54 protein-coding genes (2 of these 54 cut by a window edge) are annotated in these 56640 nt (G+C 64.7%); 33 read left to right on the forward strand and 21 right to left on the reverse strand.

From position 1 onward, the window contains the following. The 6 genes in view from AB7F10_RS07115 to AB7F10_RS07140 are tightly spaced (at most 40 nt apart) and all read left to right on the forward strand, a layout consistent with a single transcriptional unit that may run on beyond the window. Window positions 1–1195, forward strand: the 3' portion of a protein-coding gene (locus tag AB7F10_RS07115) for an aromatic ring-hydroxylating dioxygenase subunit alpha (protein WP_428559203.1). The gene continues 119 nt to the left of window position 1, outside the view; 1195 of the gene's 1314 nt are visible here — the last part of the coding sequence; its start codon lies off the left edge, out of view; it ends in the stop codon at window positions 1193–1195. A 10-nt stretch (window positions 1196–1205) separates the two neighbouring features. After that, window positions 1206–1688, forward strand: coding sequence for an aromatic-ring-hydroxylating dioxygenase subunit beta (locus AB7F10_RS07120; RefSeq protein ID WP_428559201.1), 483 nt, complete (start codon window positions 1206–1208; stop codon window positions 1686–1688). Between the two features lie 40 nt (window positions 1689–1728). After that, window positions 1729–2907, forward strand: coding sequence for a thiolase family protein (locus tag AB7F10_RS07125; RefSeq protein ID WP_428559199.1), 1179 nt, complete (start codon window positions 1729–1731; stop codon window positions 2905–2907). Beyond that, window positions 2904–4145: an SDR family oxidoreductase gene (locus AB7F10_RS07130; protein ID WP_428559197.1), complete on the forward strand. Its 1242-nt coding sequence runs from the start codon at window positions 2904–2906 to the stop codon at window positions 4143–4145. The genes AB7F10_RS07125 and AB7F10_RS07130 overlap by 4 nt, the downstream gene beginning before the upstream one ends. A 13-nt stretch (window positions 4146–4158) precedes the next feature. After that, window positions 4159–4941 carry a cyclase family protein gene (locus tag AB7F10_RS07135; RefSeq protein WP_428559195.1) on the forward strand — a complete coding sequence of 261 codons (783 nt, stop codon included), beginning with the start codon at window positions 4159–4161 and terminating at the stop codon, window positions 4939–4941. Then, window positions 4938–5672, forward strand: coding sequence for an SDR family NAD(P)-dependent oxidoreductase (locus tag AB7F10_RS07140; RefSeq protein WP_428559193.1), 735 nt, complete (start codon window positions 4938–4940; stop codon window positions 5670–5672). The genes AB7F10_RS07135 and AB7F10_RS07140 overlap by 4 nt, the downstream gene beginning before the upstream one ends. A gap of 132 nt (window positions 5673–5804) precedes the next feature. On the opposite strand, the gene AB7F10_RS07145 is transcribed toward AB7F10_RS07140, so the two are convergent. Both AB7F10_RS07145 and AB7F10_RS07150 read right to left on the reverse strand, forming a co-directional pair. Continuing rightward, the gene (locus tag AB7F10_RS07145) at window positions 5805–7361 is read right to left on the reverse strand and encodes an indolepyruvate oxidoreductase subunit beta family protein (protein ID WP_428559191.1); all 1557 of its coding nucleotides are present in this window, start codon (window positions 7359–7361) and stop codon (window positions 5805–5807) included. Then, window positions 7358–9517 carry a thiamine pyrophosphate-dependent enzyme gene (locus tag AB7F10_RS07150; RefSeq protein WP_428559189.1) on the reverse strand — a complete coding sequence of 720 codons (2160 nt, stop codon included), beginning with the start codon at window positions 9515–9517 and terminating at the stop codon, window positions 7358–7360. Before AB7F10_RS07150 ends, AB7F10_RS07145 begins: the two co-directional genes overlap by 4 nt. Window positions 9518–9795: 278 nt before the next feature. Here AB7F10_RS07150 and dctP point away from each other — a divergent pair, with 278 nt between their 5' ends. From dctP to AB7F10_RS07165, 3 genes are read left to right on the forward strand one after another with little or no spacing between them, the layout of a single operon-like run. After that, window positions 9796–10758 carry a TRAP transporter substrate-binding protein DctP gene (gene dctP / locus AB7F10_RS07155; protein ID WP_428559187.1) on the forward strand — a complete coding sequence of 321 codons (963 nt, stop codon included), beginning with the start codon at window positions 9796–9798 and terminating at the stop codon, window positions 10756–10758. Window positions 10759–10789: 31 nt separating this feature from the next. Further along, window positions 10790–11305, forward strand: coding sequence for a TRAP transporter small permease (locus AB7F10_RS07160; protein WP_428559185.1), 516 nt, complete (start codon window positions 10790–10792; stop codon window positions 11303–11305). A 34-nt stretch (window positions 11306–11339) separates the two neighbouring features. Then, on the forward strand, window positions 11340–12653 hold the full coding sequence (locus AB7F10_RS07165; RefSeq protein WP_428559182.1) for a TRAP transporter large permease: 1314 nt from the start codon (window positions 11340–11342) through the stop codon (window positions 12651–12653). A 10-nt stretch (window positions 12654–12663) separates the two neighbouring features. Here the strand turns inward: AB7F10_RS07165 and AB7F10_RS07170 are convergent, their stop codons facing one another. From AB7F10_RS07170 to AB7F10_RS07185, 4 genes are all read right to left on the reverse strand, one after another. After that, window positions 12664–14010, reverse strand: coding sequence for a TRAP transporter large permease (locus tag AB7F10_RS07170; RefSeq protein WP_428559180.1), 1347 nt, complete (start codon window positions 14008–14010; stop codon window positions 12664–12666). 8 nt (window positions 14011–14018) lie between these two features. Continuing rightward, window positions 14019–14549: a TRAP transporter small permease gene (locus AB7F10_RS07175; protein WP_428559178.1), complete on the reverse strand. Its 531-nt coding sequence runs from the start codon at window positions 14547–14549 to the stop codon at window positions 14019–14021. 9 nt (window positions 14550–14558) lie between these two features. After that, complete coding sequence (locus AB7F10_RS07180) at window positions 14559–15620, reverse strand: C4-dicarboxylate TRAP transporter substrate-binding protein (RefSeq protein ID WP_428559176.1); 1062 nt, start codon at window positions 15618–15620, stop codon at window positions 14559–14561. Between the two features lie 76 nt (window positions 15621–15696). Further along, window positions 15697–17265: a hypothetical protein gene (locus AB7F10_RS07185; RefSeq protein WP_428559174.1), complete on the reverse strand. Its 1569-nt coding sequence runs from the start codon at window positions 17263–17265 to the stop codon at window positions 15697–15699. A 157-nt stretch (window positions 17266–17422) separates the two neighbouring features. Between AB7F10_RS07185 and AB7F10_RS07190 the strand changes: the two genes are divergently transcribed. The 4 genes from AB7F10_RS07190 (at window position 17423) to AB7F10_RS07205 (ending at window position 23789) form a co-directional block, all read left to right on the forward strand. After that, complete coding sequence (locus tag AB7F10_RS07190; protein WP_428559172.1) at window positions 17423–18154, forward strand: GntR family transcriptional regulator; 732 nt, start codon at window positions 17423–17425, stop codon at window positions 18152–18154. Window positions 18155–18269: 115 nt separating this feature from the next. After that, window positions 18270–19052: an ImuA family protein gene (locus tag AB7F10_RS07195; RefSeq protein ID WP_428559170.1), complete on the forward strand. Its 783-nt coding sequence runs from the start codon at window positions 18270–18272 to the stop codon at window positions 19050–19052. After that, the gene (locus tag AB7F10_RS07200) at window positions 18964–20505 is read left to right on the forward strand and encodes a DNA polymerase Y family protein (protein WP_428559168.1); all 1542 of its coding nucleotides are present in this window, start codon (window positions 18964–18966) and stop codon (window positions 20503–20505) included. The genes AB7F10_RS07195 and AB7F10_RS07200 overlap by 89 nt, the downstream gene beginning before the upstream one ends. Before the next feature lie 8 nt (window positions 20506–20513). After that, the gene (locus AB7F10_RS07205) at window positions 20514–23789 is read left to right on the forward strand and encodes an error-prone DNA polymerase (protein ID WP_428559166.1); all 3276 of its coding nucleotides are present in this window, start codon (window positions 20514–20516) and stop codon (window positions 23787–23789) included. Here the strand turns inward: AB7F10_RS07205 and tcuA are convergent. Then, window positions 23786–25309: an FAD-dependent tricarballylate dehydrogenase TcuA gene (gene tcuA, locus AB7F10_RS07210; RefSeq protein WP_428559164.1), complete on the reverse strand. Its 1524-nt coding sequence runs from the start codon at window positions 25307–25309 to the stop codon at window positions 23786–23788. The two genes, AB7F10_RS07205 and tcuA, sit on opposite strands and share 4 nt — an antisense overlap. 32 nt (window positions 25310–25341) lie before the next feature. After that, complete coding sequence (locus AB7F10_RS07215; RefSeq protein WP_428559162.1) at window positions 25342–27018, reverse strand: GMC family oxidoreductase; 1677 nt, start codon at window positions 27016–27018, stop codon at window positions 25342–25344. Between the two features lie 158 nt (window positions 27019–27176). Here AB7F10_RS07215 and cobA point away from each other — a divergent pair, with 158 nt between their 5' ends. The 8 genes from cobA to AB7F10_RS07255 all read left to right on the forward strand — a co-directional run bounded on the left by cobA (window position 27177) and on the right by AB7F10_RS07255 (window position 34274). Then, window positions 27177–27980, forward strand: coding sequence for a uroporphyrinogen-III C-methyltransferase (gene cobA, locus AB7F10_RS07220; protein ID WP_428559160.1), 804 nt, complete (start codon window positions 27177–27179; stop codon window positions 27978–27980). 78 nt (window positions 27981–28058) lie between these two features. Beyond that, window positions 28059–28871, forward strand: coding sequence for an alpha/beta fold hydrolase (locus AB7F10_RS07225; protein WP_428559158.1), 813 nt, complete (start codon window positions 28059–28061; stop codon window positions 28869–28871). 21 nt (window positions 28872–28892) lie between these two features. After that, entirely contained in the window at window positions 28893–29312 is a 420-nt protein-coding gene (locus AB7F10_RS07230; RefSeq protein ID WP_428559156.1) for a DoxX family protein, read from the forward strand. 333 nt (window positions 29313–29645) lie between these two features. Continuing rightward, complete coding sequence (locus AB7F10_RS07235) at window positions 29646–30821, forward strand: ABC transporter substrate-binding protein (protein WP_428559154.1); 1176 nt, start codon at window positions 29646–29648, stop codon at window positions 30819–30821. A 166-nt stretch (window positions 30822–30987) separates the two neighbouring features. After that, a complete protein-coding gene (locus AB7F10_RS07240; RefSeq protein ID WP_428560009.1) occupies window positions 30988–31842 on the forward strand; it encodes a branched-chain amino acid ABC transporter permease in 855 nt (284 codons plus the stop codon). Continuing rightward, window positions 31839–32828 (forward strand): branched-chain amino acid ABC transporter permease, encoded by a 990-nt coding sequence (locus tag AB7F10_RS07245; protein ID WP_428559151.1) that lies wholly within the window; start codon window positions 31839–31841, stop codon window positions 32826–32828. Before AB7F10_RS07240 ends, AB7F10_RS07245 begins: the two co-directional genes overlap by 4 nt. Next, a complete protein-coding gene (locus AB7F10_RS07250) occupies window positions 32825–33562 on the forward strand; it encodes an ABC transporter ATP-binding protein (protein WP_428559149.1) in 738 nt (245 codons plus the stop codon). Before AB7F10_RS07245 ends, AB7F10_RS07250 begins: the two co-directional genes overlap by 4 nt. Further along, a complete protein-coding gene (locus AB7F10_RS07255; RefSeq protein WP_428559147.1) occupies window positions 33552–34274 on the forward strand; it encodes an ABC transporter ATP-binding protein in 723 nt (240 codons plus the stop codon). Before AB7F10_RS07250 ends, AB7F10_RS07255 begins: the two co-directional genes overlap by 11 nt. A 15-nt stretch (window positions 34275–34289) precedes the next feature. On the opposite strand, the gene AB7F10_RS07260 is transcribed toward AB7F10_RS07255, so the two are convergent. Then, window positions 34290–34613 carry a 2Fe-2S iron-sulfur cluster-binding protein gene (locus tag AB7F10_RS07260; protein ID WP_428559145.1) on the reverse strand — a complete coding sequence of 108 codons (324 nt, stop codon included), beginning with the start codon at window positions 34611–34613 and terminating at the stop codon, window positions 34290–34292. A gap of 51 nt (window positions 34614–34664) precedes the next feature. Then, window positions 34665–35573 carry a helix-turn-helix transcriptional regulator gene (locus AB7F10_RS07265; RefSeq protein WP_428559143.1) on the reverse strand — a complete coding sequence of 303 codons (909 nt, stop codon included), beginning with the start codon at window positions 35571–35573 and terminating at the stop codon, window positions 34665–34667. Window positions 35574–35825: 252 nt separating this feature from the next. Between AB7F10_RS07265 and boxC the strand changes: the two genes are divergently transcribed. Further along, a complete protein-coding gene (gene boxC / locus AB7F10_RS07270; protein ID WP_428559141.1) occupies window positions 35826–37478 on the forward strand; it encodes a 2,3-epoxybenzoyl-CoA dihydrolase in 1653 nt (550 codons plus the stop codon). Window positions 37479–37480: 2 nt separating this feature from the next. Next, entirely contained in the window at window positions 37481–38923 is a 1443-nt protein-coding gene (gene boxB / locus AB7F10_RS07275; protein WP_428559139.1) for a benzoyl-CoA 2,3-epoxidase subunit BoxB, read from the forward strand. Window positions 38924–38973: 50 nt separating this feature from the next. Here boxB and AB7F10_RS07280 read toward each other — a convergent pair whose 3' ends face one another. The 8 genes from AB7F10_RS07280 to AB7F10_RS07315 form a co-directional block, all read right to left on the reverse strand. Then, window positions 38974–39402: an acyl-CoA thioesterase gene (locus tag AB7F10_RS07280; RefSeq protein WP_428559136.1), complete on the reverse strand. Its 429-nt coding sequence runs from the start codon at window positions 39400–39402 to the stop codon at window positions 38974–38976. Between the two features lie 80 nt (window positions 39403–39482). Continuing rightward, entirely contained in the window at window positions 39483–40097 is a 615-nt protein-coding gene (locus AB7F10_RS07285) for a carboxymuconolactone decarboxylase family protein (protein WP_428559134.1), read from the reverse strand. 19 nt (window positions 40098–40116) lie between these two features. Next, window positions 40117–40512 (reverse strand): DoxX family membrane protein, encoded by a 396-nt coding sequence (locus AB7F10_RS07290; protein WP_428559132.1) that lies wholly within the window; start codon window positions 40510–40512, stop codon window positions 40117–40119. Window positions 40513–40560: 48 nt separating this feature from the next. Continuing rightward, window positions 40561–41865, reverse strand: a complete 1305-nt coding sequence (locus AB7F10_RS07295) for a TRAP transporter large permease (RefSeq protein ID WP_428559130.1) — start codon at window positions 41863–41865, stop codon at window positions 40561–40563. Next, window positions 41858–42385 carry a TRAP transporter small permease gene (locus tag AB7F10_RS07300; RefSeq protein WP_428559128.1) on the reverse strand — a complete coding sequence of 176 codons (528 nt, stop codon included), beginning with the start codon at window positions 42383–42385 and terminating at the stop codon, window positions 41858–41860. The genes AB7F10_RS07295 and AB7F10_RS07300 overlap by 8 nt, the downstream gene beginning before the upstream one ends. 90 nt (window positions 42386–42475) lie before the next feature. Beyond that, window positions 42476–43504: a TRAP transporter substrate-binding protein gene (locus AB7F10_RS07305; protein ID WP_428559126.1), complete on the reverse strand. Its 1029-nt coding sequence runs from the start codon at window positions 43502–43504 to the stop codon at window positions 42476–42478. A gap of 218 nt (window positions 43505–43722) precedes the next feature. After that, window positions 43723–45270: a 4-hydroxyphenylacetate 3-hydroxylase N-terminal domain-containing protein gene (locus tag AB7F10_RS07310; protein ID WP_428559124.1), complete on the reverse strand. Its 1548-nt coding sequence runs from the start codon at window positions 45268–45270 to the stop codon at window positions 43723–43725. Between the two features lie 50 nt (window positions 45271–45320). Next, window positions 45321–45881: a flavin reductase family protein gene (locus tag AB7F10_RS07315; protein WP_428559122.1), complete on the reverse strand. Its 561-nt coding sequence runs from the start codon at window positions 45879–45881 to the stop codon at window positions 45321–45323. A 125-nt stretch (window positions 45882–46006) separates the two neighbouring features. Between AB7F10_RS07315 and AB7F10_RS07320 the strand changes: the two genes are divergently transcribed. After that, complete coding sequence (locus AB7F10_RS07320; protein ID WP_428559119.1) at window positions 46007–46930, forward strand: LysR family transcriptional regulator; 924 nt, start codon at window positions 46007–46009, stop codon at window positions 46928–46930. On the opposite strand, the gene AB7F10_RS07325 is transcribed toward AB7F10_RS07320, so the two are convergent. After that, complete coding sequence (locus AB7F10_RS07325; protein WP_428559117.1) at window positions 46927–47334, reverse strand: RidA family protein; 408 nt, start codon at window positions 47332–47334, stop codon at window positions 46927–46929. The genes AB7F10_RS07320 and AB7F10_RS07325 overlap by 4 nt on opposite strands. 232 nt (window positions 47335–47566) lie before the next feature. Here AB7F10_RS07325 and AB7F10_RS07330 point away from each other — a divergent pair, with 232 nt between their 5' ends. Further along, window positions 47567–48271 (forward strand): CoA transferase subunit A, encoded by a 705-nt coding sequence (locus AB7F10_RS07330; RefSeq protein WP_428559114.1) that lies wholly within the window; start codon window positions 47567–47569, stop codon window positions 48269–48271. A gap of 150 nt (window positions 48272–48421) precedes the next feature. Then, window positions 48422–49075 (forward strand): CoA transferase subunit B, encoded by a 654-nt coding sequence (locus AB7F10_RS07335; RefSeq protein ID WP_428559112.1) that lies wholly within the window; start codon window positions 48422–48424, stop codon window positions 49073–49075. Between the two features lie 767 nt (window positions 49076–49842). Here AB7F10_RS07335 and AB7F10_RS07340 read toward each other — a convergent pair. Further along, window positions 49843–50247: a hypothetical protein gene (locus tag AB7F10_RS07340; RefSeq protein WP_428559110.1), complete on the reverse strand. Its 405-nt coding sequence runs from the start codon at window positions 50245–50247 to the stop codon at window positions 49843–49845. Window positions 50248–50548: 301 nt separating this feature from the next. Between AB7F10_RS07340 and AB7F10_RS07345 the strand changes: the two genes are divergently transcribed. The 3 genes from AB7F10_RS07345 (at window position 50549) to AB7F10_RS07355 (ending at window position 52624) form a co-directional block, all read left to right on the forward strand. Beyond that, complete coding sequence (locus tag AB7F10_RS07345) at window positions 50549–50827, forward strand: hypothetical protein (RefSeq protein WP_428559108.1); 279 nt, start codon at window positions 50549–50551, stop codon at window positions 50825–50827. An 88-nt stretch (window positions 50828–50915) separates the two neighbouring features. Then, the gene (locus AB7F10_RS07350) at window positions 50916–51698 is read left to right on the forward strand and encodes a fumarylacetoacetate hydrolase family protein (protein ID WP_428559106.1); all 783 of its coding nucleotides are present in this window, start codon (window positions 50916–50918) and stop codon (window positions 51696–51698) included. A 161-nt stretch (window positions 51699–51859) separates the two neighbouring features. Continuing rightward, entirely contained in the window at window positions 51860–52624 is a 765-nt protein-coding gene (locus AB7F10_RS07355) for an HpcH/HpaI aldolase family protein (RefSeq protein WP_428559104.1), read from the forward strand. Here the strand turns inward: AB7F10_RS07355 and AB7F10_RS07360 are convergent, their stop codons facing one another. Beyond that, window positions 52625–53875, reverse strand: coding sequence for an MFS transporter (locus tag AB7F10_RS07360; protein ID WP_428559102.1), 1251 nt, complete (start codon window positions 53873–53875; stop codon window positions 52625–52627). A 169-nt stretch (window positions 53876–54044) separates the two neighbouring features. On the opposite strand from AB7F10_RS07360, the gene AB7F10_RS07365 reads away from it, so the two are divergent. The 4 genes from AB7F10_RS07365 to AB7F10_RS07380 form a co-directional block, all read left to right on the forward strand. Further along, window positions 54045–55058, forward strand: coding sequence for a VOC family protein (locus tag AB7F10_RS07365; RefSeq protein ID WP_428559100.1), 1014 nt, complete (start codon window positions 54045–54047; stop codon window positions 55056–55058). Between the two features lie 190 nt (window positions 55059–55248). After that, window positions 55249–55500 carry a TIGR03809 family protein gene (locus tag AB7F10_RS07370; RefSeq protein WP_428559098.1) on the forward strand — a complete coding sequence of 84 codons (252 nt, stop codon included), beginning with the start codon at window positions 55249–55251 and terminating at the stop codon, window positions 55498–55500. Further along, complete coding sequence (locus tag AB7F10_RS07375) at window positions 55497–55826, forward strand: c-type cytochrome (protein ID WP_428559096.1); 330 nt, start codon at window positions 55497–55499, stop codon at window positions 55824–55826. The genes AB7F10_RS07370 and AB7F10_RS07375 overlap by 4 nt, the downstream gene beginning before the upstream one ends. A gap of 54 nt (window positions 55827–55880) precedes the next feature. Beyond that, a protein-coding gene (locus AB7F10_RS07380) for an NADH:flavin oxidoreductase/NADH oxidase (protein ID WP_428559094.1) crosses the window boundary here: on the forward strand, window positions 55881–56640 show its 5' portion. It continues 335 nt past the right edge of the window; 760 of the gene's 1095 nt are visible here — the first part of the coding sequence; the start codon lies at window positions 55881–55883; its stop codon lies beyond the right edge, outside the window.

The raw sequence follows: 56640 nt of genomic DNA on the forward strand, positions 1-56640 counted from the left end.
CAATACCTGGGTCTATGTCGGCCACGAGAGCCAGGTGGCGAAGCCCGGCGATTATTTCGGCACCACCATCGGCCTGCAGCCGATTCTGATGGTGCGCCACACCGACAACACGGTGAAGGTTCTCTACAACCGCTGCCCGCACAAGGGTACGCGCATCACCACCGAGACCTGCGGCAACACCGGCAAGTTCTTCCGCTGCCCCTATCACGCCTGGAGCTTCAAGACCGACGGCTCGCTGCTCGCGATCCCGCTGAAGAAAGGCTACGAGAACACCGGCCTTGAGGAGAGCCACGCCGGCAAGGGCATGGCGCCGGTCCGCCACGTTCACAATTACCGCGGCTTCATCTTTGCGAAGCTCAACGACACCGGTCCCGGCTTCGAGGAGTTCTTCGGCGATAGCCTGTCGAGCTTCGACAACATGGTGGACCGTTCGCCGGTCGGGAAGCTCGAGGTGGCCGGCGGCGTGCTGCGCTACATGCACAACTGCAACTGGAAGATGCTGGTCGAGAACCAGACCGACACCTGCCATCCGATGGTTGCGCACGAGTCGTCGGCGGGCACCGCGATCGACGTCTTCAAGAAAGCGCCGCCCGGCACCAAGAAGCCGATGGCGGTCGAGATCTACGCGCCGTTCATGGCGCCATACGAGTTCTTCGAGGAGATGGGCATCCGGGTCTGGCCGAACGGCCACGGTCACACCGGTGTGCATCACTCGATTCACTCCGACTATTCCGCGATTCCCGGCTATTTCGAGAAGATGGTTGCGGCCTATGGCGAAGAGCGGGCGAAGAAGATCCTCGGCGAAAACCGCCACAACACCGTCTATTTCCCCAATCTCATGATCAAGGGGCCGATCCAGCTGATCCGCCTGTTCAAGCCGCTAGCCGCGAACAAGACGCTGGTTGAATCCTGGACGTTCCGCCTCGTCGATGCGCCCGACATGCTGCTCGAGCGGACCCTGATGTACAACCGGCTCATCAATGCGCCAACCTCGGTGGTCGGCCATGACGACCTCGAAATGTACGAGCGCGCGCAGGAGGGCCTGCATGTCGACGCCAACCAGTGGGTCAACGTGCAGCGGCTCTATTCGAAGAACGAACAGCCGGACGTGACCGCCGAGACCAACGGCACGACCGAATGGCAGATGCGCAACCAGTTCCACGCTTGGTCCAAATTCATGACGATGTCGATGTGAGGCGCGCGGAATGTCAGCCCCGACCGATCAGCAACTGATCGATTTCGTCGTCCGCGAGGCGCGTCTCATCGACCAGCACCGGTTCGAGGAGTGGCTCGATCTGTTCACCGAGGACGCCTATTACTGGATGCCGCTGGAGTGGGGGCAGACCGACCCGAAGCTGGTGGCGTCGCTGATGTACGAGGACAAGCTGCTCCTGAAAATCCGCGTCGAGCGGCTCAAAGGCAACCGCACCTTCTCGCAGAAGCCGAAAAGCCGCTGCCACCATGTGCTGCAGACGCCGCAGGTCGACCGCCGCGACGAGGCAGCGAATGAATATGTCACCTGGACGCCGATGCATTATGTCGAAACGCGCTACGACGACCAGCAGCTTTACGCGGCCTGGGCGACGCATACGCTGGTGATGCAGGATGGCGCTCTGAAAATTAAGCTGAAGCGTGTCGACCTCGTGAACAGCGAGGCGGCGTTCGGTAACATCCAGTTGTTCATGTGACGATGCGCGGTCCGGCACGTCCCAGTATCACGGTGCGCGCATGACCGGCGCACCCGTTCGCGCGGCTTATGACGGCGTCGTGGCCTGTGTGCCGACCACGGTTCCGTATCGCCGTTTTTCGATCAATACCGCGCATTGGTGGATCGGCCGGGCACTGCATGACCTGACGCGCGCCGCCGGCCTCAAGCCGGCCGAGATCGATGGGCTGATCTTGTCGAGCTTCACGCTCGGTGCCGACAGCGCCGTCGGCGTCACCCAGCATCTCGGATTGTCGCCGCGCTGGCTCGATCATGTGCCGCTCGGCGGCGCGAGCGGGGTGGTGGGGCTGCGCCGCGCCGCGCGCGCCGTGCAGGCGGGCGACGCGCGCTTCGTCGCCTGCGTTGCCGCCGACACCAACCATGTCGACTCGTTCCGCAGAACACTGTCGACTTTCTCGCGGTTTGCGCAGGACGCCGTCTATCCCTACGGCTCCGGCGGCGCCAACGGCTCGTTCGCGCTGATCACCAAGAACTACATGAACAAGTACGGCGCGACGCGCGAGGATTTCGGCAAGATCTGTGTCGCACAGCGTCACAATGCGCTCGCCATTCCCTTCGCGATGATGAAGAAGCCGCTGACGCTCGATGAATACATGTCGGCGCGGCCGATCGCCGACCCGCTGCATCTGTTCGACTGCGTGATGCCCTGCGCCGGTGCGGAAGCGTTTCTCGTCTGCCGGGAAAGCGACGCCAAGGCGCTCGGCCTCAGGCCGGTGCGGCTGCTCGCGACCATCGAGCGTCACAACGCCTTTGCCGAGGATACCGTGCAGGAGCGCGGCGGCTGGGCGATGGATATCGATGAACTATGGCAGATGGCCGGCGTCACGCCGGACAAAATCGACCTCGTGCAGACCTATGACGACTATCCGGTCATCGTCATGATGCAGTTCGAGGACTTGGGCTTCTGCAAGAAGGGCGAGGGGCCGGATTTCGTGCGCAGCCACACGTTCACGGCGGACGGCAGCTTCCCGCACAACACCTCCGGCGGGCAGCTTTCGACCGGGCAGGCGGGCGCGGCCGGCGGCCATCTCGGCATTACCGAGGCGATGCGACAGCTGACCGATACGCCGATCGGCCACCGCGTGCAGGATGCCGACCTCGCCATCGTATCCGGCTTCGGTATGATCAACTACGACCGCGGCCTGTCGTCCGGCGCCGCCGTGCTCGCGAGGGCCTCGTGACTGAACCGCTTGCCCGCCCGAAACGCAAAAACCCGCTGAAGCGGACGCGCCAGCCGCTTTACCCGCAGGCGATCCGCAGCCGCACTGCACAGGGGCTGACCGCCGCCGCCGCGCAAGGGCGTTTCGAACTGCAAAAATGCGCCGAATGCGAGACGATCTTCTACCCGCCGCGCGACGCCTGCCCGACATGCCTGTCGGCGCGGGTGCCCTTCGTGCCGGTCGACAATCGCGGCGTGCTCACCGTTGAGACCACGATCCGCACCTCGACCGATCCTTATTTCCGCGAACGCACGCCGTGGCGCGCCGGGCTGACCAAGCTCGACTGCGGGCCGGTGGTGCTGACGCATCTGCACGGCGACGTGAAGGAGGGCGACCGCGTCCGCCTCGACCTCAAGCTCGACAAGGGCGGCGCGCCGGTGTTCATCGCGCTGCCCGGGAAGGATACGCCGCACATGGCCGACGATCCGCAACTGCGAGAGATGACCTGCGACCCGAAATTCCGCCGCGTGCTGATCACCGACGGGCGCACCGCGGTCGGGCAGGCGATGGCGAAAGCCTTTTCGGACGCCGGCTGCAACATCGTGTTCGTCGGCATCGCCGATCCGTGGAAGCCGTTTCCGGGCGAGGCCGCGCTGCGCAAAATCGACAAGGTCGAGATCGTGCCGCTCGACGTGACCGACACCGAGTCCGTCACCGAGCTTGCCGAGCAGAACGGCGGCCGCATCGATATCGTCGTCAACACCGCCGAGCATGTGCGGCCGGGTGGCATTCTCGGGCGTCATGGCCTCACCATTGCGCGCGAGGAAATGGACATCCGATATTTCGCGCTGATGCGGCTCGCGCAGGCCTTCGGCCCGGCAATGCGCTCGCGCGGCACCGACGGCGTCAATTCCGCCGCCGCCTTCGTCAACCTGCTGTCGGTTCACGCGCTGATGAACTGGCCGCAGTTCGGCGCTTACTCCGCCGCCGAAGCCGCGTGCCTGTCCGCCGCGCAATGCCTGCGCGCCGAGTTGCGGCCCGGCGGCGTCAAGGTGCTCAACGCCTTCTTCGGCCCGCTGGAGACAGAGTGGTTCCAGACCGTGCCGCCACCCAAGGTCGCGCCGTCGGCGCTTGCGAAAGCGGTGGTGCAGGCATTGCAGCGGGGCCTCGAGGATATTTTCGTCGGCGACATCGCCGAGGACGTGCGGGCGCGGCTTGCGGTCAATCCCAAAGCGCTCGAGCGCGAAATGTCGAGCTAAGGAGAGAAGACGAATGGCCGACGATCTTCTCAAGCTTGCCCAGCGCGTTGCCACGGGTGCGATCAAGGTGGTCGACCTGACGCAGACGCTGACGCAGGAATTCCCGATCATCACGCTGCCGCCGGAGTTCGGCCAGTGCGCGCCGTTCCGTATCGAGGAGGTGTCGCGCTACGACGAGCGCGGGCCGGCCTGGTACTGGAACAACATCACGGTTGGCGAGCACTGCGGCACGCATTTCGACGCGCCGATCCACTGGATCTCCGGCAAGGATCTGCCGAACAACGCGGTCGACACCATCGACCCGGCGAAGTTCATCGCGCCGGCCTCGGTGATCGACTGTTCGCAGGAATGCGCCAGCGATCCCGATTTCGCGCTGACGGTGCCGTTTGTCGAGGCATGGGAGAAGAAGCACGGCCGCATCGCGCCGGGCGACTGGGTGCTGCTGCGCACCGACTGGGCAAAGAAGCCTTACGTCGAATATGCTGGTCTCGGCGACGACGGCGCCCATACGCCTGGCCCGGAGCCGGCAGTGGTCAAATGGCTGGTCGAGGAGCGCGACGTCCACGGCTTCGGCACCGAGACGATCGGCACCGATTACGGCCAGGCGCAGCACTTCAATCCGCCTTATCCGGCGCACTTCTACATGCACGGCAAGGGGCGCTACGGCCTGCAATGCCTGACCAATCTCGACCAGCTGCCGGCCAAGGGCGCGGTGGTGTTCGCGGCGCCCCTGAAGATCAAGAACGGCTCCGGCAGCCCGCTGCGGGTGCTGGCGCTGGTCGAGGGCGCGGCATGAGCGGCGACGCCAACATCGCGGTCGTCACCGGCGGCGCGGGCGGCATCGGCGCGGAGATCGCGCGGCAGATGCTCGAAGCCGGCTACGAAGTTGTCGTGCTCGACCGCGACAAGCCGAAGCAGTCGCACGCGAAGCTCCACGCCGTGACCGTCGATCTGCTCGATCAGGCGGCGGTGAAGCGGGCGGCCGCCGAGGTCGCGGGCAAGTTCGCGATCACCCATGTCGTCCACAATGCCGGCATCATCCGCCCGGCGACGATTGAAGATACCAGGCTCGATGACCTCGACGCGCTGACACAGCTTCATGTCGGCGCAGCCCTGCAGGTCGTGCAAGCCGTGCTGCCGGGCATGAAGCAGCGCGGCTTCGGCCGGATCGTCTTGATGTCGACGCGCGGCGCGCTGGGTCTTGCCTCGCGCACCGCCTATGGCGCGACCAAGGCGGGCGTGATCGGCATGGCGCGAAGCTGGGCGCTCGAACTCGCGCCAACCGGCATCACGGTGAATGTCGTCGCGCCGGGTCCGATCGGTGACACCGACATGTTCCGCAGCGTGGTCCCCGAAGGCGATCCCCGCGAGAAAAACCTCGCGCAATCGATCCCCGTCAAGCGGCTCGGCCGCAGCGACGATGTCGCCCGCGCGGTGCTGTTTTTCGCGAATCGCCGCAACAGCTTCATCACCGGGCAGACGCTGTTTGTCTGCGGCGGCGCGAGCGTCGGCACGCTGGTGATTTGAGCCAGACCGGTTCGGTTCGAACTAAACTCCGCTCATTCCCGCGAAAGCGGGAATCCAAGATTACATAAAACGCTGACAGCTTGGCTCCTGGACCCCCGCTTTCGCGGGGGTGAGTGGAATAAAGGCGGCGCTCTACAAAAAACTCTCGACCGTCTTCAGCGCGCCGTCGAGCGCCGCGCCTTCCTCGTCCTTGAGCGCTGCTTCGCGCAGCCGGCGCACCCAGAGCGCGGCGTCGTCGCGGCCCTCGAGGCGCTTCGCCGCCGTCATGACGCGGTCGAACTTCGACAGGCCTCGGCTGTGGGTGTCGGAATAGCCTTTTACCAGACGGCGGTTGGTCAGCAGTTCGATGGCGAGATCGTAGTTTTTCGGCGGGGCCTCGCGCACGCGTGCGAGCCAGGCATCGCGATGCGCGACTTCGGTCTTGTGACGGAGCGTCCCGCGACGGAATCGCCGGCCGGCCGACAGAATATAGAGCATCAGGAAGCCGCCCAGCCGCGTGGTGCGCACGCGGCGGCCGCGATTGACGATGCGGTCGAGCGCGCGGAACAGCGCAGGGCGGCTCTCGATGAAGCGGCCGAGCGGGGCGGGCATCGAGCCGGCCACTTCCTCTATGCGCGGGTGCATGTATTCAGTGGTGTCGACGAGCTGGTCCGGCGCGGCGGCGACCTCGCGGCGCACGCGGTCGAACCGAGTGCCGCGCGTCTTGAGGTCGGCGATGCGGTAGACGTCGTCATAGGCCATGGCGACCGCGAGATATTTCGCCGCGGTGCGCGTCAGCGCAAAGCCGCGCGCCTCGCCGCCGCAGGAGCGGTCGAGGGCCAGCAAGCTGCCGAGCACGTCGAGATATTCGCGGCCATAGGCGATGTCCTGGAAGTCGACGGTGCGGGCAAGGCCCGCCGCGATCATGTCGTGGCAGGGCGCGGGGAATTCGGTGCTGGCGCGCGCCACCAGCGCATCGAACGCAGCGTTGCCCACGGGCGTCAGGCCGGGCTGTTGTTTCGGTTTGCCGGCCTGCCAGCTTTCAGGCTGTTCCGCGCCGGCGAGATCGTAACCGCGCGCGAAGCCGCGCAGGCTCGCCTCGACGCCGATGCCGGCATGGCGGATCGTCGCCTCATAGGCCTCACGCGGGAAGGGCAGCACTTTCGCGCCCGCCAGCGCGCCGAACAGCACCGCCGAAATCGCGCTGCCGGTCTGCTCGCCGACCGCGGCCATGTCGAAGGCGATCAGCCGCTTGGCGTTCGTCTTGGCGGAGTAGAACACTACGGCGGGATCGGCGATGCCGTCGCCGGGCGTCTGCTTTTCGACCACGGCGTAGGCCCGGTGGGTCGAGGCGATTAGCGTGGTGCGGTCCGCTGTGACGAGGCCGCGCAGGATGGCGCGGCCAGCCTCCATCCATTCGGCGCCGATCACGATGTCGATCTCGCCGGAGGCAGCCATCAGGCCGAGGACCGGCTGCACCTTGCCCTTGGCGGACGGTGGAATGGCGAGCGCTTCGATGTAGTAGACGGTCGCGCCGGTGCGCTGCGCGACGCCGGGCACCGAGCTTGCCTGCGCCACCCAGCCATTGCCCTCGCAGAGTTCGACGATCCAGTCGACCAGCACGCCGCCGCCCTGGCCGCCCATCGCCATCACGGCGATGGTGAGCGGCCGCGTGGAGTCGAGCGGGGTTCGGCCGGTAGGGGTGTTCATGCCGTGGCCGGACGCATCGGATGCCGGCGCGCGCGCCGGCGTTGCAGGAAGCCGATGACGGCGTTGCGCAGCCGTGCGCGCAGCCGCTCGAAGCCGGTCGGGTTGTAGACGATGTCGGCTTGATAGAACGATGGACACAGCACGGCGGCTTCCGCGACCTCGCCGCAATTGCCGCAGCCGACGCAGCTGTTGTCGATCGCCGCGACCGGATCGTCCTTCAGCGGGTCATCGGTTTTCTTGACCGAGAGCGACGGGCAGCCCGACAGGCGAATGCACGCATGGTCGCCAGTGCAGACATCCTCGTCGACGCCGAAGCGCGGCCGCACCATGCGTTCGCCGCCCTTTACCGCCTTGTTGAAGATCGGCTTCTCGCGGCGCTGCCGGTTCAGCATGCATTCGGAGGAGGCGACGATGACCTTGGGTCCCGGCTCGTCGCTCGACAACGCTTCTTTCAGCGTGTCGCGCATTTTGGCGACGTCATAGGTGCGGTCGACCTGACGCACCCATTGCGCGCCGACACCCTCGACCGCCTTGGTGATCGGATGCTTGGTCGAGCGCGTCGCGTTGTCGGCGCGGGACGACAGCACGTCCTGACCGCCGGTCGCGGAGGCGTAATAGTTGTCGACCACGACGATAACGCCGTCATGCTTGTTGTAGACGGCATTGCCGATGCTGGTGGTGAGGCCGTTGTGCCAGAAGCCGCCGTCCCCGATGATCGAGATCGATTTCTTGTCGGCCTGCACGTTGAAGGCGGCGGCCGAGGCGGGGCCGAGCCCGTAGCCCATCGTCGTCGCGCCGATGTTGAACGGCGGCAAGATCGAGAACAGATGACAGCCGATGTCGGCGGCGACATGGTGCTGGCCGAGTTCCTTTTCGACCAGCTTCATCGCCGCGAAAATCGGACGCTCCGGGCAGCCGGTGCAGAAGCCGGGGCCGCGCGGCGGTACGGTTTCCGCCAGCACTTTCACCTTCGGGTCATCGGCGGCGACGGGCAGGTTCGGCGCGCGCGCCTGATCGGCCAGCAGGTCCGGCGCCGCGCTTTGCAGGAAGCCGCGCACGCCGGCGAGCATCACCTCGGCGGTATATTCGCCCGCCATCGGCAGCACGTCCTTGCCGGACAGCTTGGCGTTGACGTCGCGCTTGCGCAGGATGCTGCCGATCGCCTGTTCGATGTAATCCGGCTGGCCTTCCTCGACGACCAGCACGGCTTTCTTGCCGGCGCTGAACTCCACGATCTCGTCGTCGATCAGCGGGTAGGTGACGTTCATGACATAGAGCGGCACCCGCGACGTGCCCCAGAGATCGGCGAGGCCGAGCCGCTGCAGCGCCCGCATCACGCCGTTGTACATGCCGCCCTGGACGATAATGCCGACCTCGCTGGCGTCGCCGTCGAACACTTCGTTGAGCTTGCGCGACTTGATGAAGTCGATTGCCGCCGGCAGCCGCCGCGCGATCTTCTCGCGTTCCTGCTGGTAGGAGGCGGGCGGCAGCACGATGCGGCTGACGTCGCGCACCGGATTTTCCAGCGCTTGCCTCAGCGTGAAGGCCGGAGGCTTGTTGTCCTTGGCGGTGAAGGCGCCGGTCAGGTGGCAAGCGCGGATGCGCACCTCGAGCATCACCGGCGTGTTGGAGGCTTCCGACAATTCAAAACCGTCTTCCACCGCCTTGACGATCGAGGGCAGGTTCGGCCGCGGGTCCAGCAGCCAGATCTGCGATTTCATCGCGAAGGCGTGCGACCGCTCCTGCATGATCGAGGAGCCTTCGCCGTAATCCTCGCCGACGATGATGAGCGCGCCGCCGGTCACGCCGCTGGAAGCGAGATTGGCCAGCGCATCGGAGGCGACATTGGTGCCCACCGTCGCCTTGAAGGTGACCGCGCCGCGGATCGGATACATCATCGAGGCGGCGAGCGAGGCGGCGGCGGCGGCCTCGGAGGCGGAGGCGGAAAACTGCACGCCGAGCTTGGCCAGAAGCTCCTGGGCGTCCGCGAGCACGTCCATCAGGTGCGAGATCGGGGCACCCTGGTACCCGCCGACATAGCCGACGCCGGATTGCAGCAGCGCCTTGGTAATGGCCAGGATTCCTTCGCCCCGAAATTCCTGACCTTCACCGAGTGTCAGCTTGTGCACTTCGCTGGCGAACGACCTTTCGGCCATCGAAAAAGTCCACGTCGTTGTGCGCCCGAACGGGCTCTGGCTTCCATTCAGCGCGGGGCTACGGTATCAATATTTCAAACATAAAATGATTGGGCTGTCGATACGAAGGGGTAAGGGGGAAATATGGGGCTGGTGGCCGCGCTTCGCCACTCTGGCCGGGTTGCCGCGGCCCCGAGGGCCGCAGGAAAGGCCCAGCGTCGTCCCTCCCGCACGCTCCGTTTTGCCGGCATGCTCATCGCAACTGAGCCAAACAAAGGGACAAAAAGAGGAGAGGAACCATGCGTAGGATTTTCGTGGCAGCGGCCATGCTGACGCTCGGGGTGTCGGCGCAGGCGGCGGCGCAAGAGGTCACGCTTCGGGCCGTTTCGTCCTTCGCCGAGAAGACGACCTATTCGCGCGGGTTCGAACACTTCGTCGAGCGCGTCAACACGGACGGCAAGGGCGTCATCCGGATCAATTATATCGGCGGGCCGAAGGCGATGCCGCCATTCGAGGTCGGTAACGCTCTCAAGAACGGCGTGGTCGACATCGCCAACGTCACCGGCGCCTTCTACACCAACCTGATGCCGGAAGCCGACGCCTGGAAGCTGACACAGCGGCCGATGGCGGAACTGCGCAAGAACGGCGGCTTCGACTATATGCAGAAGCTCTATGCGCAGAAGCTCAACGCAGTCTTTCTCGCACGGCTGGTCGATAACAACCCGTTCCATCTCTACCTCAACAAGAAGATCGACAAGCCGGACCTGACCGGCCTCAAGCTGCGCATCACGCCGGTCTATCGCGACTTCTTCCAGAAGCTCGGCGCGACGGTGGTGCAGACCGCTCCGGGCGAGGTCTATACGGCGCTCGAGCGCAGCGTGGTCGATGGCTATGGCTGGCCGATCACCGGCATCTTCGATCTCGGTTGGCACGAGCGCACCAAGTATCGTGTCGATCCCGGGTTCTACTCGGCCGAGGTGTCGGTGCTGATCAACAAGACGACCTGGGACAAGCTCAACGACAAGCAGAAGGCCGTTATCACCAAGGCGGCGCAGGACGCCGAGGCGGCGGCGGTGGCGGACTTCACCAAGCTCAACGCCACCGACACCGAGCGTCAGGCCAAGGCGGGCATCCAGGTCATCAAGTTCGACGCCGCTGGATCCAAGAAGTTCTACGACGAGGCTTATGCCGCGGGCTGGGAAGGCGTGATCCGCCAGAGCCCCGAGCACGGGCCGAAGCTGAAAGGCTTCTTCTCGAAGTAACGGCAACGCGCATCCGGGAGCCAAATCCGCGATGGAGCGGTTGTCGCAGCTTTATGGACGTGTCCTCGACGGGATGATCGTGCTGGCCGCGATCATCCTGCTCGTGATCACGTTCATGATCGGCTTCGATGTTGTGCTGCGCAATATCGGAGCCGGCGGCATTCCGCCGAGCAACGAGCTTTCGGAGTACGGGCTTTATCTGACGACCATTCTGGCCGCGCCGGGCTTGCTCCGGCGCGGTCAGCATATCCGCGTCGACATCATCCTGCGCGCCATTCCGCCGCGCATCGCCTGGGCAATCGAGTGGATCGGTGACGTCACCGGCATCATCTGCTGCCTTTTCTTCATCTGGTACGGCGTTCGCGTCACTATGATGAGTTATGCGGCGGGCTCCTATTCGATCAAGACCATCGTCTTTCCGGAGTGGTGGATCTTTGCGCCGCTGCCGGTCTGTTTTCTGATGGTGGCGGTAGAGTTCATCTTCCGGATGCGGCAACTCGCCTTGTCGGAACGCGTGCCGCGTTCCGATGCGGTTTCGGCATCCTGAGCGGCAGGCATCGCAGCCACCCGATGACAACACGATGACCTGGCAACTCTCCGCTCTCCTGCTGCTCGGCGGTTCGACCGTTCTCCTGTTCCTCGGCATTCCGGTCGCCTTCACCTTCATTGCCGTCAATATCGTCGGCGCGATCCTTTATCTCGGCGGTTCGGTCGGGTTGGAGCAGATCGTGCGCAACAGCGTCATCGCCGTTTCGAACTTCGCGCTGACGCCGATCCCGCTGTTCGTGCTGATGGGCGAGGTACTCTTTCACACCGGCCTTGCGTTGAAGGTGATCGAGGGCATCGAGCGCCTGATCAAGCAGGTACCGGGCCGCCTCGCGGTGGTTGCGGTGGTTGCCGGCACGGTGTTTTCTGCGATCTCGGGCTCGACCATCGCCACCACCGCGATGCTCGGTTCGCTGATGCTGCCGGTCATGCTGTCGCGGGGTTACAACCCGGTGATGGCGACGGGGCCGATCATGGCGATCGGCGCGGTCGATATGCTGATCCCGCCGTCGGCGCTGACCGTTCTGCTCGGCAGCCTGTCGGGAATTTCGATCTCAAAGCTGCTGATCGGCGGCGTGGTGCCCGGCTTCATCCTGAGCGCGGCCTTCGTCGGCTATATTGTGACTCGGGTGCTGTTGAACCCGCAACTCGCGCCGGCAACCGAGCTTGAACCGCGTACCGGCTGGCAGAAATACCGGCTGCTGGTGCTTTACGTCATCCCGCTGATCTCGATCTTTGTCGTCGTCGTCGGCGCGATGTCGGGAGGATTCGCGACACCAACCGAATCCGCCGCGCTCGGCGCCATCGCCACGATCGGCCTCGCGGTGCTGTACCGCTCGCTGTCGTTCAATGCACTGATGCAATCGCTGAAGGGCACTGTCGGTATTTCGGCGATGATCCTCTTTATCATCCTCGGGGCGACGACGTTCTCGCAAATCCTGAGCTTTTCCGGCGCGACCTCCGGCATCGTCTCGACGATTTTCAGCCACGACTTGTCGCCTGCGGCGATCATCGCCGGCATGCTGCTGTTGCTGATTTTCCTCGGCGTCTTCGTCGATCAGGTCAGCATGATGCTGATCACGCTGCCGGTCTTCATGCCGATCGTGGAGCGGCTCAATGTCGACCTGATCTGGTTCGGCGTTCTCTACCTCATCTGCATGCAGCTCGGGCTGCTGCTGCCGCCGCACGGCCTGCTGCTGATGACCATGAAGGGCGTCGCCCCGCCGGAAGTGACGATGATGCACATCTTCAAGGCGGTGACGCCGTACATCATCATGAGCCTGCTGTTGCTCGGCGCGATCCTGCTATTCCCGGCCATCGCAACGTGGCTTCCCGCGGCGGTGATGTAGAACGCGGGCGTCAGTAAGCCGTCGCCGGAACGAACAGCGACAGCGAGGGAAAGAGCAGGATCAGCAGCAGCACGACGATGTCGAGCAGCAGGAACCAGCTCACGCCCTTGAAGATCGCCTCGAGTGTTACGCCGGGCGGCGATACCGATTTGATGACGAAGACGTTGAGGCCGATCGGCGGCGTCATCAGCCCGATCTCCAGAAGCTTGACGACCACGACGCCGAACCAGACCAGATCGAGGTGATAGCCCTCGATCAGCGGCACGGTGAATGGCAACGTCAGCACCAGGATCCCGATGGAGTCGAGAAACATCCCGAGCACGAGATAGAGCAGCACGATCGCCGCGACGATGAGAATGAGCGGCGCATGCGTGCCTTGCAGCCAGTCGAGGAAAGTCGGTGAGACTCGCGTCAGCGAGACGAACGACACGAACAGCTTTGCGCCGATCGCAATCAGGAAGATCATCGAGGTCTGCAGCAGCGTTTCGCGCAGCGCCTCGATCAGGCTCGCCACCGTCAAGTGACGGCGAAGAAAGCCGATGACGACGGCGAGTGAAAGGCTGACCGCTGCGGCCTCAGTCGGGGTGAAGAAGCCGCCATAGATGCCGACGATGATGACCGCGAGCAGCACGATGACCGGCCAGGTGTTGACAAGCGCCCGCCGCCGCACGTCAGGTGCGAAGGTCAGCTCTTCGGGCGCCGGCGCGTGCGATGGCCGCAGCTTGCTCCACACCCAGATTGTGATCATGTACCCGGCGAGCGACAGAATGCCAGGCACGATGCCGGCCAGAAACAGGTTCTTGACCGACTGCTCGGTGAAGATCGCATAGATGACAAACAACAGACTCGGCGGGATGAGGGAGCCGAGCGTCCCGCCGGCCGCGACCGCGCCGGTCGCGAGCCTGGCGTCGTAGCGGTATTTCAGCATCTCCGGCACCGCGATTTTTCCCATCGCGGAGGCGCAGGCGACGCTCGATCCGGTGATCGCCGAAAAGCCCGCGCAGCCGACCACCGAAGCGAGCGCGAGCCCGCCGGGGATGCGCGCGAGCCAGATCCGCAGCGCGCTGTAGAGGTCGGTGGTGATACCCGCGGCATAGGCGACGTGACCGAGCGCGATGAACAGCGGGATCATGCTGAGTTCGTAATTGCTGATGAACTCGAACGGCGTGCTGGTCAGGATCGACAGCGTCGGGCGCAGCCCGCGCGCAAGATCGAAGGCAGAACCGGGCCGCCATGAAAAGAACAGCAAAAGTCCGATCGAGGCGGCGACGCCAAGCGCGAAGCCGACCGGCACGCGCAAGACGATCAGCGCGAGGACGAGTCCCAGGATCAAGCAGGCGAGGGCGACCGGATCCATGACAGCGGCTATCTGACAGGCATCGTGCGCAGGACTGCGACATCGGCCCAAGTCATCGCAGCCGTCCGCAGCCATAAGACCGCGATGGCGACCATGTAGGCGCCGTGCACCATCCAGTAGGGGATATCGATGTCGCCGTCGAAATACTCGCCGGACGAGAACGAGGCGGTAAACAGTTCCACCGCGCCGGCCAGCAGCACCGTGAACAGTGCAAGGCCGAGCAGGTCGCCAAATACGACGAGCCGACCCTTTGCGCCGCGCTTGAGTTTTTCGGTGAAGATCGTCACCGCGATATGCATGCGCAGCGCAGTGACCGCAGCCATCGGGAAAATGATGACCACGACGAGAAGCTGCCGAACGATCTGAACGTCGTCAGGGATCAGCGGCGCATGAATCACCCGCGCAATGACGGTGTAGGTGACGACGAGGCAGATCAGCGCAAGCGCGGCCAGAGCGACAGCAAGCAGCGCCCGTTCCGCCGCGCTGATCGGGCGCGGCGGAGCTTCGTCGTCGCTGTCGGCGCCGGCGTGGAGGCTCATGCGTCCCTGCTACTTGCCCCAGGGATAGCCTTTGGAGGCCTTGATCTTCGCGAATTCCGCGATATTCGCCTCGTAGGCGGCAAGAATACCTTTTCCGTCAAGGCCTTCCTTGCTTGCGGATGCCGCCCATTCGTTGACGTATTTCTTGCCGGCGTCGAGGATCTTGGTGCGGTCGGCGGCCGGGAAATCGACGAGCTTGATCGATTTGCCGCCGATCCCGGCGATCATTGCCGCCTTGTCCTTCTCCTTGCCTTCGATCATCACCTTGGCGAAGTGGTCGATGAAGGCGGAGCCGGCCTCGGTGATCGCCTTCTGCTCGGCCGGGGTCAGGCTCGCAAACGTCGCCTTGTTCATCACGATGCCGAACGACATGTTGGCGCCCCAGTTCAACTCGGTGACGTAGGGCGCGACCTCGTACTGCTTGTAGGCCTTGATGGCGTAATAGTAGTTCTGGTTGCACTCGATCAACCCGGAGTCGAGCGCTTCGAATACTTTGGGCTGGCCCATGCCCTGCACGGCGGCGCCGAGGTCGCTCATCGCCTTGCCGTAGGGACCGGAGCCGCGGACCTTGAGACCTTTCAGGTCGGCGAGCGATTTGATCTCTTTCTTGCAGATCAGCTGGATCGGCCCGGTGGTGAAGTTCGTCACATAGACGACGCCGGCCTTGTCGAACTCCTTTTTGAAAGCGGCGTTCTCGGTCGAAAGCTTGTACATCGCGCGCAGGCCGACCCACTCGTCCGAATTATCGACCGGCAGGTCTCCCAGATTGTAGACGCGCAATTCCTTCGGCGTCAGGAAGCCGACGATCGATCCCATGTCGGCGACGCCATCCGAAACGCCTTTCAGGATGGCCTTGGTGCTCAAGAGCGCGCCACCCCAGTGAAATTCGATCTCGAGCGAGCCGCCGGAGCGCTTCTTGATCTCGTCGGCGAGCCATTGGACGGCAGCGGCGCGGTCGCCGCGATTGGGACCGAACTCGGCAAACCGCAATGTCTTGGCGCAGGCGCTGCCGGCAACAGCCGACGACATCGCTATGGCCGCTGCGCAGGCGGCGACACGGACAAATTTCATTGATCCTCCTCCCGTTTTATCGCGGCCGCCCGTTGTTCTGTTGTGTGGACGGCCGTGTTTCGCTCGTTCAATTACATCAGTGATCGTGTCCGCAGCAGTTGCCGGGCAGCGCGGAGGCCGAGTGACCGCTGTGCGAGCAGCAGCCGCCCTTCCACCATTCGGCGCCGGCACCGTGGCAGTATTTTCCGTCGGCGCCGACCATCTTCATGAACATCGGATGGTAGTTGCGGCAGACTTCGAGTTCCGTCTTCACCCAGTGCAACGGGTTCCTGGCGTAATGATCCCAGTAGTCGCCGGGCATGTTGATGCCGGGCACTGCCGGGTTCCACGACTCGTCGAGCCAGAGATCGACGTCGCCGTATTTCGCGCAGAGCTGGCGGATTTTCGGATCGTCGAGCGCCTTGAGGCGGCCGTTCTCAATCAGCGTCTCGTTGTCACCCTCGCGCTCCAGCGTGTAGGTCGGGAAGTAGAGATGGACGTGCCAGTGGCCGACGAGGTGGCCCATGCGCGCGGCCTTCCGTTCGGCCATCGAGGAAATGATGGTGCCGAAGCCCATGTGGATGACGCCCGAGCGGACGCGCTCGTAGAGGCAGTTGACGAAGCCCGACGGGAAATCCTTGCGCGGGCGGTGGATGTGCGGGTTGGTGCCGATCGAGGCTTCCCACCAGTACATGATGCCTTTGCCGGGGAAGCCCGGGTATTGCAGGTCCTTGGTCTGCTCCATCACGTCGCGCAGCTTGCGGCCGAACTCGCCGCCCTCGTTGATCTGCACGATCTTGGAGTTCTCGACGACGAGCTGCGTCCAGTCGACCGGCGCGATGTGGTTGGTCGTGCCGGCGATCACGCCGTTGCCGTCTTCCTTGGTCGGATGGAACATCCACGGCCGGCCGGTGACGTGACCGGGCAGGTACTGCTTGCCGAAGTGCTCGTTGCCGGTCCAGGTCGCGCTGGTGAGGCCCGCATCATAGAACTCGCGCTTGCTGTCCCAATATTCCGGGTGGTTGGTGAACTCGATGTCGGTGCCTTCGGGATCGACGATGCGGGCGCGCTTGGCCGTGCGCACGCGATCCCAGGTCCAGCGGTCGATGGCGTTGAGCACCTCGATCGGCATCGCATGCGCCGGCGAGGCGAGAATTTCCGGCGTGATGAAGGGCATGCGCTGGATCTTGATGTAGCGCTCGGCGAGCACCGGCCCGCCGTATCCCATCAGAATCTTGTCGTATTGCTGCTTCTTCTCTTCCTCTTCCCACCAGTCCATCCACTCGGCGAGTTCCTTGGTGCGGAACAGGTAGTAATCGACTTCGTCGGAGCCGACCCATTGCGGCACCGGACCGCGGTCGATCTTCTTGATCTCGTATTTGACCTTGTACTTCTCGAGGATCTTCTTGCAGGCCTCGATGGTGAGATCGCTGTGCCAGTTGTCGACGCGCAGGAGGACGCGCTCGCCTTCCTTCAGATCCCAGCAGGCATTGAGGCCGTGGTTGTAAGGCCGCTTCGCGACATGCTCGAGATAGGGGAGCAACTGGTCGGAGTTCGTTACCTCGACGAAAGGCGGGCAGCGTGGCGGCCGGCTCGCCGCCAGCGGCGGCGTCGCGAAACGCGGGTGGCCGGGAATGATCCGGGGTTTGCCGGTACGGTCGAGCATGGTGCGTCTCCCTTTCGTCCGGCCGCCTTCATGGCGGTCTTGAACTTCGATCCCTTGATTGCATGCAAGTTTGTGGTTATCAACCCCGAAGTAGCAGTAAATGAGGGATATAAGTGGCCTATTGCATGCAATATACTGCGATAGGTGGACAATTCCGATGACGACGCAACTCGACCAGATCACCCACGCACTGCGCGAGCGCATCCTGTCCGGCGCTTTCGCCTTCAACGAGCGGCTGCCCGAGGTGTCGCTCGCCGAGCAGTTCGGCGGCTCGCGCACGCTGATCCGCCTCGCGCTCGGCGTGCTGGAGCAGGAAAGCCTTGTGCGGCGCGAACCCAATCGCGGCTTTCGGGTGCGTGGTATCTCGCTCGACGAAGTGACGGACGCGATCGCGGTGCGCGGCGAGGTGGAGGCGATGGCGGTACGGCTTGCCGCCGAACGCGGGCTCGATGGCACCGCCGCCGCGGTGCTTCACGAGGCCGTCGCGGAAATGGACGGCATCCTGACGCGCGGCTTCGAGGCGCTGGAGGCGCGCGTCCGCTGGATCGAATTGAACGGCATGTTCCATCGCGAGCTGATCGAGGCGTCCGGCAATGCGACCATCGCCGAAACGGTGGCGCAGCTGTCTCGCCGGCCGCTGGTGTCGTCGGTCGCCATCGTGTTCGACCAGACCGATCCCGACCGCAGCAAGGGCCAGATCAAGCTCTCGCACGACGACCACCACGCCATTCTCGACGCGATCCTGAATCGGCAGGGCGAGCGGGCGGCGGCGCGGATGCGCGAGCACGCGCTGGCGAGCGGGCGCAACAAGCGCGCCAATATCGACGCGATGAAACGGGGCACCATCATGCCGCGTATTCCGGGCGTCGAACTGGTGATGTCGCTCTGACCGCCACCTAATCAAGCCTCTGGCAAAAAAGGGATTTTCAGCCCGGTTGACAGTCCGGCAGGGGTCTGGAATCGATAAGAACAAAACATGAACATAAAACTGGAAGGATCGAGCGGTGGCTGCGAACGCAACTGCCACGCTTCACCGTCTCCGGCGCGACGTCGCCGCGATCGAAGCAAACCATGTCTGTCCACTGGGCGGCGGGGCGAAGCCGCTCATCTTGTCCTGCCACGGCATCGACGCCGTGTTGGACGGCGGACTGAACGCCGGTGCGCTGCATGAGATTGCGCCGGCTGCGCCGCTGCATGTGGGCGCGGCGGCCGGCTTTGTGCTCGCGCTCGCGGCAAAGATGAACGCAAACAAGCGGACGCTCTGGATCGGGTCCGGCTATGTCGATGGCGAGGCCGGTGGCCTTTACGGCCACGGGCTGACCGCGTTCGGCCTGCCACTCGATCGGGTGCTGATGCTGCGGGTCGCGCAGGCGCGCGATGCGTTCTGGGCGATGGAGGAGGCGCTGCGCTGCCCAGCGCTTGGCTGTGTCATCGCCGAACTGCCGAATGACGGACCGGCCGCCGATCTCACCGCGACGCGGCGGCTGATGCTCGCTGCGCGCGAGGGTGGCGGTTTCGGATTCCTGCTGCGTTACCGCGCATCGGCGCTCACCAGCGCGGCGGAAACACGCTGGGAGGTCGCGGGCGCGGCAAGCCGGCCCGATCGTTTCGGCGGGCTCGGACAATCCGCTTTCTCGCTCTCGCTCACCAAGAACCGCCGCGGCCCGCTCGGCCGCTGGATTGTCGCGTGGAATCACCATGATCGTTCCTTCTCGGCGCTATCTGGCGCTCTGGCTGCCCCGGCTGCCGACCGACCGGCTCGCGCGCCGCTCGCCCGCGCTGGATGACGCGCCGCGCGTCGTCGTCACGCTGGTGAAGTCCGCCTTGCGTCTCTGCGCGATGAACGACGCTGCCTCGGCGCTCGGCCTGAAAGCAGGCCAGTCGCTTGCGGATGCGCGCGCGATGCATCCGGCGATCGAGGTTGAGCAGGACGATCCGCAAGCCGACCTTGCCTTCCTCGAAGCGGTTGCCGACTGGTGCGACCGCTATACGCCGCTGGTCGGTCTCGACGCGCCGGACGGCCTGTTGCTCGACATCACCGGTTGCGCGCATCTGTTCGGCGGCGAGAAGGAGATGATGCGCGATATCGTCGTGCGGCTCGCGCGTCAGGGTTTTAAGACTCGCACCGGTGTCGCCAGCACCGTCGGCTGTGCCTGGGCGGTGGCGCGCTGTGGCGAAAGGCGGCTGGTTGGAGGGCAGGATACGCGCGATGCGCTGCTGCCGTTGCCGCTTTCCGCCTTGCGCATCGACAGCGATACGGTCGATGCGCTGGCGCAAGTCGGCCTCAAGCGCATCGCCGATGTGGCGGCCCGTCCGCGGGCCTCGCTGGCGGCGCGGTTCGGCCAGCACTTCCTGCGCCGGCTCGACCAGGCGTTCGGCCATGAAGAAGAGCCGATCAGGCCACGGTTGCCGCTGCCGTCCTGTGTCGTAGAGCGGCGGTTTCCCGATCCGATCGCGCTGCAATCCGATGTGCTTGCGACCATCGCGCAACTCGCCCATGAGCTTGGCTTTGTGCTTGAGCGTCACGGTGAGGGCGCGCGGCGGCTGCTCGTGACGCTGTTCCGCGCCGACGGCAAGGTTCACCGGATCGCGGCGGGCACCAGCGAGCCGTTGCGCGATCCGGAGCGTATCCGTCGCCTGTTCGTCGAACGGCTCAATGCGATCGGCGACGAATGCGATCCGGGATTCGGATATGACGTCATCCGCCTGTCGGCGCTCGCGTCCGAGCGGCTCGATCCGACGCAAAGTGGATTCGGCGGGGCCGATCACGAGACCGAGTTCGCGCATCTTGTCGATCGTCTCAGCGCGCGGTTCGGCGCGGAGCGGCTGACGCGGCCGGTGCCGCGCGACACCCATATTCCGGAACTCGCCACCGCCGCCGTGCCGGCACAGCGCCTGCGCGGTGCTTATGCTGCCGCGTCGGTGCGTCAGGACAGCCTCGCGCCAGTGCGGCCGTTGCGGCTGTTCGAGCGGCCGGAGCCGGTTGAAGCGGTGGCTGAAGTGCCGGACGGACCGCCAGTGCGCTTCCGTTGGCGCCGCGTGCTGCATGAAGTTGCCGTCTCTGAAGGGCCGGAACGCATTGCGATGGAATGGTGGCGCGACGGGGAGGGACGTGCGCTCACGCGCGATTACTTCCGCATCGAAAGCCGCGACGGATTGCGCGTATGGCTCTACCGCGAAGGGCTATACGGCCGCGAGACGCCGCAGCCGCGCTGGTTCCTACACGGCCTGTTTGCGTGAGGTTTGCCATGCCCGGTTATGCAGAACTTGCCGTCACCAGCAATTTCTCCTTCCTGCGCGGGGCGTCAGACCCGGAAGAACTGGTGTTGAAGGCGAAGGAACTTGGTCTGGCCGGGATCGGCATCGCCGACCGCAACAGCGTCGCCGGCGTGGTGCGCGCGCATGCCGCGCAGCGTGAATGGCAGGCGGAGGACAAGGAGGAGGGGCGGCCATCTTCACCATTCAAGGTGGTTGTCGGCGCGCGGCTGGTATTCAACGACGAAACGCCGGACATCCTCGCTTACCCACAAGATCGCGCGGCCTGGGGCTGTCTGATGCGGCTGTTGTCGCGCGGCAAGCTGAGGGCGGAAAAGGGCGAATGCAGCCTCAGCCTGCCCGACCTGCTCGACTTCATCGCGGGTCTCAATCTCATCGTGCTGCCGGATCGGATCGATGCTGTCGCACTCGGCCAGTTATTGACCCGTCTCGGCAAGGCGGCCTCGCCCGGCGCGCTCTGGCTCGGCGGCAGCATCCTCTACAATGGCGACGATGCGCGGCGGCTGGCGCAGCTCGCCGAAATCGCGCGCGATCATGTTGTGCCGCTGATCGCGGTCAATGATGCGCTTTATCATGCGCCGGAACGCCGCGAATTGCAGGACGTGGTCACCTGCATCCGCGAGCACGTCACCATCGACATAGCCGGCAAGCGCCTGGCGGCCAATGCCGAACGGCATCTGAAGCCGTCTCAGGAAATGACGCGGCTGTTTCGCAAATATCCCGACGCCGTCGCGCAGACGGCGCGGTTCCTCGACCGATGCCGTTTCTCGCTCGATGAACTGCGCAAGACGGAATATCCGGAGGAAACCCGGAAAGGTTATGCGACGCCGCAGGAAGCGCTGGTTGCCTTCGCCGAGGAGGGCGCGCGGCGGCGCTTTCCCAACGGCATGTCGCCCAAGGTGCGCCACGCTCTGAACGAGGAATTGCGGATCATCGGCGAGCTGGAATATGCGCCGTTCTTCCTGACCGTGCATGACATCGTCAACTTCGCGCGCAGCGATGGCGTCAATATCCTGTGTCAGGGGCGCGGATCGGCGGCGAATTCCGTGATCTGCTATTGCCTCGGCGTCACCGAGGTGAATCCGGACACGGCCGACCTGCTGTTCGAGCGTTTCGTCTCGGCGGAGCGCCGCGAGCCGCCCGATATCGACGTCGATTTCGAGCACGAGCGGCGCGAGGAGGTGATCCAGTACATCTATGAAACCTATACGCGCGAGCGCGCCGGGCTTGCCGCCACGGTGATCTGCTATCGCGGCCGCAGCGCCATCCGCGATGTCGGCAAAGTGTTCGGGCTGTCGGACGACATGATCGGCAAGCTTGCCGGCACACTGTGGGGCTGGTCGATCAAGGGCGTCGGCCATGACGAGGCAAGGCGTGCGGGCTTCGACACCTCCGATCCGCGGCTGGAAAGGGTACTGACGCTTGCGAAAGAGCTGATCGGCGCGCCGCGGCATCTGTCGCAGCATGTCGGGGGCTTCGTCATCACCCGGTCGCGGCTCGACGAGGTGGTGCCGATCGAGAACGCGGCGATGGAAGACCGCACCGTCATCGAATGGGACAAGAACGACCTCGAAACGCTGGGGCTGCTGAAGGTCGATGTGCTCGGCCTTGGCATGCTGTCCTGCCTGCGGCGAAGCTTCGCGCTGTTGCGGGATCATTATGGCGTCGCGCGCGATCTTTCGATCCAGGACGAAGACCCGGACGTCTACAGGATGATCCAGCGCGCCGACACGCTCGGCGTGTTCCAGATCGAAAGCCGGGCGCAGATGTCGATGCTGCCGCGGCTGCGACCGGAAAAGTTCTACGATCTCGTCATCGAGGTCGCGATCGTCCGGCCGGGGCCGATCCAGGGGAAGATGGTGCATCCTTATCTGAAACGCCGCGCCAATCCGGGTCTCGTCAGCTACCCGTCGCCGTCGCCGGACTACGGCGATCCGAACGAGCTGAGGGACGTGCTTCACCGGACGCTGGGTGTGCCATTGTTTCAGGAGCAGGCGATGCGCATCGCCATCGTCGCGGCGAAGTTCGAGCCGGGCGAGGCCGACAGGCTCCGCCGCGCCATGGCGACCTTTAAGCGGGTCGGTACCATTCATTCTTTCGAGAAGAAGTTCATCGAAGGGATGACGAAACGCGGCTACGCGCTTGCCTTCGCGGAAAGCTGCTTCAGGCAAATCCAGGGTTTCGGCGAATACGGTTTTCCGGAAAGCCATGCGGCGAGTTTCGCCAATCTTGTTTATGTCTCCTCATGGTTGAAGTGCCGCTACCCGGATGTATTCGCGGCGGCGCTGCTCAACAGCCAGCCGATGGGCTTTTATGCGCCGGCGCAGATTGTGCGGGACGCGCAGGACCACGGCGTCGAGGTGCGCGATGTCGACATCAATGCCTCGCACTGGGACTGCACGCTGGAAACCGGTTCCGAGGCGGGGCAGCGCCTGCACCCGCGCCATGCTTCGATGAAGGATGCGATCCGCGCCAGCCACGCACTGCGTCTCGGCTTCCGGCAGGTCGCGGGATTCTCGCAAGCGCATGGCGAGACGATCGCGCAGGCGCGTGGCGGCGGGTTCGATTCCGTGCGCGATCTGTGGCTGCGCACCGGCCTGCCGCCAGCGGCGCTGGAGCGGCTCGCCGCGGCGGACGCCTTCCGCTCACTCGGTCTCGACCGGCGCGATGCGCTCTGGGCGGTGCGGGCGCTGCGCCGGGCCGGCGACAAGGACGACCTGCCGCTGTTCGCCCGTGTCGCGATGCCGGAGCTGGAGCCCGACGCCGACCTGCCGCCGATGCCGCCGGGCCAGCAGGTCGTCGAGGATTACCGGCACTTGCATTTATCGCTGAAGGCGCATCCGGTGTCGTTCCTGCGCGCGGAGTTCGACCGGCGCGGCATTCTTCGCCACGAGCGGCTGCCGCACACGCGGTCCGGGCAACGGGTCACGGTCGGCGGCGTCGTGCTGGTGCGCCAGCGGCCCGGCACGGCGAAGAACGTCACCTTCATGACGATGGAGGACGAGACCGGCATCGCCAACATCATCATCTGGCCGCGTGTCTTCGAGACGTTCCGGCCGCAGGTGCTGGGCGCGCGGCTCGTCAGCGTGACCGGCGCATTGCAGAACGAGCAGGGCGTCATTCATGTCGTGGCGGACAACATCGAAGACCTGACGCCAATGCTGCGCCGCCTGTCGGAAGACCCTGTGCCTGCGGAAGCGGCCGGCGAGGTCGTCGCCGTGATGCCGAAGGGGCGGAACTTCCATTAAGTGGATTTCAAGGTGACTGCGCGATCGGCCGCCGTCATGCCCGCAATGCGCCCGAACACCGAACCTGCCATCAGCCCGGTGCCGCTCGGATAATTGAAGTAGAACAGTCCGCCGACCAGTTCGCCCGCCGCGTGAAGACCGGCAATGGGCTGCCCGTCGGTGTCGAGCACGCGGCCCGCGGCATCGATCTTCAAGCCGCCAAAGGTGAAGGTGATGCCGCAGGTCACCGCATAGGCCTCAAATGGCGGCTGATCGATGAGGTTCGCCCAGTTCGACTTGTCGATCGCGAGGCCTTGCGTGCGCCGGCCGTCCTTGATGCTGGCGTTGAACGGAATGTCGGTGCGCACGGCTTTGTTATAGGCCTTGATGGTGTCGAGTGCGCGAGCGGCGTCGACATCGTCAAGCTTCGCACACAATTCCTCCAGCGTGTCGGCGCGCACCTTGCTGACCTGCTTGATGCGGTATTCGTCGCGCAGCAGCGGAATGGTCCTGGCGTCGAACACCTGCCAGGCGAACTGGCCCGGCTGCATCAGGATCACCCGGCCGTATTTGGCATAGGTATAATTGCGAAGGTCCGCGCCTTCGTCGACGAAGCGTTCCCCGCGGGCATTGAGCATGATGCTCAACGGATAGGAATGCTTCTGGAAGCCATCACCGACTGCGAGATCGCCGAATTCCGGCGCGTTGCGGTCCCAGCCGACCGCGTGGACGCCCGACCAGTTGCCGGCCGGCATGGCGCGGATGTCGAGCGCCATCTTGATTCCGTCGCCGGTGTTGAAGCGGGTGCCGCGCACCTTGGCGAGATCCCAGCCGGGGCCGAGATAGCGCGTGCGCATTTCCGCATTGGCCTGGAAACCGCCGGCCGCGAGCACGACGCAGCCGGTCCTGATCTCGACGGTGCGGCCGTTGTGGCGCACGCGCAGGCCCCTGATGCCGTCGTCGTCGGCGATCAGCGACAATGCGCGGGCGCTGTAAGCGATCGCAATGCCGGATCTTTTGGCGATGGCGGTGTGCGTTTCGACGAGGCCGGGTCCGCCGCCCCAGGCTTCGGCGACGAGGCCGCCCCAGAATTTCTGCCGATCGCCGACCTTGTAGCTTTGGCGGCCCCAGATCGGCACGAAGCGGATGCCCTTGCGCCGCATCCAGATCATGGTGTTCTTGCTGCGCGTCACCAGCGCCTCGCAGAGATCGGGGTCGGTGCGGTATTCGGTGACGCGGCCCATGTCGTCGAAATAGGCGTCCTGCGTGTAGACGCCGAAATCGGTATTGGCGATCTCGGCGTCGGTGAGGTCCGGGATGATGGCGCGCAGGTCATCGACGCCGTCATAGACGCAGCGAAACACGCCGGCGGTGAAGCGGCTGTTGCCGCCGGCTTCTTCTTCCGGCGCGCATTCGACCATGAGGACGGAAATACCGCGCTCGGCGGCGGCATGCGCGGCGCAGAAGGCGGCGTTGCCGGCGCCGACGATGACGACATCGGCGGTCGGCGGAAGCGGAGCATGGCGTGCGGCTTCGGTCATCTTCGGTGCATGGCCTCGAACAAAAGGCAGCGTCAGGTGCGTCGCGCGCGGATCATAGCAGCGGCGCGTTCCGCCACCATGATGGTCGGTAGGTTGGTATTGGCGCTCGGCACGCGCGGCATTACCGAGGCGTCGACGACGCGCAGATTGGCGAAACCGGTGACGCGGCATTGCGCATCAACGACTGCCATCGGATCGTCGGCATGGCCCATCGCGCAGGTGCTGACCGGATGCGCCATCGGCACCGCGGCGTTGAGGATTTCGGCATCGGTTAGCGCCGTCTGACGCCTGCGGTTGGCGAACCAGCGTCCGGGCCGGATCATGCTGTTGATGATGGTTCGCGTGATCGGTCCCGGTGCGTTGAGCGCGAGCTTTGCCGCCGTCGCCAGAGTCATGCCGATGAGACCCGGCTTGTTGAACTGGTTGAGAGCCATTGCCGGCGGCAGCAGAAAGGCGTCGCTGTAATCGCCGGCGACCGCTGAATCCGTCAGCAGTCGCTCAGCGAAACGTGCGGCCTTCAACAACCGCGGCGCATCGCGCGGATCTTCCAGCAGGCGAAAGTCGATCCGCGGCGGCGTGTCGGGGTCGGCGCTCGTCAGTGTCACCGCGCCGCGCGAGAACGGCGCGTAGAGCGCCGCGCCGACCAGCGCGACGTCAGGCCCGAATGCATAGGCGCTGACCCGACCGGTGGTGAACAGCAAAAGGTCGCTCGACGGCGCGCCGGGCTCGTTCGACGACAGTCGCATGCCGGCGATGGCGAAGTGCCGGAGGCGCGCGGCGAGCCGTACGCGCGGCGGCAGCGTGACCGCGAAATGAAGATAAGGGTGGTTTTGCAGCCGCTGGCCGACGCCGGGCCGGTCCAGAACCGTGGCGACGCCGGCGCGCGTGAGATCGCCGGCGGGGCCGATGCCCGAGCGCATCAGCAGCACCGGCGAATGGATCGCTCCGGCGCTGACGATCACCTCGCGGGCGGCGATCGTTCGGGTTTCGGCGCCCCGGCGCACGACGACGCCGGCGATCCGTCCGCTGTCGCAAACGAGTTTGAGCGCCTGCGCCTCGCACATCACGGCGAGGTTCGGGCGGCGGCGTACTTCGGCGGTAAGGTAGCAGCTTGCGCTCGAAGAGCGAGCGGTGAGGCTCTGGCTGACCGGCATCGGAAAGAAGCCGTCGCCCGGCTGCTCATTGATATCAGCGATCTCGCGCAGGCCCGACCGCCGCGCAGCGCCCTCGATCGTGCGGACGAAAGCGGGCCATTCCTCGCGCGGCGCGCGGCGGATCGGGTAGCACCCGGGCTCGCTCTGGCTGCGGTCGCGGTCGGCGTCGTCTTCGAGCCGGCGGAAGGCGGGCAGCACATCGCGCCAGCTCCAGCCGGACACGCCGGCCTCGGCCCATGCGTCGTAGTCGGCGGGAACGCCGCGCAGCGCCCATTGTCCCATGACGGACGAGCCGCCGCCGAGGATGCGCGCCTGCGGAAACGGACGCTGCGGCTCGTCGCGCCATCGTCTGGCTTGGAGGTCCGGCCAGAAATAGGCCGGGTTAAGCGAGGAACGTGGAAAGGTGTCGGTGATGTCGTCGGGCGTTGCATCCGGCGGCGTATCGCGGCCGGCCTCGACAAGCAGCACGCGCGTTTGCGGGTCCTCCGACAGGCGGGACGCCAGCACCGCGCCGGCGCTGCCGCCACCGACGATCAGAAAGTCAGGATTGTCCATTCTTTGTCTGCCGTTGCGACCTGGCCTTCGCCGGACGATAGACGATTTGCGGGCAGGATGTTTCGAGCCCGCGAAAGAACAGACAAGACCGGCCGTGGCAACATCGGGTAAGGATAGATTCGGCGGGCAGTCGGCCCGGCAGGTTCGAACAATATCCGATGAACGAAAGCACGAATTTCGCCATGATGCGGCCAGGTGCGCCAGTGCTGGAGCCGGGTCATGTCTGGCTCGCCGGTGCGGGGCCGGGCGATCCGGGCCTGTTGACACTCGATTGTCTTGCCGGCCTCGCGCAGGCCGACGTCGTCGTGCATGACGCATTGATCGATCCGCGCGTGCTGGCGATGGCCGGTCCCCAAACGCGGCTTGAATTCGCCGGCAAGCGCGCGGGCAAGCCGTCGTCGGCGCAGGCCGACATCTCAAAACGTCTTATCGAACTCGCTCGTGAGGGGCGGCGCGTGCTCCGGCTGAAAGGCGGCGACCCGCTCGTATTCGGCCGCGGCGGTGAGGAGGCGATAGCCCTCGCGCAGGCTGGCGTTCCGTTTCGAATCGTTCCGGGTATCACCTCGGCGCTGGGTGCGATGGCGGCGGCGCTCATTCCGGCGACCATGCGCGGCGTCAATCGCGCGCTGGTATTCGCGGCCGGTTACGGCGCCGATCATGTCGCCGGTCACGACTGGGCGGCGCTCGCAAAAACCGGCGCGCCGATTGTGCTCTATATGGCGGTGCAAAATCTCGGTGCGATCGCCGCGGAACTGATGAAGGGCGGGCTGGCGGCGGAGACGCCGGTGGCGGCGATCGGCTCCGCCACGATGGCCGATCAGCAGATTCTAATCTCGACGCTCGCCCGCGCCGAGGCGGATCTGCATGCCGCCGATATTCCGACGCCGATAATCTTCGTCGTCGGTGACATCGTGACGGTGCGCGAGCAGCTATTGCAGGCGGCGCAATCGCGCGGCGGGTAGTCGCCGCTGCTGCACCATAATGCAACGGCTTGCGGCGACGCGTCTGAGCGCGATAATGCTCGGCCGGAGACAGTCCAGATGAATGTCGATATCGATGGCGTTTCGCTTGAAGGGCGGTGGTGGGGACCGCCTGCGGCGCAAGCGCCGACCATTGTCATGCTGCACGAAGGGCTCGGCAGCGTCAGCATCTGGCGTGATTTCCCCGAGAGGATCGCGGATGCGACCGGCGCAGGCTTGTTCGCTTACTCGCGCGCGGGGCACGGCCGGTCTTCGCCCGCGCCGCAACCGAAGCCGGTCGACGACATGCATCGCGAGGCACATCACGTGCTGCCGAAGCTGCTCGATGCCATCGGTTTCCGGCGGGGCCTGCTGCTTGGCCACAGCGACGGTGGCTCGATCGCGGCAATCTATGCCGGCAGCGTTCAGGACCATCGTGTGCGCGGACTTGTCCTGATCGAGCCGCACTTCAACGTCGAAGACAAGAACATCGCCGCCATTCGGGAGATCACCCGCACGTTCCGGACGACCGATCTGCGCGACAAGCTCGCGCGCCACCACGCCGATGTCGACGCCATGTTCGACGGCTGGAGCGGCATGTGGCTCGACCCGCGCTTCCGCGCATTCGACCTGGCCGGTGAACTCAGCCACATCCGTGTTCCGATCCTGTTCGTCAAAAGCGAGGACGATCCCTACAGCACAATGGAACAGGTGCGGATCGCGGAGACCGAATGTTATTGCCCGGTCGATGCCGTTCTGATTCCGAACGCGGGGCATGTGCCGCACCGTTCACAGCCGGAGCGAACCCTTGCGGCGGTCGCCGAATTCGCTAACCGAATGCTGTGGGACCACGGCGAAGCAGGCATGGCGAGCCGCGCATCGCGCGGCGGCTGACGGATAGGAAGGGAGAAGGAGATGCCGCCGGCTCACGATCTTCAGCAGTACGGTGTCCTTCTCCTGCGTGTCGCGCTTGGCGTGATGTTCTTCGCGCACGGTTTCGTCCTGAAGTTCTGGACGATCGGCATGGACGGGTCGGCGCGCTTCTTCGCTGCGCTCGGGTTCCCCGGCTGGCTCGCCTATCCGACAACCGCGGCCGAGACGATCGGCGGCGTCATGCTCGTCCTCGGCATCCAGACGCGATGGGTCGCGCTCGCGCTTCTGCCGGTCGTGCTTGGCGCGTTGTGGGTGCATTCCGGCAACGGCTGGCTGTTCGAAGCGCAACACGGCGGCTGGGAGTTTCCGCTCTATCTCGTCGTGCTGTGCGTCGCGCAGGCGATGCTCGGCGCCGGCGCCGGCGCGCTGTGGCCGTCATGGCCCAGAGGTGTCCGTAAGTAGCGGAGCGGCGGCCGACGGCTTTCGCAATGTGAATGTCGTGATGCACCGGGCATTCGCGTTCAAACAAAGGTAAGGCGATAAGCGGGCGAACGAGATGCGTTTGCCCCTGTGGGCTGCGGTGGGCAGCACTATTACTGTCGCGCCCTGGCCGATTAACGCCGCTGCTATTGATTCTCCACCGGATTCAGCCGGATACTTTCATCAAGTAAACGGCTTCGTGCCGCATAAAAAATCAGTCATCAAGGGGAGGACGTCATGGCAAGTCGGACGGCAAGTCGGATTGATCGGCGAAAATTCCTGGCGGGGACTACGGCGCTTGCAGGCGCATCGGCATTGCCGATACCGGCGATCGCACAGAATGCGCCGCTGAAGATCGGTGTGCTGACGGTGAAGACCGGCTTCCTCGCCGCCGGTGGCATTCACTGCGAGGAAGGCATCACCACCTTCCTGCGCGACAGGAATTACACGCTCGCCGGCCGAAAGATCGAAATGGTGGTCGCGGACTCCGGCGGCAACCCGGCCGGCGCCAAGACCAAGGCGGTGGAACTCGTCGAGCGCGAGAAGGTGAGCATGATCATGGGGCCGTTTGCGGCCTTCGAGCATCTCGCTATCGTCGATTATCTCGCCCAGCACAAGATTCCGACCTTCGGCTATGCCGGCGCGGAAGACGTGACGCAGCGCAAGGCCAATCCTTACGTGGTGCGCACCTCGAACTCTGCCGCGCAATGCATGTATCCGGCCGCCGATTACGCCTTCAAGGAGATGGGAAAGAAGCGGGCAGTGGCGCTCGCGGACGATTTCGCCTTCGGCTACGAGCAGGTCGGTGGCTTCCAGCGCCTGTTCGAGGATCTCGGCGGCCGTGTCGTCAAGAAGCTGTGGTCGCCGGGTAATACGCCGGATTACACGCCGTTCATCTCGCAGGTTCAGGATTGCGACGTGCTGGCGCTTGGCCTTACCGGTGCGAACCCGATCCGCTTCGTCAAGCAGTTCCGGGAGCTTGGCTTCAGTCAGCCGATCGTCGGCGGCTCGACCATCGCCGACGATACCATCATGAAGGGTTTCGGCGACGAGGCGGTCGGCATGATCAGCTCGATCCCGTACTCCCTCGACATCGACACGCCCGAGAATAAGGCGTTTCTTGCGTCGATCCGCAAATATTACGGCAACGACGTCGCGGTCGGTCTTTATTCCGCGGCGTTCTACGTCAACGGCATGATCCTCGAGGCCGCGCTGCAGAAGTCCGGCGGCAAGCTCGACAATCCGGATCAGTTCATCAAGGATGTGAAGGCCGTGAAGCTCGAAAAGACGCCGCGCGGGCCGATCAGCTTCGACGAGTACGGCAACATCACCTTCACCAACTATGTCCGCAAGGCGGAGAAGGTGGGCGGCAAGATCGTCAATAAGATCGTCAAGACATATCCGAACACGAGCCAGTTCTGGACTTACGATCCGAAGAAGTTCCTGGCGAACCCCGTCTATTCCCGCGATTATCCGCCGCTCAAGACCTGAACGGCATGGACCGGGGACAGTGCGTCCGCCCGGGCGCACTCCATAATCCCTCCATCGTCGCCGGGCCGGCATCCAATGTCTGCGCAGACTTCGTAAGCTTGTCTGCGTGTGCCGGCCCGGATTACCTCACCTTCCGCACGCCCGGAGAGCTGCGACCGTGAGCCAGATGCTTATTTTGGCGATCAACAGCATCACGTTTGGCGGGCTGCTGTTCCTGCTGTCGTCGGGGTTCTCCCTGATCTTCGGCCTGATGCGGATTCCGAACCTGATGCACGGCTCTCTGTTCATGCTCGGCGCCTATGTCGGCGCCAGTTGCGTGATCTGGTTCGGATTCAATTTCTGGGTCGGTGCGATCGTCGGCGCCGCCGCGGTTGCGGTGTTTGGCGGTCTCGTCGAGCGGTTCCTGTTGCGCAAGCTCGCCGGCAACAACCTTGCGCAGGTGCTGGTAACGCTCGGCATCGCCTTCATGGTTGCCGATTTCTGTCTGATGGTGTGGACCGGTGATCCGGTGACGCTGCCGACGCCGGCGCCGCTGACCGGCGTGGCGCGGGCGGGTGGGTTGATATTCCCTATCTATCGCCTCGCCATTATCGTCGTCGCCTGCATCGCAACCGTTGCGTTGTGGTTGCTGCTGGAGCGAACAAGGCTCGGCGCGATGATCCGCGCCAGCGTCGACGATCCCGGCATGGCGCGGATCGTCGGTATCCGCGTCTCCAGACTTTTCACAATTGTATTCTGCCTCGGCGCGGCGCTCGCCGGTTTCGCCGGCGTCATCGGCATCCCGATCCTGTCGATCTATCCCGGTCTCGATTTCGACATGCTGCCGCTGGCGCTGGTCGTAGTCATGCTGGGCGGCACCGGCAGCCTGATCGGCTCCTTCGTCGGCAGTTTCGTGATCGGATTCCTCTATAACTACGGGCAGGCGCTCTATCCGGAACTCGCCTATTTCGTGCTGTTCCTGCCGATGGTGCTCGTCATGCTGCTGCGGCCGCAAGGCCTGTTCGGCAGGTTCGCGCCATGACCGCAAGCCCGGCCACCAATCGCGTCATCGGCGCCGTCGTCGCGCTCATCGTCGCCGCGTCGCTGCCGCTCTGGCTGCCCGGCACCTATTACACCAACATCGCCAGCCAGATCCTGTTCTACGCGATCTTTGCGTTGTCGATCGATATTCTGCTCGGCTATGGCGGCCTGGTCTCGCTCGGCCACGCCGGGCTGTTCGGCATCAGTTGCTACACGGTCGCGGTGGCGCTGATGGCGGGCTGGAGCCATGGCGCGGCGATCGTCATGGCGCTGATCGTGACGGTCGCGTCGACCGCGGTATTCGCTCTCGTCTCGCTGCGCACCACCGGCATCGGCTTCCTGATGATCACGCTTGCGATCGGGCAAATCCTGTGGGGGCTCGCCTACCGCTGGATCAGCGTGACCAACGGCGACAATGGTTTGACCGTCAAGGGACGGCCGTTCGGCACGCTGCTGTTGTCACCGGAGGGATTCTATTACGCGACGCTCGTGACTTTTCTGGTGGTGTTCGCCTTGGTCGTGGTGTTCGTGCGTTCGCCGTTCGGCGCAGCGCTCGCCGGCACCCGCGACCAGCCGCGCCGGATGAACGCGCTCGGCTTCAATGTGTGGATGACACGCTTTTACGCCTGTCTGTTCTCCGGGCTGCTGGCCGGCGTCGCTGGCGTGCTGTTCGTCTACTACAACCAGTTCATCAGTCCGCAGGCGCTGGCGCTGACCGCCTCGGCGGAAGTCGTGCTGATGGTTATTTCGGGCGGGGCGGCGACGTTCCTTGGGCCGATCGTCGGAGCGGCGCTGGTCGTCATCATGAAAAACGTCGCCAGTGCCTATATTGCGCGCTGGAACTTCCTGCTGGGCGCGATCTTCGTGGCCATCGTGGTCTTCATGCCGGATGGCATCGTGCCCGGCAGCCGGCGTTTCGTCGGCTGGATTCGCGCGCGCCGCTCCGGGCAGGCGAGGCCGGCCGGAAAAGCGGAGGGCAAGCCGTGACCGCCCTGTCGATCCGCAATCTCCAGAAGGCGTTCGGCGGCTTGCGCGTCACCAACAACGTGACGCTGGAGATCGCGCCCGGCGAGCGGCGGCTCATCATCGGCCCAAACGGCGCCGGCAAGACCACCTTGTTCAACCTCATTACCGGCGAGCTGACGCCGGACGACGGGTCCATCTCGTTGTTCGGCACCGAGATGAAATCGATGGCGAGTCGTAAGCGCACCCATCTCGGACTGTCGCGGACCTATCAGATCATCACGCTGTTCCCGCGCGATACGTTGCTGCGCAACGTCATGCTCTCGCTGCTCGGCCTGCATCCGTTGCGCTGGAATCCGCTCGCGCGTTTCGACGCCCAGCATCATTTCGTGGATAAGGCGCGCGAGGCGCTCGACAAGGTGGGACTTGCGCATCTTGCGTCGCGGCCGCTGTCCGAAACCTCTTACGGCGAGCGCCGCCGCGTCGAGATCGCGATGGCATTGGCGCAGAATCCCAAAGTGCTGCTGCTCGACGAGCCCTATGCCGGCCTGTCGATCGACGAACGCAGCGACATCCAGAAGCTGATCGCCGGCATCCCGCGCGACGTCACCATTGTGATGATCGAGCACAACATGGACGTCGCGCTCGATTTTGCCGAGCGCATCAGCGTGCTGCACTTCGGCGAGGTGATCGTCGAAGGCACGCGCGCCGAAGTCGTGGCCAATCCTCGGACCAGGGAGGTGTACCTTGGCGAATGAGGTGCTGGTCCTCGACGCGATCGACGCCTATTACGGCGACAGTCACGTGCTGCACGGCGTGACCTTTGCGCTCGGCGAGGCAAGGCTTCTGGGGCTGCTCGGGCGCAACGGTGCGGGCAAGTCGACCTGCATGAACGTCGCGATGGGCGTGCTTGCGCCGCGCCACGGTAACGTGCGCGTCGCGGGCGCGGACATGACCGGACATCCGCCGGAGGCGGTTGCGGCCGCGGGCGTCGCGCTGGTGCCGCAGGGGCGGCGCATCTTCAAGAGCCTCAGCGTGCGGGAGAACCTGCTGGTCGCCGCGCGGCCGTCGCAGGACAAATCGGCCAAGGCCGAGTGGAACTTTGACCGCATCTACCAGGCGTTTCCCCGCCTGCACGAGCGGCAGCATCAGATCGCAGGTCTCTTATCGGGTGGCGAGCAGCAGATGCTCGCGATCGGACGCGCACTGATGGCCAATCCGCGCGTGCTGCTGATGGATGAGCCGTCCGAAGGCCTTGCACCGCAGATCGTGGCCGAAGTGATGGCGACCATCCGCCGTCTCAAGGAAGAAGGGCTGTCGATCGTGCTGGTCGAGCAGAACGCCAAACTGGTGTTCGATATCGCCGACGACATCGTGATCCTGAACAGCGGACACGTTGCGATGGCGGGGAAGGCGGCGGAGCTGCGCACGCGAAGCGCCGAGCTGCATCAGCACCTTGGCGTCTACTAGCTTTGCGGTTCGGGGTCAGCGGCCCTGATAGGCGGGAGTGCGCACCACCAGCCCGTCGAGCTCGTCGGTCACGGTGATCTGGCAGGCGAGGCGCGAGGTCGAGGTGATCTCGAAGGCGCCGTCGATCATATAAGCCTCGTCGTCGGAGGGCTGGCCGACGACCGGGTACCATTTGTCGTCCACATGCACGAGACAGGTCGCGCAGGTGCAGCCGCCGCCGCATTCCGCGACAATGCCCGCGACATCGTTGCGCATCGCGGTTTCCATCACGCTGGTGCCGACCTCGGCGTCGACCGTGTGTTCCGCGCCATTGTGCTCGATAAAAGTGATCTTGGGCATCGGGACGCTTCCGTATCCTGTGTTTGTTTCGTTAGGGCGATTGGCCGCCACTCAGGCGGGATCACCGATATAGGCGAGGATGTCGTTGAGGCTCTGGTTCGGCGTCTTGCCGGTGGTGTCGAGCATCGTGTCGGCCTTGGCGTAAAGCGTCTCACGGCTCTGCAGGATGGCGACCAGATCGTCCATCGCCCGCGGGTTGCTCGCCATCGGCCGCATGTCGCCCTGTGCGATCACGCGGTTCATGTGCTCGGACGGTTCCGCGCGCACCCAGATCGTGAGGCACGACGACAACAGCTGCTCGTAGGTCGCGGGTTCGGTGACGATCGAGCCGCTGGTCGCCAGCACGAATTCAGGATAGCGGCGCAGGATATCGTCGAGCGCATCGCGCTCGGCGCGGCGGAAGGTGTCCTGGCCGAACATCTCGAAGATCTTGCCGAGCGACGTTCCGGCGAATCGCTCGACTTCGCGGTCGAGCTCGATGAACGGATAGCCGAGCCGTTCGGCGAGCGTCGCGCCGATGGTCGACTTGCCGCCACCGCGCAGGCCAACCAGCGCGATGCGCGAGCGGCGTCCGGCGCCGTAGGTATCGCCAAAATGTTTCAGAACAAGCTCGCGCGCTTCCTTGGCGGCCTGAGGGGGGAGGCGTTCGAGGAACTGCGAGAGCAGCACGGCATCGACCGGGGGATCGACGCCCTCGGTGACGAGTTGCGTCACCGGCACGTTCATCGCGCCGGCGATGCGCCGCAGCAGCACGATGGAGCAATTGCCTTCGCCGCTTTCAAGCTGCGCGAGATAACGCTCGGACACGTCGGCGTGCTGGGCGAGCGTCTTGCGCGTCATGCCGCGCTGGTGGCGCAACCGGCGCACGCGCTCGCCGAGGCGGGTGAGATACTGCCGGACGTCGCCGCCCGAGCGGAGCAGCTTGACGGGCGGGCGGGCCTGTTTTGCGGTCGTCGTCATCGCATTCAGCCGATCTGCAATATAATGCTATGCGACTATGACCAATTTCGACTTATAAGGCAACCGAAAATCACATTGGACTATGCGAATACGCAATCATAGCAGACGAAAATGGATGTCAGGGCATGTGAGCTGTTCACGATCCGGAATCCCAGCTTGCCAGTCTGGAATGCCGCTGATATTGTTCTGCAAAATAATGCAAGTTCAGGGAGGCGCGGCGACGCCGCAAGGCTGGCTTCGCGCCGCAGGACGATGACCATCGAATTCCAGACCGAACCTTCCCGCTACCGCCACTGGCGCTTCGAGTTCGACGGCGACGTCGCCAGCCTCATCATGGATGTCGATCCGAAGAGCGGGCTGTTCGATTACTACGAGTTGAAGCTGAATTCCTACGACCTCGGCGTCGATATCGAATTGAACGACGCGATCCAGCGGCTCCGCTTCGAGCATCCGGAAGTGCGGACCGTCATCCTGAAATCCGGCAAGGACAATGTGTTCTGCGCCGGCGCCAATATCCGCATGCTCGGCAAGGCGACGCATGGCCACAAGGTGAACTTCTGCAAGTTCACCAACGAGACGCGGCTTGCGATGGAAGACGCCAGCGAGAATTCCGGCCAGACCTACATGACGGCCGTGAACGGCAGCTGTGCCGGCGGCGGCTACGAACTCGCGCTGTCGACCGAACACATCATGCTGGTCGATGACCGCCGCTCGGCCGTGTCGCTGCCGGAAGCGCCGCTGCTCGCCGTGCTGCCCGGCACCGGTGGGCTCACGCGAGTCACCGACAAGCGCAAGGTTCGCCGCGATCGCGCCGACGTGTTCTGCGCCACCGAAGAAGGCGTGCGCGGCAAGCGCGCGGTCGACTGGCGGTTGGTCGATGAAGTGGTGCCGCCGTCGAAGTGGGATGATGCCGTCAAGGCACGCGCCAGGGAGATCGCCGCGCGGTCCGACCGCCCGAAAGATGCCAAGGGCATCACCTTGCCCCGCCTCGAACCGAAGATGACGGAGAGCCGTGTCGACTACACCCATGTCGCGGTCGAGCTTGATCGCGCCAAGCTGATTGCGACTCTCACTGTGCGCGGACCGTCCGCGCCGGTTCCGGCGTCGGTCGAAGCAGCACATGCCCTCGGCGCGGCGTTCTGGCCGCTTGCGGTTGCGCGCGAGCTTGAAAACGCGATCCTGCACCTGCGGATGAACGAACCAGAGATCAACCTCGTGCTGTTCCGCACCGAAGGTGAGGCGGCTTCCGTGCTCGCTTACGACGATTTCCTGCTGTCGGCGGGGAAAGACTGGCTGATGCGCGAGATCCGTCATTACCTCAAGCGCGTGTTGAAACGCGTCGACGTCACTGCCAAGAGCCTGATCGCGACAATTGAGCCGGGCTCTTGCTTCGCCGGCACGCTGGCTGAACTCGCTTTCGCTGCCGACCGCTCAGCGATGCTGATCGGCACGCGCGAGGGCGATAACCGCGCACCGGCGTCGATTGTCCTTGGCCGTGCCAATTTCGGCGGCTATCCGATGGGCAACGGCCTGACGCGGCTGCAGACCCGCTTCCTCGGCGAGCCGGACACATTGAAGAACCTCGAGGGCAAGATCGGCGCGCCGGTCGAGGGCGAGGAGGCCGCCGAGCTTGGCCTCATCACGGTCGCCTATGAGGATTTCGACTGGGACGACGAACTGCGCGTGATGACGGAAGAACGCGCGAGCTTCTCGCCCGACGCCATGACCGGCATGGAAGCGAACCTCCGCTTCGCCGGTCCTGAAACGATGGAAACCAAGATTTTCGGCCGTTTGACCGCCTGGCAGAACTGGATCTTCCAGCGGCCGAACGCCATCGGCGAGCAGGGCGCGCTGACGCTGTACGGCACCGGCGTGTCCCCAACCTTCAAGCGCGAAAGGGTGTAGCCATGCATATCCAGCAGGTCGATTACGACGGCCTTATCCCGAACAATGTGGGGCTCAACAGCGACGCGCGTGTCAAACGCGCGCTGGAGAAGTGGCACCCCGGCTACATCAACTGGTGGAACGACATGGGGCCGGACGGCTTCCAGCAGTCACTGGTCTATCTGCGCACTGCGGTCAGCGTCGATCCGAAAGGCTGGGCGAAGTTCGATTACGTCCGCATGCCGGACTATCGCTGGGGCATTCTGCTTGCGCCACAGGTCGAAGGCCGCACCGTGCCGTTCGGCAGCCACAAGGGCCAGCCGGCCTGGCAGGAAGTGCCGGGCGAATACCGAGCCATGCTGCGCCGCCTGATTGTCATCCAGGGCGACACCGAGCCGGCCTCGGTCGAGCAGCAGCGCCATCTCGGCAAGACCGCGCCATCGCTCTACGACATGCGCAACCTGTTCCAGGTCAATGTCGAGGAGGGCCGTCACCTCTGGGCGATGGTCTATCTGTTGCACAAATATTTCGGCACCGAGGGGCGCGACGAGGCCGACGCGCTCCTGGAACGCCGCTCCGGCGACGCCGACACGCCGCGCATGCTCGGCGCCTTCAACGAGAAGACGCCGGACTGGCTGTCGTTCTTCATGTTCACCTATTTCACCGATCGCGACGGCAAGATGCAGCTCGAGGCTCAGGCGCAGTCCGGCTTCGATCCGCTGTCGCGCACCTGCCGCTTCATGCTCACGGAAGAAGCGCACCACATGTTCGTCGGCGAGACGGGCGTGACGCGCGTCATCCAGCGCACCTGCGACGCGATGAAAGAGGCGGGGATCGAAGACCCGAATGACATCGCTGCCGTGCGCAAGCTCGGCGTCATTGATCTGCCGACCATCCAGAAGAAGCTCAACTTGCATTGCTCGCTGTCGCTCGATCTGTTCGGCAACGAGATTTCGACCAATGCGGCGAACTCTTTCCACGCCGGCATCAAGGGCCGGTTCCGCGAGGACCGGCTCAAGGACGATCACCAGCTCGAGAAGGACACCTATCCGGTCCTGCGCCTGAAGGAGGGCAAGTTCGTCACCGAGGATGCGCCGGCGCTGTCCGCGCTCAACATGCGGCTGCGCGACGACTACCTGACCGATTGCGGGCTCGGCGTCGGCCGCTGGAACAAGGTGATCGAGGCTGCCGGCATTCCGTTCCAGATGAAACTGCCGCACCAGTCGTTCCATCGCCAGATCGGCGAATTCTCGACCGTCCACGCCGACCCGTCGGGCAGTGTTCTGTCCGCCGACGCATGGGAGAAGCAGAAGGGCGAATTCCTGCCGTCCAGCGGCGACAAGGACTTCATCGAAGGCCTGATGCAGCCGGAAATCCGGCCGGGCCAATTCGCCTCGTGGATCGCGCCGCCGAAGGTTGGCATCGACAACAAGCCGGGCGACTTTGAATATGTGAAGCTCGCCTGACGGCGGAGCGTTCGAGGCCGCTCAATAAAACAGGGCGTGGCGCCCGAGCGTCACGCCCTTTTGAATTTCGCGATCACCTCGTCGGGAATCGGCGTTGCCCGGATGCGTTCGGGATTGGCCGGATCCTTGCCGGTCCAGACCCGCGTTTCCTTGCCTTCGATCGCGACCTTGTCGCCCTTGAGAATGCGATGGACGACATCGAAACTTGAGCGGCGGAATTCGCTGACGGTCGACTCCATCTCGGCGTCTTCACCGAAGGCGAGGGGAATCCGGAAGTCCGCGCCGGCATCGACCAGCGGAATGCCCCAGATCTTGTAGGTCTTGGTCAGCTGCTGCTTCGGCACGCCGAGCGCGGTCTCGAACAGGTGCCAGGTGCCGGTGTCGAAGAATTCGAAAAAACGCGGGTTGAACACGATGCCGGCCGGGTCGCAATGCGCCCACTCGATGGCCAGTTTCATGCGGTTGGTGACGAAGGACAAGAAATGCGCTCCGATTGGATCGGAGCGCATCATGCTTCGTCAGCCGTCGTTTGGCTAGCGTCTTGGCGTGAGCCGGAGAATCAGCGCCGATGCGCGCCGGGCGACCAGCCTTGGGGGCTCAGAACGCGCTCGCCGACCTCGAGCGGCTCGGGCTCGATCGGCGTCGCCATCGAGACATTCCAACGGGCGAGGAAGCCCGCCACCGCGATGACGCCCATCAGTTCGACGATCTGTTCCTCGCTCCAGTGCTTGCGCAATTCAACGAAGAGAGCGTCGGTAACCGCAATCGGCGAGGAGCTGGCGGCGACCGCGAGATCGAGCGCCGCTTTTTCGGCAGTCGTGAACAGCGGGCTGTTGCGGTAGTCGCGTGCCGCCAGCAGTTTCTCTTCGGCGATACCGAAATGCAGCGCGCCGCTCGCGGTGTGCGCCATGCTGTAGACGTCGGCGGCGTTGCGGCTCGCGACATAGGCCGCGAGCCGCTTGAAGCCGCGGTCGACCTTGCTCTCCGGATCCCAGATCGCGCGCTGGATTTGCACGAAAGCCTTGGCGATCTTCGGCTTGCGCTGCATGGTCAGCACGCTGTTCGGCACGAAGCCGAGCGTCTTGAAGAACGAGTCGAATTCGTCCTTCATCTCCGGCGTCGTTTCCGGCGGCAGCGGATCGAGCCGCGCCGAAGCTTTCGTCGTCTGGGTCATTGAGCCTGGCCTTCGCCGGTTAGAGAACGTTTTGCAGCAGCAGCAGCAGACCGCCGGTCACCGCGATATTGGCGCAAAAGCCGTTCTGCATGCCGATGCGCTTCATCGGGTCGTCCATCTCCCAGAACCGCAGCAGGAGCAGCGAGGCGACGACGGTGAAGATAATCAGCAGGATAACGCCGATTGCGGCGTGCCAGTTGGCGAGCACCAGCGCGCAGCCGACAAACTCGATGGCGATGCCGACCCAGAATGCGGCGCGCGGCATCGGGCATTTGAAAAATCCGAGCCGCTTGACGTGATCCTCGACATGAAACGCTTGCAGGTTGCGCAGGCCGACGATCACGAATGACAGGACGATCAGGATGCGGCCGATGCTGTCGATCATCGAAGCATCGTTGGGGTAGAGAGCTTGCATGGATTTCCTCCGTTCAGGGTGCCGGCGCGTGGCCGTGTTTTATCCGGGCTAGTGGAACATTCTGCGAGGCAAATAGAGCGCAAGTTCAGGAAAGACCATCAGGATCGCGATGCAGGCCGCCATGGCGATCCAGAACGGCCAGATGCCACGAAAGATCGTGGACATCGGCACGTCGGTGGCGATGCCTTTGACGATGAAAACGTTAAGTCCGACCGGCGGGCTGATCAGCCCCATTTCGATGACGATGATGGCGACCACACCGAACCAGATCAGATCGACCTGCATGTGCGCCAGCAGCGGGAGCACGATCGGCAGCGTCAGCACCATCATGGAAAAACCCTCCATGAAGCAGCCAAGCACGATGTAGGTGCCGATGATGATGAGCAGCAGGCCGGTGGGGCCGAGATCGAAGCTGAGCAGGTAGCCGACGATCATGCTCGGCACCTGTGACAGCGCCATGAAGGGAATGAAGACATAGGCGCCGATCAGAATGAGGAAAATCGTGCCGCAGGTGCGGATCGTCTGGATGACGACAAGATTGATGATCGGCAGGGTCAGCCGGCGCCGGAGTGCGGCAACGACGAAGGTGAGAAAAGCGCCGATGCCGGAGGCTTCGACGGGCGTAAAGATACCGAAGTACATGCCGCCGATCACCAGCAAGACGACGCAGACGATGCCGAGCGACTTGCGGGTCGCCGCTATCTTGGCGGCGAACGTCGTCTTCGGTCCAGCCGGGCCGATGTCCTTGTAGATGTAGGTCATGATCGTGATGGCGATCACGAACAGCGCGGTCAGGATGAGGCCCGGAATGACGCCTGCCAGAAACAGCCGCCCGATCGACTGGTCGGTGAGAATGGCATAGATGATGAAGCCGGCGCTGGGCGGGATCAGAAAGCCGAGCGTGCCGCCGGCGGCCACCGTGCCGGTCGCCAGGCTGTCGTCATAGCGGAAGCGACGCATTTCCGGCAGCGCGACGCGGCCCATCGTGACCGCGGAAGCGGCCGAAGAGCCGCTCATCGCGGCAAAGCAGGCCGAGGCGACGATCGTTGCGGAAGCGAGCCCGCCGCGGACCTGCCCGATCCAGGTATAGGCCGCGCTGTAGAGATCGCGTCCCATTCCGGTGGCGCCGGCGAGATTGCCCATCAGCACGAACATCGGCAGCACAATGAGCTGCGAGAAGTTCGAGATCGCGAAGGTCTCGCTGGTCAGCGAGGACATCGCCGGCTTCCAGCCGTGAATCGCCAATGTTCCCGCGACGCCGGTTATCAGCATTGACATGCCGACCGGAACGCGAACCGCGAACAGCGCGAACAGACCAGCGAGGCCAACAAGGCCAATGGAAACGTTACTCATCGGACGACGCCATGGTTGCGCTGCTTTTGTCGTTGATCAAAGGGATGGCGTCGGTCGTCGCCAATGTGACGGCCTCGGCCAACAGGGCGATCGCATAGATGCCGATGCCGACGGCGAGGATGTAGTAGACCGGCTGAAATGGAATCGCGAGAAGCTGTGTGGACTCTTCCAGAAGCGCCGCGGTGTTGCCCGCGAAATAAAGGTAACAGGCCCACAGCCCGGCGATCATCGCACACAGCGTGCGCACGACAACGGTGATCGCCCGGTCGACCCCGGGGCTTGCGAGCGCCGCGAACAGGTCAGCGGATACATGCGCGCCGGTTCGCTGACCGTAGGGAAGGCAGACCGCGACGACCGATGCCAGCAGCACGCCATAAAGGTCGAGCGAGCCATAGACCGGCCAGTTGAGGAAGTAGCGGCCGCCGACGTCGAAGACCGTCAAGCCCAGCATGGCGAACAGGACAAGCCCACCGAACCATAGGGCGAATGCGTGGACGATCCGGTCGATCCAGTCGAGCATCGAAAACCCCTGAACGAAGAAAGGATCCCCGGGGGCGGAGCGGCCGTCCCCGAGGCCGGGCCGTCAGCGCGGCCAGTCTAGCCGGTCGCGCTATTTATTCATCGCATCGTAGACCGCGCGCGCGTCCTTGACGCCTGCCTGTTCGAGGCTGGCAATCGTCTTGTCGACGACGGGCTTGGCGGCCTCGCGCAAGCTGTTGCGGACCTCCGGCGTCAGGTCGATGCGCTGCAGGCCGTTCTTTTCCTGTGCCCCCTTCATCGATGCAGCCGCCCAGCCGTCGAAGATCTTGGCGGCACGCAGGCTCATCGCCCGGCCGGTGTGCTTGTCGAGGATTGCCTTCTGCGAGGGCGTCAGCGAAGCGTAGCTCTTCTTGTTCATGATCGCGCCGCAGGGATTGAACAGACCTGAGACGCCGACACTCGAATATTTCGCGACTTCGCCGAGGCGGAATGGCGGCCCAAGCGACACCGCGGGCAGCGCCACGACGTCGACGACGCCGGTGGAGAGCGCATTGTACATTTCCTCGAGCGCCATCGGCACCGGCGTGCCGCCCCAGGCCGAGATCGTCGGCGCGAAGGCCGCGCCGGGAATGAAGACCTTCTTGCCCTTGAGGTCGGCCATGGTCTTCACCGGGGACTCACGCGATGTCAGGACCGCCTGCGTCACCGAATACATGAAGAGGTTCTTGACCTGCTTGTAGTCCGGTTCCAGCAGTTTCTCGTTGTCCCAGAGTCGCGTCGTCGCGTCGACCGCGCTGGTGGACGAGCCGGGCAGCACGATCAGCATCGTGCGGCTGAACACCTTGGCGTGGAAGGCGTGGCAGATATCGACGATGTCGGCGACGCCTTCCACCGCGCGCTGATACTGCTGAAATGGCCCGGCGCCGAGCGTACCGCCGGCATAGACCTTGAACGTCAGGTCGCCCTTGCTGTCTTCGGCGATTTCCTTGCCGATCTGCTCGTACAGCTTGGTGGTCGGATGGGTCGGCGGCAGGAATGTCGCGACCGTCAGCTCCTTGGCGGCAGCGGAGCCAAAAGCGATCGGCGATGCGACGAGCAGCGCCGTCAATATCGAGGCCGCTGTCATAACGGTCGGCGGCCGTTTCCAGGTTGTTGTCATGTATCCCTCCCTTTGATGATCTTTCCGATCTTGTCGTCACGCATTGGCTGCGTGTTCGATTGCGTTGGATGCGGTCGGTCAGCCGCCTCGGGCATCCTCCATCTCGATCGCAAATGGCCGAAAGCCTCCCGTTCCATGCGGAACGGAAGGCAGGGCCGCGGTGTGTGCCGCGAGGATTGGAGCCGGACGTCGCATTACATCGTCCTTGTTCGGTTCCTCTATTCCGCCGCCTGCACGGGCGGCCGCGCCGCGCGGCCGGTGTCCTGCGCCTTCGCGTAGTCGGCGGTCGCGTTGTATTCGGACGCCTCGTCGCGGCGGATATCGATGCCGCACACCTTGCGGGCAAACTCGGCGTAGGGGCCGTTGCCGGTGAACTCGGCGCGCTTCATCGTCAGCGACAGCAGGGTGGCGAGCGGCGTGCCGTTGAAGTTCTCGAACATCGAGATGCGGCCGCCCCAGTCGGTCAGGTAGAGGTCGCGGATGACGCGGGCGATCTTGATGCGGTCGTAAGGCTCGCCGAACGCGCCCTTGTTGAGCTTCTCGAGCCAAGGGCGCATCTGCGGATTCTGCCACTGCTTCTCGGTCGGGAACATGATCGCGCTGCGGCCGCAGAGGTCGAGCAGTTCGTCGATCATCGCGCCCATGTGCGAAAGGAAGTAGACGCGGCCCCAGTTGAACAGCTGGATGTCAGGCTTGTAGAGGCCGCCCGGCGTGTGGAAGCCCTGGTCCTCGGAGGCCAGCACATGCGCGTAGGTCGACTGCTGGAAGGCGATCAGCTTGGCGATGCGTGACTGCACCGCGTCGATCTTGAAGGTGCCGAGATGCTCGCACATCAGGATGGCGAGGCCGGCGAGCAGTTCGGCGCGGACCGCCTGGCGCACCAGCGCGTAGTAGTGGCCCCAGTCGAACACGCGCTGCGGATAAAGCTTCGCGTGGTCGGGGTTGCCGATGTGGAACACATATTTCCACGGGATCAGCACGTTCTCGAAGATCAGGGTGGAGTCGAGCTCGTCACCCTGTGAGGCAAGCGGATGCTCGACCGGGTCGTCCGACACCACGCTGCCACGGCAGACGATGGTGATGCCCTTCAGATTGGCAGGGCAGACGCCATAGATGATCTGGTCGCCCTTGGCACCGGGGCGGAAGAACACGCCGAGGTGCAGATAATCCGCGAAGGCCGAGGCGGTGCCGATCGCCTTGACGCCGTTGACGACGATGCCCTCATCGGTGGTCTTGACGATGCGCAGAGCGGGGGAGGTGGCGTGCGCGTTCGGGTCGGAGCGGTCGGCCTGCGGGTCGACGAAATGCGGCGCGACCACGAGGTCGTTGTCCATCGCGAACTGCCAGAAGTTGCGGATGTTGTCCGCGAGCCCGCGGCCGTCGGCGCCGATCGAGGCTTTCTCCCACGGCTCCGGATCGTCGATGTAGGTCACCAGCATGTAGTTCTGGGCATCCGGCGAACGCGGCATCGATGCGGCGACGAAATGCTTCATGATGTGTTCGAGATATTTCCGCTTGCGGACGAGGTCGTCCTTGCTACGGTGCAGGAACCACATCATCGAGCGGCGCACGCCCTTCTCGTCGACGAAGGTGAGCTGGTCCTGCAGCTCGGGCTGCCGGTGCAGGTCGAAGAACTCGGCGGTGCGCTGGGCGTAATCGCGCGTCAGCGGATGCGTCGCGACGTTGTCGACCTTGGTATCGCCGACCCAGACATCCCGGCCGTCATTCAGCGCCTCGAGATACTGCTTGCCGGTCCGAAGCATCATGTTCCTCCTGGAGCTTTTGTGGCGATCCGCTGCCGGATCGCGGTTGTTCGTTAAAGCGATCGCGTCGTCGCGTAGGCGCGCCGGTGATAGACGAGGGGTTCGAGCGGCTGGCCGATGCCGGTCGCCAGCACCTTGGCGAAGAAGACGCTGTGGGTGCCGGCCTCGCGGATATCGAGCACTTCGCAGTCGAGCGCCGTCAGCGCGTTGCGGTGGCAGGGCGAGCCGGTCGCGAGCGTGCCCCAGTCCTCGGCGGGAAAACGCTCGTCCATCGGGACGCCGCGCGAACTTGCAAACATCTGCGACAGGCTGCTTTGCGCCGCGCTGAGGCTGTTGACGCACAGCACGCCGTTCGCCTTGAAGATGCGGTTCGCGGCGCTCGCGCCGTGGACGCAGGCGATGATCATCGGCGGCGTATCGCTCGCCGCGCAGACCGCCGAGCAGGTCATGCCGGAGCGGCCGGCCAGACCGTCGGTGGTGATGATCGACACCGGTGTGGTGATCTGCGACATGGCGTCGCGAAACTGTTGGGCCGAAACCGCGCAGCCCATCTCGGTGGGATAAGTACCGGCTGCCATCATCGGCGCAGACATCGCTTGAAGTGATGCCGTCATCGGAGCCTCGCCCTTTTTCCTGCGGTGCGGAAACGGTTCGTTCGTTCGACCGATTTCCGTCACTCGCAGGGCTAGCCTAGCGCCGATTGCTTCGCCTAAACTATAAGGCGGAGGAAATTAGGACCATGCCGGACGGGAATAGTACTGTTCTGGAACTGCACCATCTCCGGGTGCTCGACGTGCTGCTGCGCGAGCACAGCCTGACGCGCGCGGCGCAGGTGCTGCATGTCACGCAGCCGGCGCTGAGCAAGACGCTGGCGCGGCTGCGGCGCTATTTCGACGATCCGTTGTTCGTGCGCGTGTCGCATCGCATGGAGCCGACGCCGAAGGCGCTCGAGCTTGCGGCGCCGGTCGCCGGCATTCTCGAAAAGATGCGCACGCTGCGCACCGAGCATGTGCCGTTCGATCCGAAACTGTCGGCGCGCACGTTCAATTTCTGCGTGGTCGATGCCGGCCTCATCAAGCTGTTGCCGCCGCTGGTCGAGCGCGTGCTGAACGAAGCGCCGCGCGTACGCCTCAACGTGATGCAGCTCGACGGCCAGCATCTCGAACCGTGGCTCGAATCCGGCACCGTCGATTTCGCGATGGGTTCGTTCCCGTCGCTGGTGAAGGGCGTGCGCCGACAGCCGCTGTGGATGGAGGAGTATGTCAGCGTCGTCAATCGCGGCCACCCGCGGCTGACCGCGACGCCGACGCTGAAGGAGTTCGCCGCCGAGCGCCATGTGCTGGTGTCGACGCTCGGCGTCGGCCACGCGCATCTGCAGGTGGAACGTTCGCTCGAACAGGCCATCCCGCCTGACAACATCATCTGCCGGGTGCCGATCTTCATCGCCGCGGCGGTCGTCGCCAAGCACACCGACGCGGTGGCGACCATTCCGCTGTCGATCGCCAACACGCTCGCCGCCGATCTCAATCTCGAAGTGATCCGCACGCCGCTCAAGCTGCCGAAGATCGAGATCTTCCAGTACTGGCACGACCGCTTCCACCGCGAGCCGGGCAACAAGTGGATCCGCTCGGTGTTCCAGAGCCTGTTCCGCAAGAGAAGCTAAATCGCGGCGACCGTCTGCACCTCGACCAGAAACGGCTCCTGCACCAGCCGGTCGATCATCAAGAGCGTGTTCGGCGGATAGATGCCGTTTGAAAACATCTTCGGGAATTCGCGCAGCCGGAACGCCATGAATTTCGGGATGTCCTGCGAGTGCACCATGTAGGTGGTGAACTGCACGACATTGCCCCAGCCGGCGCCGGCCGACTTCAGAGCCACCTCGATATTGGCGAAGACCTGCCGGCATTGGGCGTCGAAGTCGTCTGCACCGACCACCTGGCCGTTCTTGTCGGCCGCGAGCTGGCCGGCAATGAACAGGTATTCCGACGCCTTCACCCGCGTCACATGGGAATATTGGCCGAGCGGCCTGGCGAGCCCTTCGGGGTTGTAGATCGTGATGTCCGGCATGACGTCCCCCATTCCATTGATGGCGGGCCAAGGTTAGCCGCGCCCGCGCCGGACGCCAAAATCCGCCTGTTCCGCCGGGCGAAAATCCCCCGGTTTTACGGGGGCTTGCGGGCCGTGCTGCCGGGTTGAACCTTTGCCGGCGCCCCGCTATGCCAATGGGCAGTTTGGGTGAAAAACAAGGGATCGGACCGGCCGCAAAGCCCGGCTCCGTCCCCGTCACGGGTGGGAGCCAATGAAGAAAGTTTATCCCGATGCGAAGTCGGCGCTCGCCGGCATCGTCAAGGACGGCATGATGGTGATGGCCGGCGGTTTCGGTCTCTGCGGCATGCCTTCGACGCTGATCGAGGCGCTGCGCGACAGCGGGGTGAAGAACCTCACATGCGTGTCCAATAACGCCGGCATCGACGGCGCGGGCCTCGGCCTGCTGCTCGAGACGCGGCAGATCAAGAAAATGATCGCCTCCTATGTCGGCGAGAACAAGCTGTTCGCGCAGCAGTTCCTGGCCGGCGAACTCGAGATCGAGTTCAACCCTCAGGGCACACTGGCCGAGCGCATGCGCGCGGGCGGGGCAGGCATCGCCGGCTTCTACACCAAGACCGGCGTCGGCACCGACATCGCCAAGGGCAAGGAAGAGAAGGTTTTCAACGGCGAGCGCTACATCCTGGAAACCGGCCTCGTCGCCGATCTCGCGCTCGTGCACGCCTGGAAAGGCGACACCGAAGGCAACCTCGTCTACCGGAAGACCGCGCGCAACTTCAACCCGATGATGGCAACCGCCGGCCGCATCACCGTCGCCGAGGTCGAGCATCTCGTCGAGCCGGGCGAACTGGACGGCGACATGATCCACACGCCGGGCGTGTTCGTTCAGCGCATCATCAAGACCAATGCCGAGAAGCGCATCGAAGTGCGCACCACGCGCAAGCGCGTCATCGCTTGAGCCATGAACTTTCATTCTCACCGTCATTCCGGGGCGCGCAGGATGCGCGAACCCGGAATCCAGAGACAGGCGCTGACTGTTTGTCTGGATTCCGGATCGCCGTTTCACGGCGTCCGGAATGACTGGCGATAAATCGAACAGGAGACCACAATGGCCTGGACCCGCGACCAGATGGCCGAACGCGCCGCCAAGGAACTGCGCGACGGCTTCTATGTGAACCTCGGCATCGGCATTCCGACGCTGGTGTCGAACTACATCCCGAACGGCATGACCGTGCAGCTGCAAAGCGAGAACGGCATGCTCGGCTTCGGCCCGTTCCCTTACGAGGGCGACGAGGACCCCGACCTGATCAACGCCGGCAAGCAGACCATCACCGAACTGCCGACCACGAGCTTTTTCTCGTCGGCCGACTCGTTCGGTATGATCCGCGGCGGCCATATCGACCTCGCGCTGTTGGGCGCCATGCAGGTGGCGGAGAACGGCGACCTCGCCAACTGGATGATCCCCGGCAAGATGGTGAAGGGCATGGGCGGCGCGATGGATCTCGTCGCCGGCGTCAAGAAAGTGGTCGTCATCATGGAGCACACGGCGAAGGATGCGCCGAAACTGCTGCACAAGTGCGACCTGCCGCTGACCGGCTCGCGCGTCGTCGACATGGTGATCACGGACTTGGGCGTGTTCACCATCGACAAGAAGGGCGACGGCGGCATGACGCTGATCGAGCTTGCGCCGGATGTCTCGCTCGACGAGATCAAGAGCAAGACGCAGGCCACCTTCAAGGTCGATGCAAAGCTGAAGCACTGAGTTTCGATTCTCCTTTCGCAACAAACGCGCGTCGCTGAAAGGCGGCGCGCGTTTTTGTTTTGCGCCGTCGTCGTCCCGGGCGAGCGAGTGAAACGAGCGAGGCCCGGGATCCATAGCCTCCGACTTTGCGGTCCACGATCGGCGATTGCGGTTATGGGTCCCCGCCTTCGCGGGGACGACAGCGTGAGGGACATGCGCCATTGCCCGCATTCTTTGGTCGGCGCCGGGTACGCCGTCGTCCATCTTCCGCTTGAATGCCCCATTTTGAACGGGGCGCGCGGAACGCCGGACGTTTCACCGCGTCCACGGCCCCGTGTGCATTGGCTAAGAGCACACGAGCAAGTCACCGCAGCCGCCGGAAAGCATCCGGCGTTCCGCGCGCAGTGTTGGAAGACGTCGCCATGCAAGCCCCGGCGCGGGTCCGTTCTACGCGCCGCTGTTCCGGCCGCCCGCCGGATGGGGATCGCGCGGCTTCCGTCTGCCGTCTCGCGCGTTGCGTCAACGCGCCAGGCGGCCACCGCGGACCGGTAAGGGGAAACACTCCCGACACCGGCTCCGGTGCGCGGCCTGATCTCCGGCCGCGCTGGTCCGGACCCGCCCCAACGTTCAGCGACGCTGGCCGACGCCCCCGTTCAGACGGGGCGGGATGGAATGAGGGTAGGGAACGCGTGAAAAGGTGTCAAGGAAATAAATCCTATGACGTCGCGTCGGCCCGCGGCGCCATCGCGCAAGGATGCAGGAGACAATCGGAACAATGCCGGATCGGCTCAGTTGCCGGCGTTGCGGAACGATCGCTTGATCGCCAGCAGGCGCTCGTCGCCGCCTCGTTTCGCCTTTTCCTGCGCACGGTATTGCAGGCGGGCCTTGACGCAATCGACCGAACCGATGTGCCACGTCGCGCCGTTGCGGTTGTCGAAGCCATATTGCGAGCAGAGATTGCGGTGCTCGGGGACCAGGATCGAACCGGTGTAAATCCGGTCGCCGATCCCGGCTTGCTCCATAAGGTTGCCGCCCTGATGGCCGGCCTTGTCGCCGCTTTGGCTGCCCGCGTTCCGGCCGTTCAATGGCGCGCGCCACTCTAGCGCCAGCTGTTGCCACACCGGTGTCCAGTCGACGAAATAGAAAATCGCGCTGGCGGCGAACCCGAACCAGACGAACAGCATGACGGCCATCGGCACGTCGCGCCAGTATCGCTGTCTGGATCGCACACGGGTTGTCATGTCGCTCGCTCGTACGCTCGCAAGATCGGGCGGCGCAGCGGCCGCGTCTGCGGCAACAGTCTGATGGACGATGATTAAGAGGGCGTTCTGTCGCCGGGCCGCGAGAATGCGAAAATTGGATCGATTTCAGTGAAAATTCGGTCGCTCGGCGAATTGCGTCAGGCGCATATGCGCGCGTCCGCCACGGCGCAACGCCACCCGGTCTAGCGCGAGCGGGCGGGAACCCCGCGCGCCGTTTCTCCGTTATCGCGGCATGACGGCCGCTCCCGATTTCGACACCGAGGTGCACAAGCTCGAGCGGCGGCTGCCGCGCTGGGCGGGGCGGGTGCTGCACTGGGCGCACACTTCGTCCGCTTGGGTGCGCCTGCCGATCGCCGTGCTGCTGATCGCCGGCGGGGCGCTCGGCTTCCTGCCGGTGCTGGGGTTGTGGATGGCGCCGCTCGGCCTCGCGCTGATGGCGGAGGACGTGCCGTTCCTGCGGCCACCGATGGCGCGGCTGTTCGCCTGGATCAACCGCAAGCTGCGCGATTGAGCGAAGCCCGCATGCCGGGGAAGGGCTTGATCCGGCAGCCGGATTTTGCTGCATGGAGCGGGTAACACCCGTTCCAAGGACGCCCTCCATGCTGACCGAAGCCGAGCGCAAGAAAGCCGTCGAGATCCTGATGCAGGCGCAGAAGGACCGCAAACAGGCGCCACCGCTGTCGGTCACCTTTCCGCATATCGAGATCGAGGACAGCTACGCCATCTCCGCCGACGTGATGCAGCGCAGGGTCGCGGCCGGGCGCAAGCTGATCGGCCACAAGGTGGGGCTGACCTCCAAGGCGATGCAGCGCTCCTCGATGATCGACGAGCCGGACTACGGCTATATCCTCGACGACCAGATGATCGGCGACGGCGCCAAGATCAAACATGCCGACTACTGCAAGCCGCGCGTCGAGGTGGAACTCGCCTTCGTGATCGGCAAGCGGCTCGAAGGGCCGGGCGTCGGCCTTGCCGACGTGCTGCGCGCGACGGAGTACGTCATCCCGGCGATCGAGATCGTCGATGCGCGCATCCAGGACCCGCGCAAGATCACCGACACCGTGGCCGACAACGGCGCGGCGGCGGGCATTGCATTGGGAGGAAGGCCGGTCGGGCCGCTCGACGTCGACCTGCGCTTCGTCGGCGGCATCATGTACCGCAATTCCGAGATCGAGGAGACCGGGCTTGCCGCCGGCGTGCTCGGCCATCCGGCGATGGGCGTCGCCTGGCTCGCCAACAAGATCTGCCAGTACGGCCACGCGATGGAGCCGGGGCATATCGTGCTCGCCGGTTCGTTCACGCGGGTGGTGTTCGCGCAGAAGGGCGACACGCTGCACGCGGATTTCGGGCCGCTCGGCGGCATCGCGATTCAGTTTATTTAACACTTCACTGTCATGCCCTGCCAACGGACCCGCGCAAGCGCGGTCCGATGACAGGCTCCGGCGGGGCATCCAGTAAACACGAAGCTTGAGGTCTAACCGCGGCGCTTGTGTTTACTGGATCATCCGCCTTCGCGGATGATGACGCAGGAGAGGACATCGACATGGATTTCCCGCGTAACGCCTTCAAGGCCGCGCTCGCCGCCGGCAAATTGCAGATCGGCCTGTGGTCGAGCCTCGGCAGCGCTGTCGGCGCCGAGATCGTCGGCGATTGCGGCTTCGACTGGATCCTGTTCGACACCGAGCATTCGCCGAACGAGGTGCCGGACCTACTCGCGCAGTTGCAGGCTTCCCAGAAGGGCACCGCGACGGCGGTGGTGCGGCCGGCCTGGAACGACATGGTGCTGGTGAAGCGCTGCCTCGACATCGGCGCGCAGTCGCTGCTGCTGCCTTATGTGCAGAACGCCAACGAAGCGAAGGCGGCGGTCGCCGCGACCCGCTATCCGCCGGACGGCGTGCGCGGCGTCGCCACCTCGTCGCGCGCGAGCCGCTACGGCCGCATCCCCGGCTATCTGCAGAAGGCGAACAGCGAGATCTGCGTGCTGGTGCAGGCGGAGACGCGCGTGGCGCTCAACGAGCTCGAGGCGATCGCGGCCGTGCCGGGCGTCGATGGCGTGTTCATCGGGCCGGCGGACCTTGCCGCCTCGCTCGGCCATATCGGTAATCCGCAGCACGCCGACGTGCAGGCGGCGCTGAAGGACGCGGTGACGCGGCTCAGGAAAGTCGGCAAGCCGGCCGGCATCCTCACCGCCAACGAAGAGGAAGCGCGGCGCTATATCGAATGGGGCTATCTGTTCGTCGCGGTCGGCGCCGACGTCGGCCTGCTGTCGAAGAACGCCGAGGCGCTCGCCAAGCGTTTCAAGAGTTGATCACGCGGCGGCAAGGCGCGGCCGCGCGCCGCGCGAGCGCATCAGCAGCCACGTCGCGATCGACAGGTTGAGCAGGTTCCAGGCGATGCCGTTCGCGAAGGCGATGCGGTAGGAGCCGGTCATGTCGAAGATCACGCCGGACATCCAGCCGCCGAGCGCCATGCCGAGGATCGTCGCCATGATGACGAAGCCGATGCGGCTGCCGGCCTCCTGCGGCGCGAAATACTCGCGCACGATGATGGCGTAGCTCGGCACGATGCCGCCCTGGAACAGGCCGAACAGGATCGAGATCACGTAGAGCGACGTCAGCCCGTCGAACAGGAAATACAGCACCAGCGCGACGCCCTGCAGCGCCGAGCTCAAGAGCAGCGTGCGCACGCCGCCGATGCGGTCGGCGATGAAGCCGGAGGCGACGCGGCTGATGATGCCGAAGCCGAGCATCAGCGACAGCATCTCGGCGCCGCGCGCGACGCCGTAACCGAGATCGCCGCAATAGGCGACGATATGCACCTGCGGCATCGCCATCGCGACGCAGCAGGCGACGCCGGCGATGCCGAGGATGAGTTGCAGCGCGCCGGGCGACATTCCGAGGTCGGGCGGCGCGCGGCGCACGAAGCCGGTCGCCGAGGGCGCGTCGTGGCGCGGCGGCGGCCGGCGCAACAGCAGCGCGAGCGGCACGATCGCCGCGACGCAAACGGCGGCGACGACCAGGATCGTGACCCGCCAGCCGAAACGGTCGATGCCGTGCTGGATCGCGACCGGCCAGATCGCGCCGGCGATGTAGTTGCCGGACGCGGCGATCGCCACCGCGATGCCGCGGCGGCGATCGAACCAGTGCGAGATGTCGGCCATCAGCGGCCCGAAGAACACCGCGGTGCCGAGGCCGGCGACGACGCCTTGCCCGAGCGCGAAAATCCACAGGCTGTGCGCCTGCGAGGCGAGCACATAGCCGAGCCCCATCAGGATCGCGCTGCCGATCACCGGCACCATGACGCCGATACGGTCGGTCAGCTTGCCGAGCAGCACGCCGCCGGCGGCGAAGCCGAGCATGCACAGCGTGTAGGGGAGCGAGGCGGCGGCGCGGTCGATGGCGAATTCCGCCTGCACGGCCGGCAGCGTCACCGGCACCGACCACATGCCGACGCCGCCGATGGTGCCGATCAGCGTGGCGACGACGAGCCGCCGCCAGGCGGTTGCGGAATCCGGGCCGTCGGCGGCCAGGCTCGCGGAGGAAGCGTCAGGCAATGTCATGATCCCGGTCTTGGCGGGTATCTATCCCATGTTTGCCGGGGTTTTCCTAGCGCGCGGGAACCTTGTCCCAGATCAAAGCTCTTGATCCTTTGATGAGGGATTTTGATGCCATCGCGGCTCTCGGCGGCTCACGACCGTTCAGGGGCTGCGGGCTCAGGGAGAACCCCTCATGCGAGGCAATGCGCCGCTGCACGACGTCGCTCATCTGGGCAGTGTCGAGCTTTACACGCCGAAGCCGGAGCGCAGTCTGTGGTATTTCCGCGATCTGCTCGGGATGGAGCCGGTGCATGAAAGCGGACTCTCGGTCTACTTGCGCGGCTACGGCGATTACGCGACCTCGACGCTCAAGCTGACGACCGCGCAGGATGCCGGCGTCGGCGTCATCTCGTGGCGCGCGGCGAGCCCGGAAGCGCTCGAGCGGCGCGCGGCCGCGATCACGGCGGCGGGTCTGGCCATCGGCTGGACCAATGGCGATTACGGGCGCGGGCGGTCGTTCCGTTTTCGCGATCCCGACGGCCATGTGATGGAGGTCTATTACGAGGAGCAGAAATTCGTCGCGCCGCCGGAGCTGCACTCGAATTTGAAAAACCTGCCGCAGAAATATACCGGCCGCGGCGTCGGCGTACGCCGGGTCGATCATCTGGCGCTGCTCGCCAACGATGTGGAGCCGAACCGCAAGTTCGCCACCGAGCTGCTCGGGTTCCAGCTGCGCGAGCAGGTGCGTTACGATCGGGGCACCAAGGAAATCGGCTCATGGATGAGCCCAACCGCGATCCATCATCAGCTCGCTTATGTGATGGACGTGAAGGGCGGGCGCGGGCGGCTGCATCATTTCTCGATGTGGGTCGACAACCGCGACGACGTGCTGCGCGCGGCCGACATTCTCACCGAGAACGGCATCTTTATCGAGGCCGGCCCGTCCAAGCACAACAACTCGCAGGGCTTCTACCTCTATAGCTACGAGCCGGGCGGCAACCGCGTCGAGGTCTATTCCGGCAGCTATCTCGTCACCGCACCGGACTGGGAACCGGTGACCTGGAATGAGGAGGAGCGCGGCACCGGCACCTATTGGGGCGCGACGCTGCCGGACAGCTTCATCGAATATGGCACCCCTGATGTGAAAGGCTCGGCGTCGTCGAAGGTGCCGGAGCACCTCAAGGACGCCATCGCGTCGCTGTCGTGAGCCGCGGCGGACTTTTCGGGCAAAAATAACGGCCGGCTAGTCTATTCAAAACATTGGCGAATCAGCTATCAACGCCCGAGTTTTCCACAGCACCTGCGTCGTTGTCGGTTTGTCAGTCGGGTTGCGGTCTCTCCTGCCGGGAGCGGCCTCGTGATGTCCCGCGTTCGGCAAGATCACGCAAGGATCGCTGATGGCTTCGCGCCAGTCTGCCTCGCCGCTCGACACCGCCGCGGCTTCGCCTTTGAACGACGTCGCCTTGCGATGGAGCAACCTCGCGGACCGGCGGCTCGCTTACTACATATCGCTCTATGAGAGCGGGCGCTGGCGCCACTATTTCGACGAGCGGCAGTTTCTCGCCCGCATTCGCGACGTGAAAAGGGCGGCGACCGAATGGGACAGGATCGCAAGCAAGACCACGCTGACCGACAGGCTGGCGGGTTGATCGCGCGACTCGCGGCGGCGGCCGCGCTCGCAGCCGTGACGGTCGCGGCGCAGGCCGCAACACCCGATCCCGAGACGCTCAAACGCGGCGAGGCGCTGCTCAACAAGAATTGCGCGATGTGCCATGCGATCGGGCCGACCGGCGACAGCCCGCGGGCCGGAGCGCCGGCTTTTCGCATGCTCGGACAAAAATATCCCGTCGAGTCGCTGGAGGAGGCGCTGGGCGAGGGCCTCGTCTCGGGCCACCCCGATATGCCGGAATTCCGGTTTGAGGCGGACGATGTCGGTGCCATCATCGCCTATCTGAAGTCGATCCAGCAGCGCTGACCGCGCCGCCGCCGCAACGCCCGCCTTTCCGCCCGCAACGAGCGCCATCATTCCATGAGCATTCTGTTCTCGCCGGTCCGGCTTGCCGGGACCGAACTCGCCAACCGCATCGTCGTGTCGCCGATGTGCCAGTACAGCGCCAATGACGGCTGCGCGACCGACTGGCACATGATGCATCTCGGCATGCTGGCGAATTCCGGCGCCGCGCTGGTGGTGGTGGAGGCGACCGCGGTGGAGCGGATCGGCCGCATCACTCACGGCTGCGTCGGGCTTTACTCCGACGACAACGAGATGGCGCTGGCGCGTGTCGTGCGGCAATGCCGCCGGCTCGGCACCGCGAAGTTCGGCATCCAGCTCGCCCATGCGGCGCGCAAGGCTTCGGCGGCCGTGCCGTGGGATGGCGGCAAGGCGCTTGCCCCGGAGGCCGACCCCTGGCCGACGCTTGCCCCGTCCGCAATCCCGTTCGGCGACGGCTGGCCCGCGCCGCGCGCGGCAACGCCGGCCGACTTCGCGCGCATCCGCGACGCCTTCGTCGCGTCCGCGAAGCGCGCGCTGCGGATCGGCTTCGATGCCATCGAGCTGCACATGGCGCACGGCTATCTGTTCCACAGCCTGATGTCGCCGCTGTCGAACCGGCGCACCGACGACTATGGCGGCTCGTTCGAGAACCGCATGCGGTTTCCGCTGGAGGTCGCGCGCGCGGTGCGCGCCGTGGTGCCGAAGGACGTACCGCTCGGCGCGCGCATCACTGGCAGCGACTGGCGCGAGGGCGGGTTGACGCCCGACGACGCCGTGCGGATTGCCAAGGCGCTCA

This window comes from Pseudolabrys sp. (assembly GCF_050250095.1).
GTDB lineage: Bacteria > Pseudomonadota > Alphaproteobacteria > Rhizobiales > Xanthobacteraceae > Pseudolabrys.

Bases quoted from the DNA above. Each gene is read 5' to 3' on its own strand.
- AB7F10_RS07145 (WP_428559191.1), bottom strand. From the start codon at position 7,361: ATGAACACCCCTACCGGCCGAACCCCGCTCGACTCCACGCGGCCGCTC.
- AB7F10_RS07135 (WP_428559195.1), top strand. From the start codon at position 4,159: ATGGCCGACGATCTTCTCAAGCTTGCCCAGCGCGTTGCCACGGGTGCG.
- AB7F10_RS07230 (WP_428559156.1), top strand. From the start codon at position 28,893: ATGCCGCCGGCTCACGATCTTCAGCAGTACGGTGTCCTTCTCCTGCGT.
- AB7F10_RS07165 (WP_428559182.1), top strand. From the start codon at position 11,340: ATGACCTGGCAACTCTCCGCTCTCCTGCTGCTCGGCGGTTCGACCGTT.
- AB7F10_RS07185 (WP_428559174.1), bottom strand. From the start codon at position 17,265: ATGCTCGACCGTACCGGCAAACCCCGGATCATTCCCGGCCACCCGCGT.
- boxB (WP_428559139.1), top strand. From the start codon at position 37,481: ATGCATATCCAGCAGGTCGATTACGACGGCCTTATCCCGAACAATGTG.
- AB7F10_RS07170 (WP_428559180.1), bottom strand. From the start codon at position 14,010: ATGGATCCGGTCGCCCTCGCCTGCTTGATCCTGGGACTCGTCCTCGCG.
- AB7F10_RS07140 (WP_428559193.1), top strand. From the start codon at position 4,938: ATGAGCGGCGACGCCAACATCGCGGTCGTCACCGGCGGCGCGGGCGGC.
- AB7F10_RS07125 (WP_428559199.1), top strand. From the start codon at position 1,729: ATGACCGGCGCACCCGTTCGCGCGGCTTATGACGGCGTCGTGGCCTGT.
- AB7F10_RS07285 (WP_428559134.1), bottom strand. From the start codon at position 40,097: ATGACCCAGACGACGAAAGCTTCGGCGCGGCTCGATCCGCTGCCGCCG.
- AB7F10_RS07265 (WP_428559143.1), bottom strand. From the start codon at position 35,573: ATGACGACGACCGCAAAACAGGCCCGCCCGCCCGTCAAGCTGCTCCGC.
- AB7F10_RS07325 (WP_428559117.1), bottom strand. From the start codon at position 47,334: ATGCCGGACATCACGATCTACAACCCCGAAGGGCTCGCCAGGCCGCTC.
- AB7F10_RS07350 (WP_428559106.1), top strand. From the start codon at position 50,916: ATGCTGACCGAAGCCGAGCGCAAGAAAGCCGTCGAGATCCTGATGCAG.
- AB7F10_RS07330 (WP_428559114.1), top strand. From the start codon at position 47,567: ATGAAGAAAGTTTATCCCGATGCGAAGTCGGCGCTCGCCGGCATCGTC.
- AB7F10_RS07120 (WP_428559201.1), top strand. From the start codon at position 1,206: ATGTCAGCCCCGACCGATCAGCAACTGATCGATTTCGTCGTCCGCGAG.
- AB7F10_RS07160 (WP_428559185.1), top strand. From the start codon at position 10,790: ATGGAGCGGTTGTCGCAGCTTTATGGACGTGTCCTCGACGGGATGATC.
- AB7F10_RS07360 (WP_428559102.1), bottom strand. From the start codon at position 53,875: ATGACATTGCCTGACGCTTCCTCCGCGAGCCTGGCCGCCGACGGCCCG.
- AB7F10_RS07240 (WP_428560009.1), top strand. From the start codon at position 30,988: ATGCTTATTTTGGCGATCAACAGCATCACGTTTGGCGGGCTGCTGTTC.
- AB7F10_RS07215 (WP_428559162.1), bottom strand. From the start codon at position 27,018: ATGGACAATCCTGACTTTCTGATCGTCGGTGGCGGCAGCGCCGGCGCG.
- AB7F10_RS07175 (WP_428559178.1), bottom strand. From the start codon at position 14,549: ATGAGCCTCCACGCCGGCGCCGACAGCGACGACGAAGCTCCGCCGCGC.
- AB7F10_RS07305 (WP_428559126.1), bottom strand. From the start codon at position 43,504: ATGACAACAACCTGGAAACGGCCGCCGACCGTTATGACAGCGGCCTCG.
- AB7F10_RS07295 (WP_428559130.1), bottom strand. From the start codon at position 41,865: ATGAGTAACGTTTCCATTGGCCTTGTTGGCCTCGCTGGTCTGTTCGCG.
- AB7F10_RS07260 (WP_428559145.1), bottom strand. From the start codon at position 34,613: ATGCCCAAGATCACTTTTATCGAGCACAATGGCGCGGAACACACGGTC.
- AB7F10_RS07225 (WP_428559158.1), top strand. From the start codon at position 28,059: ATGAATGTCGATATCGATGGCGTTTCGCTTGAAGGGCGGTGGTGGGGA.
- AB7F10_RS07315 (WP_428559122.1), bottom strand. From the start codon at position 45,881: ATGACGGCATCACTTCAAGCGATGTCTGCGCCGATGATGGCAGCCGGT.
- AB7F10_RS07355 (WP_428559104.1), top strand. From the start codon at position 51,860: ATGGATTTCCCGCGTAACGCCTTCAAGGCCGCGCTCGCCGCCGGCAAA.
- AB7F10_RS07345 (WP_428559108.1), top strand. From the start codon at position 50,549: ATGACGGCCGCTCCCGATTTCGACACCGAGGTGCACAAGCTCGAGCGG.
- AB7F10_RS07300 (WP_428559128.1), bottom strand. From the start codon at position 42,385: ATGCTCGACTGGATCGACCGGATCGTCCACGCATTCGCCCTATGGTTC.
- AB7F10_RS07200 (WP_428559168.1), top strand. From the start codon at position 18,964: ATGATCGTTCCTTCTCGGCGCTATCTGGCGCTCTGGCTGCCCCGGCTG.
- AB7F10_RS07190 (WP_428559172.1), top strand. From the start codon at position 17,423: ATGACGACGCAACTCGACCAGATCACCCACGCACTGCGCGAGCGCATC.
- boxC (WP_428559141.1), top strand. From the start codon at position 35,826: ATGACCATCGAATTCCAGACCGAACCTTCCCGCTACCGCCACTGGCGC.
- AB7F10_RS07245 (WP_428559151.1), top strand. From the start codon at position 31,839: ATGACCGCAAGCCCGGCCACCAATCGCGTCATCGGCGCCGTCGTCGCG.
- AB7F10_RS07310 (WP_428559124.1), bottom strand. From the start codon at position 45,270: ATGATGCTTCGGACCGGCAAGCAGTATCTCGAGGCGCTGAATGACGGC.
- AB7F10_RS07290 (WP_428559132.1), bottom strand. From the start codon at position 40,512: ATGCAAGCTCTCTACCCCAACGATGCTTCGATGATCGACAGCATCGGC.
- AB7F10_RS07205 (WP_428559166.1), top strand. From the start codon at position 20,514: ATGCCCGGTTATGCAGAACTTGCCGTCACCAGCAATTTCTCCTTCCTG.
- tcuA (WP_428559164.1), bottom strand. From the start codon at position 25,309: ATGACCGAAGCCGCACGCCATGCTCCGCTTCCGCCGACCGCCGATGTC.
- AB7F10_RS07340 (WP_428559110.1), bottom strand. From the start codon at position 50,247: ATGGCCGTCATGCTGTTCGTCTGGTTCGGGTTCGCCGCCAGCGCGATT.
- AB7F10_RS07320 (WP_428559119.1), top strand. From the start codon at position 46,007: ATGCCGGACGGGAATAGTACTGTTCTGGAACTGCACCATCTCCGGGTG.
- AB7F10_RS07180 (WP_428559176.1), bottom strand. From the start codon at position 15,620: ATGAAATTTGTCCGTGTCGCCGCCTGCGCAGCGGCCATAGCGATGTCG.
- AB7F10_RS07335 (WP_428559112.1), top strand. From the start codon at position 48,422: ATGGCCTGGACCCGCGACCAGATGGCCGAACGCGCCGCCAAGGAACTG.
- cobA (WP_428559160.1), top strand. From the start codon at position 27,177: ATGAACGAAAGCACGAATTTCGCCATGATGCGGCCAGGTGCGCCAGTG.
- dctP (WP_428559187.1), top strand. From the start codon at position 9,796: ATGCGTAGGATTTTCGTGGCAGCGGCCATGCTGACGCTCGGGGTGTCG.
- AB7F10_RS07365 (WP_428559100.1), top strand. From the start codon at position 54,045: ATGCGAGGCAATGCGCCGCTGCACGACGTCGCTCATCTGGGCAGTGTC.
- AB7F10_RS07150 (WP_428559189.1), bottom strand. From the start codon at position 9,517: ATGGCCGAAAGGTCGTTCGCCAGCGAAGTGCACAAGCTGACACTCGGT.
- AB7F10_RS07370 (WP_428559098.1), top strand. From the start codon at position 55,249: ATGGCTTCGCGCCAGTCTGCCTCGCCGCTCGACACCGCCGCGGCTTCG.